The sequence below is a fragment of the Acidobacteriota bacterium genome, assembly GCA_003225175.1.
Classification (GTDB): domain Bacteria; phylum Acidobacteriota; class Terriglobia; order Terriglobales; family Acidobacteriaceae; genus Gp1-AA112.
On the sequence record QIBA01000053.1, the window covers coordinates 1 to 57671 of the forward strand.

At 54.3% G+C, this 57671-nt stretch carries 48 protein-coding genes; 24 read left to right on the plus strand and 24 right to left on the minus strand.

Features of this window, described 5'->3' with window-relative positions; translation table 11 throughout:
• The 3 genes from DMG62_14775 to DMG62_14785 all read left to right on the plus strand — a co-directional run.
• A partial coding sequence (locus DMG62_14775; GenBank protein ID PYY22124.1) for a hypothetical protein occupies positions 1-827 on the plus strand: 827 nt, incomplete at its 5' end.
• Positions 828-873: 46 nt separating this feature from the next.
• Positions 874-1164: a hypothetical protein gene (locus DMG62_14780; GenBank protein PYY22125.1), complete on the plus strand. Its 291-nt coding sequence runs from the start codon at positions 874-876 to the stop codon at positions 1162-1164.
• A gap of 16 nt (positions 1165-1180) precedes the next feature.
• Positions 1181-1579, plus strand: coding sequence for a hypothetical protein (locus tag DMG62_14785; GenBank protein ID PYY22126.1), 399 nt, complete (start codon positions 1181-1183; stop codon positions 1577-1579).
• A 635-nt stretch (positions 1580-2214) separates the two neighbouring features.
• Here DMG62_14785 and DMG62_14790 read toward each other — a convergent pair.
• The 6 genes from DMG62_14790 to DMG62_14815 all read right to left on the minus strand — a co-directional run bounded on the left by DMG62_14790 (position 2215) and on the right by DMG62_14815 (position 9621).
• A complete protein-coding gene (locus DMG62_14790) occupies positions 2215-3063 on the minus strand; it encodes a hypothetical protein (protein PYY22127.1) in 849 nt (282 codons plus the stop codon).
• Between the two features lie 15 nt (positions 3064-3078).
• The gene (locus DMG62_14795) at positions 3079-4986 is read right to left on the minus strand and encodes a hypothetical protein (protein ID PYY22128.1); all 1908 of its coding nucleotides are present in this window, start codon (positions 4984-4986) and stop codon (positions 3079-3081) included.
• Positions 4983-5999, minus strand: coding sequence for a hypothetical protein (locus tag DMG62_14800; protein PYY22129.1), 1017 nt, complete (start codon positions 5997-5999; stop codon positions 4983-4985). Before DMG62_14800 ends, DMG62_14795 begins: the two co-directional genes overlap by 4 nt.
• Positions 6000-7037: a hypothetical protein gene (locus DMG62_14805; protein ID PYY22130.1), complete on the minus strand. Its 1038-nt coding sequence runs from the start codon at positions 7035-7037 to the stop codon at positions 6000-6002.
• The gene (locus DMG62_14810; GenBank protein PYY22131.1) at positions 7034-8293 is read right to left on the minus strand and encodes a glycosyl transferase family 2; all 1260 of its coding nucleotides are present in this window, start codon (positions 8291-8293) and stop codon (positions 7034-7036) included. The genes DMG62_14805 and DMG62_14810 overlap by 4 nt, the downstream gene beginning before the upstream one ends.
• A 137-nt stretch (positions 8294-8430) precedes the next feature.
• Entirely contained in the window at positions 8431-9621 is a 1191-nt protein-coding gene (locus DMG62_14815; GenBank protein ID PYY22176.1) for a UDP-N-acetylglucosamine 2-epimerase (non-hydrolyzing), read from the minus strand.
• 297 nt (positions 9622-9918) lie between these two features.
• Here DMG62_14815 and DMG62_14820 point away from each other — a divergent pair, with 297 nt between their 5' ends.
• The 6 genes from DMG62_14820 (at position 9919) to DMG62_14845 (ending at position 18100) form a co-directional block, all read left to right on the plus strand.
• Positions 9919-11055, plus strand: a complete 1137-nt coding sequence (locus tag DMG62_14820; protein PYY22132.1) for a hypothetical protein — start codon at positions 9919-9921, stop codon at positions 11053-11055.
• On the plus strand, positions 11052-12755 hold the full coding sequence (locus tag DMG62_14825) for a hypothetical protein (GenBank protein ID PYY22133.1): 1704 nt from the start codon (positions 11052-11054) through the stop codon (positions 12753-12755). The genes DMG62_14820 and DMG62_14825 overlap by 4 nt, the downstream gene beginning before the upstream one ends.
• 193 nt (positions 12756-12948) lie before the next feature.
• Positions 12949-14367 carry a hypothetical protein gene (locus DMG62_14830; GenBank protein ID PYY22134.1) on the plus strand — a complete coding sequence of 473 codons (1419 nt, stop codon included), beginning with the start codon at positions 12949-12951 and terminating at the stop codon, positions 14365-14367.
• A gap of 151 nt (positions 14368-14518) precedes the next feature.
• Entirely contained in the window at positions 14519-15325 is an 807-nt protein-coding gene (locus DMG62_14835; GenBank protein ID PYY22135.1) for a hypothetical protein, read from the plus strand.
• 32 nt (positions 15326-15357) lie between these two features.
• Positions 15358-17124 (plus strand): cytochrome c oxidase subunit I, encoded by a 1767-nt coding sequence (locus DMG62_14840; GenBank protein ID PYY22136.1) that lies wholly within the window; start codon positions 15358-15360, stop codon positions 17122-17124.
• Positions 17125-17416: 292 nt separating this feature from the next.
• Entirely contained in the window at positions 17417-18100 is a 684-nt protein-coding gene (locus tag DMG62_14845) for a hypothetical protein (GenBank protein PYY22137.1), read from the plus strand.
• Between the two features lie 224 nt (positions 18101-18324).
• Here DMG62_14845 and DMG62_14850 read toward each other — a convergent pair whose 3' ends face one another.
• The 9 genes from DMG62_14850 to DMG62_14890 form a co-directional block, all read right to left on the minus strand.
• A complete protein-coding gene (locus DMG62_14850; GenBank protein ID PYY22138.1) occupies positions 18325-19005 on the minus strand; it encodes a hypothetical protein in 681 nt (226 codons plus the stop codon).
• 21 nt (positions 19006-19026) lie between these two features.
• Positions 19027-20454 (minus strand): hypothetical protein, encoded by a 1428-nt coding sequence (locus DMG62_14855; GenBank protein PYY22139.1) that lies wholly within the window; start codon positions 20452-20454, stop codon positions 19027-19029.
• 114 nt (positions 20455-20568) lie between these two features.
• Positions 20569-21213: a hypothetical protein gene (locus tag DMG62_14860; GenBank protein PYY22140.1), complete on the minus strand. Its 645-nt coding sequence runs from the start codon at positions 21211-21213 to the stop codon at positions 20569-20571.
• Between the two features lie 109 nt (positions 21214-21322).
• On the minus strand, positions 21323-24205 hold the full coding sequence (locus tag DMG62_14865; protein PYY22141.1) for a hypothetical protein: 2883 nt from the start codon (positions 24203-24205) through the stop codon (positions 21323-21325).
• Positions 24196-24780 (minus strand): hypothetical protein, encoded by a 585-nt coding sequence (locus tag DMG62_14870; GenBank protein PYY22142.1) that lies wholly within the window; start codon positions 24778-24780, stop codon positions 24196-24198. The genes DMG62_14865 and DMG62_14870 overlap by 10 nt, the downstream gene beginning before the upstream one ends.
• A complete protein-coding gene (locus DMG62_14875) occupies positions 24777-26591 on the minus strand; it encodes a hypothetical protein (protein ID PYY22143.1) in 1815 nt (604 codons plus the stop codon). The genes DMG62_14870 and DMG62_14875 overlap by 4 nt, the downstream gene beginning before the upstream one ends.
• Positions 26539-27558 carry an ABC transporter permease gene (locus DMG62_14880; protein PYY22144.1) on the minus strand — a complete coding sequence of 340 codons (1020 nt, stop codon included), beginning with the start codon at positions 27556-27558 and terminating at the stop codon, positions 26539-26541. Before DMG62_14880 ends, DMG62_14875 begins: the two co-directional genes overlap by 53 nt.
• Positions 27552-28523, minus strand: a complete 972-nt coding sequence (locus DMG62_14885; protein PYY22145.1) for an ABC transporter substrate-binding protein — start codon at positions 28521-28523, stop codon at positions 27552-27554. The genes DMG62_14880 and DMG62_14885 overlap by 7 nt, the downstream gene beginning before the upstream one ends.
• On the minus strand, positions 28520-30160 hold the full coding sequence (locus DMG62_14890) for an ABC transporter ATP-binding protein (GenBank protein PYY22146.1): 1641 nt from the start codon (positions 30158-30160) through the stop codon (positions 28520-28522). The genes DMG62_14885 and DMG62_14890 overlap by 4 nt, the downstream gene beginning before the upstream one ends.
• A gap of 307 nt (positions 30161-30467) precedes the next feature.
• On the opposite strand from DMG62_14890, the gene DMG62_14895 reads away from it, so the two are divergent.
• The 8 genes from DMG62_14895 (at position 30468) to DMG62_14930 (ending at position 39683) form a co-directional block, all read left to right on the plus strand.
• The gene (locus DMG62_14895; protein ID PYY22147.1) at positions 30468-31340 is read left to right on the plus strand and encodes a hypothetical protein; all 873 of its coding nucleotides are present in this window, start codon (positions 30468-30470) and stop codon (positions 31338-31340) included.
• A 116-nt stretch (positions 31341-31456) separates the two neighbouring features.
• Positions 31457-32266 carry a hypothetical protein gene (locus tag DMG62_14900; protein ID PYY22148.1) on the plus strand — a complete coding sequence of 270 codons (810 nt, stop codon included), beginning with the start codon at positions 31457-31459 and terminating at the stop codon, positions 32264-32266.
• 56 nt (positions 32267-32322) lie between these two features.
• Positions 32323-35307 (plus strand): hypothetical protein, encoded by a 2985-nt coding sequence (locus DMG62_14905; GenBank protein ID PYY22149.1) that lies wholly within the window; start codon positions 32323-32325, stop codon positions 35305-35307.
• Positions 35308-35353: 46 nt separating this feature from the next.
• Entirely contained in the window at positions 35354-35779 is a 426-nt protein-coding gene (locus DMG62_14910; protein ID PYY22150.1) for a CopY family transcriptional regulator, read from the plus strand.
• Positions 35776-36753, plus strand: coding sequence for a hypothetical protein (locus DMG62_14915; protein PYY22151.1), 978 nt, complete (start codon positions 35776-35778; stop codon positions 36751-36753). The genes DMG62_14910 and DMG62_14915 overlap by 4 nt, the downstream gene beginning before the upstream one ends.
• A gap of 204 nt (positions 36754-36957) precedes the next feature.
• Positions 36958-37770 carry a hypothetical protein gene (locus DMG62_14920; protein ID PYY22152.1) on the plus strand — a complete coding sequence of 271 codons (813 nt, stop codon included), beginning with the start codon at positions 36958-36960 and terminating at the stop codon, positions 37768-37770.
• Between the two features lie 594 nt (positions 37771-38364).
• The gene (locus DMG62_14925) at positions 38365-39147 is read left to right on the plus strand and encodes a hypothetical protein (GenBank protein ID PYY22153.1); all 783 of its coding nucleotides are present in this window, start codon (positions 38365-38367) and stop codon (positions 39145-39147) included.
• Complete coding sequence (locus tag DMG62_14930; GenBank protein ID PYY22154.1) at positions 39147-39683, plus strand: hypothetical protein; 537 nt, start codon at positions 39147-39149, stop codon at positions 39681-39683. The genes DMG62_14925 and DMG62_14930 overlap by 1 nt, the downstream gene beginning before the upstream one ends.
• A 12-nt stretch (positions 39684-39695) precedes the next feature.
• On the opposite strand, the gene DMG62_14935 is transcribed toward DMG62_14930, so the two are convergent.
• Positions 39696-39899, minus strand: coding sequence for a hypothetical protein (locus DMG62_14935; protein PYY22155.1), 204 nt, complete (start codon positions 39897-39899; stop codon positions 39696-39698).
• Positions 39900-40089: 190 nt separating this feature from the next.
• Here DMG62_14935 and DMG62_14940 point away from each other — a divergent pair, with 190 nt between their 5' ends.
• A complete protein-coding gene (locus tag DMG62_14940) occupies positions 40090-40326 on the plus strand; it encodes a hypothetical protein (protein ID PYY22156.1) in 237 nt (78 codons plus the stop codon).
• A 30-nt stretch (positions 40327-40356) separates the two neighbouring features.
• Here the strand turns inward: DMG62_14940 and malQ are convergent, their stop codons facing one another.
• From malQ to DMG62_14955, 3 genes are all read right to left on the minus strand, one after another.
• Complete coding sequence (malQ, locus tag DMG62_14945) at positions 40357-41907, minus strand: 4-alpha-glucanotransferase (protein ID PYY22157.1); 1551 nt, start codon at positions 41905-41907, stop codon at positions 40357-40359.
• Between the two features lie 72 nt (positions 41908-41979).
• Complete coding sequence (locus DMG62_14950) at positions 41980-43938, minus strand: peptidylprolyl isomerase (GenBank protein ID PYY22158.1); 1959 nt, start codon at positions 43936-43938, stop codon at positions 41980-41982.
• A 111-nt stretch (positions 43939-44049) separates the two neighbouring features.
• The gene (locus tag DMG62_14955) at positions 44050-45039 is read right to left on the minus strand and encodes a hypothetical protein (GenBank protein ID PYY22159.1); all 990 of its coding nucleotides are present in this window, start codon (positions 45037-45039) and stop codon (positions 44050-44052) included.
• Positions 45040-45195: 156 nt separating this feature from the next.
• On the opposite strand from DMG62_14955, the gene DMG62_14960 reads away from it, so the two are divergent.
• The 3 genes from DMG62_14960 (at position 45196) to DMG62_14970 (ending at position 47603) form a co-directional block, all read left to right on the plus strand.
• Positions 45196-46227: a hypothetical protein gene (locus DMG62_14960; GenBank protein ID PYY22160.1), complete on the plus strand. Its 1032-nt coding sequence runs from the start codon at positions 45196-45198 to the stop codon at positions 46225-46227.
• Between the two features lie 269 nt (positions 46228-46496).
• Positions 46497-47105 (plus strand): hypothetical protein, encoded by a 609-nt coding sequence (locus DMG62_14965; GenBank protein PYY22161.1) that lies wholly within the window; start codon positions 46497-46499, stop codon positions 47103-47105.
• Between the two features lie 78 nt (positions 47106-47183).
• Positions 47184-47603, plus strand: a complete 420-nt coding sequence (locus DMG62_14970) for a hypothetical protein (GenBank protein ID PYY22162.1) — start codon at positions 47184-47186, stop codon at positions 47601-47603.
• A 362-nt stretch (positions 47604-47965) separates the two neighbouring features.
• Here DMG62_14970 and DMG62_14975 read toward each other — a convergent pair whose 3' ends face one another.
• Complete coding sequence (locus tag DMG62_14975) at positions 47966-48766, minus strand: hypothetical protein (protein ID PYY22163.1); 801 nt, start codon at positions 48764-48766, stop codon at positions 47966-47968.
• 435 nt (positions 48767-49201) lie between these two features.
• Between DMG62_14975 and DMG62_14980 the strand changes: the two genes are divergently transcribed.
• Complete coding sequence (locus DMG62_14980) at positions 49202-50269, plus strand: IS110 family transposase (protein PYY22164.1); 1068 nt, start codon at positions 49202-49204, stop codon at positions 50267-50269.
• Positions 50270-51039: 770 nt separating this feature from the next.
• On the opposite strand, the gene DMG62_14985 is transcribed toward DMG62_14980, so the two are convergent.
• Positions 51040-51948, minus strand: coding sequence for a hypothetical protein (locus DMG62_14985; GenBank protein ID PYY22165.1), 909 nt, complete (start codon positions 51946-51948; stop codon positions 51040-51042).
• Between the two features lie 109 nt (positions 51949-52057).
• On the opposite strand from DMG62_14985, the gene DMG62_14990 reads away from it, so the two are divergent.
• Together DMG62_14990 and DMG62_14995 are read left to right on the plus strand one after the other, a co-directional pair.
• The gene (locus DMG62_14990; protein ID PYY22166.1) at positions 52058-52330 is read left to right on the plus strand and encodes a hypothetical protein; all 273 of its coding nucleotides are present in this window, start codon (positions 52058-52060) and stop codon (positions 52328-52330) included.
• A gap of 295 nt (positions 52331-52625) precedes the next feature.
• Positions 52626-53312 (plus strand): hypothetical protein, encoded by a 687-nt coding sequence (locus DMG62_14995; protein PYY22167.1) that lies wholly within the window; start codon positions 52626-52628, stop codon positions 53310-53312.
• Positions 53313-53615: 303 nt separating this feature from the next.
• On the opposite strand, the gene DMG62_15000 is transcribed toward DMG62_14995, so the two are convergent.
• The 3 genes from DMG62_15000 to DMG62_15010 form a co-directional block, all read right to left on the minus strand.
• Positions 53616-53978: a hypothetical protein gene (locus tag DMG62_15000; protein ID PYY22168.1), complete on the minus strand. Its 363-nt coding sequence runs from the start codon at positions 53976-53978 to the stop codon at positions 53616-53618.
• Positions 53979-54137: 159 nt separating this feature from the next.
• Positions 54138-56897: a hypothetical protein gene (locus DMG62_15005; protein ID PYY22169.1), complete on the minus strand. Its 2760-nt coding sequence runs from the start codon at positions 56895-56897 to the stop codon at positions 54138-54140.
• Entirely contained in the window at positions 56894-57241 is a 348-nt protein-coding gene (locus tag DMG62_15010) for a PadR family transcriptional regulator (GenBank protein ID PYY22170.1), read from the minus strand. Before DMG62_15010 ends, DMG62_15005 begins: the two co-directional genes overlap by 4 nt.
• Positions 57242-57671: the final 430 nt, after the last annotated feature.

Sequence of the window (57671 nt, forward strand, 5' to 3'; positions counted from 1 at the left end):
CCGATTACCTTTACGACGGAGCAGATGCTGTTGAGGAACTAGACGGTGTTGGAACGGTGGTCGCGCGATACTCGCAGGGGTTGAATATTGATGAACCGTTCGGTATGCAGAGGTCGGGGCTCACAAGCTTCTTCAACGGAGATGGTCTTGGTTCCGTCACGTCGCTGACGAACGCCACTGGATCACTAGCGCAGACTTACACGTTTGATTCGTTCGGCAAACAAACCGCCTCGGACGGCCTGCTCACTAATCCATTTCGTTTTACGGGACGGGACTTCGATTCAGAAACAGCATTGCTCTACCTGCGTGCCCGCTATTTAGACTCTGCGAATGGAAGATTCCTGAGAGAAGATCCTGTGTATATCTGGTCGAGAATCCCCAGCGAATTGAATGCCTACACCTACGCGCGGAATAGGCCTATCTCACTCGTTGACCCATTGGGGCAGGAAACAGGTGCAACGATGGTTCAGCTCTGGGGAACTCCGCCGAAGGTGAATCCTACCGGCAGCCTGAACCTGTACGGTCATTGGTGTGGTCCAGGTGGCTGGGGCACGGTTGTCGACGAATTAGATGGCTTCTGCAATGAGCACGACAATTGCTATAAGGTTGCTGGTGTCAGTTGGGAAAACAATGTTGGCAAGCCGCTATCACCCTCGCAAACCTGTGCACTCAAGCAATGTGACGCTGCTTTATGCGGTCACCTGTTCGCCTACCGGCCTACAACGCGGTACCAGCGCATTCTTGTCCCTGCAATGGAAGTGTTTTTCGAATGTATCCCAGGATACGGTAAACATGAATTCATCAAACAAATCTTTAGTAGCTTCTAGCACGATCGCGGTCGGAATAGTTGCGGCGCTCTGGAACTTCAGTCGCATGTTTTCTGCGTGGGTTGTGGCGCCGCAAAAAGAGGTCGTTGGATCTCACATAATGTTCCTTTTCACGGGAGTCGTGCCGATTATTGGCGTAACGGCTGGCATATTCCGAAAACGATGGGGTGCTTGGACTCTCCTCTTGGCTCCAATATTTTCGTCAGTCGGATTTCTGTTTCTCAAAGATCTCGACACTGGCTTTCTTGTCTACTTTGTTGCGGTCTACTACATCCCAATATTATTGTCCGGCTTAGGATTCTTGTACTTAACTCGGAAATCCGCAGTTGCAGCATAAATAGAATGCGCGGTCTTTGAAAACGACAAGTGTGCTGGCGCAAACGACACACCGCGGAGGCCGGCGTACTTCGGTAACGGACCAGAATGGGAAGCAGACGACGTATGCTTACGACGACGCTGACCGGCTCACGTCGGTCACCGACGCGGCCCACCACGTGACCCAGTACGCCTACGACGAGAAAGCAACCTCACTAGCATCACCTTTCCCAACAACCACGCGACCAGAACCGGCTTCGCCCATCGGCTATCTGCGCCGATCAGCCGCAACACTGGCGTCTGCAAATCGCGATTTAACGTCAGATTTCGTTGCGGGAGGGCCAGCTCATGCCTATAGAAGGGGCATAAAGAGGATGGAATTGTGGATGATCCAGACGTGCAGCATGTACTGGAAGGGCAGAAAGATGACCAGATAAGCCATTGTGCCCAGCGTGAGTCCTACCTTTTGCGGCAGTCGAAAGCCGAATAGGAAGTAGCTGAAGCCCAGAATCAGGGGTAGCAGCGTGATGAAAATGGTCCCGAAATGGAGCATTCCGACGGTGTAGCTGGGCAGGTCGTGGGGAAATTTTGCGGCGGCAAAGAGAAAATAAGCGAGCGCTGTGCCCTGAATGATGACCAGAAAGCGCAGTAAATAGACGAATGGAAGATGTTCTTCGGAGATTCCGAAGGTGATCCAGAGGACCAATAGCGTCACTGCGGCGGTGGTCCACCAGGTAAGAGCGCCGGGTGCACCGGCGGAAATCAGCACGGTTGGCACGGAAAAATGAATTGGACCCCAGACCTGAGGGGCGCGTGCAACGGATCCTTCAAGCCCCAAAACGCCGTGCCAAAAACGGAAAACGTGGAACCAGAGCTCTCCAACGTAGCGTAATGAGCACAACCAGGCGGCGGTAATCGCTAAAACCAACGACGAAATCACGCAAAAATCGCGCGCAGTGAAGCGCAAACGTGCGAATGCGCGATGCGGAGTAATGATTCCGCCGCGCCAACCGCGCCGTCGAATATCGAAAAGCTGCGCCTCCGTGAGCGCCGAGGATGTGGTTGCGCTCATTTAGAAGTCCACGAAGAGGCCTACGGTGCCTCCGTTGCGGCGGAAGAACGGCGTGTTTTCGTGATTAAAGATGATGTTCACGCCCCATCCTGGACCTATCCACTGACGCCAGGAGCCGGAATACTGGCGGAATGCGAAATCCTGGAGCGCGGTTTGTGGGCCTACAATGAGGTATCCTTCGCGTCCCAATTCGGCACGGACAGTGATGTAGTGCTCTTTTTCGTGTCCTTGAGTGATGGCTAAGTACTCGGAAAAGTCGAGTAAGTTGCCGGGATTCGCCTTAACAAAGTTCACTCCACCCTGCGCGGTGATCGCCCATTTGGTGTAGTAAGTGAAGGCGGGACCATAACGATAGTCGTGATTTACCTGCTTGGACTTGTCGTACCCGAACACTCCGGTAAGCACTAGCTGCTTATTACTCAGAAATTTGCGGCTAATGCTGCTGTCTATACGCAGTTTTGGAAGAAAGAATCCGCCTACGCTGGTGCCGGCATGCACATCTGCGAACCAGTTTTCGGAGATATCGCGCACCAGCCCGGCGCCGTAATACCATCCAGTATCGCCGTAACGATTCAGCCTCGAGGCTTCGCCGTTCAGCGTGTTCCTGCCTCCGGAAGCGACAATGCGCACATAAGCGTCACGCCAGGGAACATACGGACGGGGATACATGTCGCTGTATCCCCCGCCAAACTCAATGTAACCGGGTCCATCGAGGGTGGATCGGATGCCTCCCAATCCGGGAACGCTGGCCCCCTGCGCCGCAGGAGTACCCGTATCCTGCGCCATGAGTGCCGAAAAAGGAAGCAGGCACAGGCTAATCGTGAGGATAAAGATCGTTTTTACAGTCATGCGAAGCCCCAAGTCTCAGTATCCCGCCTGAGGATTCGTATTGCCCGTCTGCCGTTCGCTGATTGAAATGCTTAGATTCCTGCAATTCTTCGCAGCCACGATCCAATAACCATCCTGATCGTGAATGTCTGCTGAGCCTTTTGTGACGCGTGGCTCGCCGTATGTCGAATCGGGAAAAATCCACGCTTCGTGTTCCAGCGTGCGTGGGTGAGCCGCCGAGAGCACAGAATTCCTGCCTCGATGCTGGATGGACCACGCAACCTCCTGGCGCTGGTTCAGGAAATTCGCGATCTGCGACATGGTGTACCAGCGAAAGCGTCCGTCGCTCGCGAGCTCGCGCGTGTGCTGAAACCAGGTTTGCAACGTTTCTATGTAGCGCGTTGCGCCGAGTGGATGTGAGTAAACGAGCCGAACCTCGTGCTCGCGGGAGGTAAAATCCGCCACGTTCACCAGCCAATTTTGGACAGCGGCCTCGGAGACCGATCCCATGTGCATCTCCTCCAGGCTGGCTTCAGTTCCAAAATGGAGAATGGGGAATGCCCAGATCTTCTCTCCATCGCGTCCGTTATCGCGATAAACCCGGGTTGGACCCATTCCCGAATCGCCGGCAAAGTAATAAGCAACGACGTTGTGCTTCTCTAACCAGCGCGTAACCCACGCCGGTTGGTTCCCGAGTGGCGCGGAATATTCGTGTACCGCACGCCCAGCGCTCTCTTCAATGGTCTTTTTGTTGAGCTCCAGATACTGCTCGAATGAGTCCTGGTTGGAATCGGAGAGGTTTCGTCCGAAATAGTTGTGAATCCAACCGCCGTGACTGCCCACTTCATCGCCATGATCAATCAGGAACTGTACCCATGAGCGTGCTTCTCCATTTGTCTGCAGGTCGAGACCTTTCCCATCATGAAACTCGTCGACATCCGGACCGGCAGTGAAATCGGCAGAGAATGGCCCATTATCGAAGATTCCGGCCTTGCGCAGCATCGCCAACGGCTTGAGGGCGGAGGCCGCATCGATGTGCCAGTTCATCACAACGCCACCAATTCCATCGGGAACGTTCGCCAGGTGCGGCATGTGCAGCATGTCTTCCGCAAAGTAGTGAAGGAACGAATGCAGCAACATTCCGTCTGTGCGCGTGGTGAGATATCCCAGCGGCAGGTTCACGAAGAGCACTCGTCCGGCGCCATGCTCTTTCTCGCCGGCGACCAGGCCGTTGCTTGTCTGTAACAGCGTCTTACCCTGATATTCGCCAGCTGTCTGGAAGCTTGGATACTCAAGTTCTCCGTACAGATATCCCACGAGAACCTGGCGATCATCCACCGAATGCGATCCAATGTGCATGGCTACGCGCTTTAGAGGCGAAGACTGTCGCCGCTCTTTGAGAGCAGCGTAAGCTCCGGGAGGGATCCCAAGATCTTCCATAGCCTTCGTGCTGCCCCACACGTTTCCGGAGACAATGCTGTTAGTGCCAAAACGGTCGTAGAGCGCATAATCAACACCGGCCAGATCTGACAGTCGTGAACTTCGTGTCGAGTAACGGTCACGCAGATCCCAGGTGCAGGCGTCATACACCAGCATCAGGTCCCCGCCCTTTTCGACATAACTGTGCAGGGCTCCAACCAGCGCATCGTTGGCTTCTCGATGGATTTGATCGGGAACGATCAACCCGGCGGCTTTCATCTGGAACATCGGATCAAGCAACGCCGAATCCCGCACTACCTGCAGATGAAATCCTTCTTCCTCGGCAGCATCGAGCCAGACCTGTACCTGAATGTCCCTGTCGTTTACCGAATCGGGAAGCAAAAGAAAAATCGTGTCTGCAGAGCCGGGTGCGACTGCCTGGTTGCGATACACGACAGCCGCCGTGCACGTGAGGAGCACCATGGCGACTGCGATCGTGAGCTTGGGCTTGAACATGGCCGTCATGGAGCGCTGGTCACCTCAGAACAGGCACTGGGATTTGACTTCTCTGCCTCTTGCAAATGCGCTTGCACGGCCTGGAACGCGGATTCTTCGAGCACGTTCCAATTCGTGCTGTACCGCAACGGCTCCGAGCGTGAGAGCCAGCAGGCGGCGCTGGCATCGTCATGAAACTTCAGCGCGGCCATAGCCACCAGCCCCCACGGATGCGGATCAACTTTCTTGTCGAGCCACTCGCTGGCGTAGCGATTTCTCCATCGATCCCACGCTTCCCGAGATTGCACATCAGACTCCATCGGGAGATCGGCCAGCCAGGGATATACCTGGGCGACAACATCCGGATAGAACGCTGATCTGCTCTTCTGGATAGATGGTCGAAACCACTCCGCGTGTTTGTTCCAGAACACCCGCTTGATATTTAAATTGAGCTTCTCTGCTTCCGCGTGTGTTTTGTCCGCGTCCGCTGCGTTACCGAAGCGTTGCTGCGCCCGCGCGATCGCCCTCAGCGCGGAGTAAACCTCGATGTTGTCCATGAAGAGAGCTACATGGTTGCTACCGGAGATATGGTAGACGCCGAGGCGGCTATTCCTAAGACGATCCAAACTCTCGCGGGCCTTGCGAACGCTCTGCTGCCAGTCTGCTGGAATTCCCGAATCCGGAGCGTTCGTATAAAGAAGTTGTAACCAAAGTGAGAGCATGGAGTCGTCGGCATCTGCTGCAGCGCAGAGCTTCCAATCGCTGCCGGGCTTACGGCAGTAGCGGCCAAAGCCGCCGTGCTTGTCCTGTCGGGGAAGCAGCCACTCGATCCACTGCCGAACCGGCTGGCGCACATCGAGTTCTGCTTCCTGCGCCAGCAGCAAAGCTTTGGTGGCGAAGTATGGCTCGATGTAGTCGCCATGATGGTGCAGCGAGATTGCACCATCCGGCAGCTGATAGCCGTTAGGATTGAACTCTCGCGCCGTGGTGCTTGAGCACAGAGCGAGTGAAGTAACGAACAACAGCAGGATTGTGCCGCGCATTCAGTCTCCCACGCGGCCTTCGACTTGTGCCCAAACTGTGCCGTGAAGCACTGCGCCAGGAGCAAGATGAATGACGGGAGCGCTGACTGTCGTGGGCGTTCCGGGGAGTCCAATCTGTACGCCGGAAGCAATGACTACTTCGCGTTCGGCGATGATTGGTCCTTTCACAAAGCATCCAGTGGAGATGTGAATCCGCTTCGTGCTCACCACACTGCCGTGGACCTCAGCTCGCCCTTTCAAGATGACTTCGCCGTTGGCTTTGACGCTTCCGAACACAGATGCGCCCTCCTCGACGTCAACGCTTCCAGTGGCTACGACGTCTCCGCGATGCTGATCAGGGATGTGCATCGCGCCACGAATGCGCGTGCGTCCCAGACCGCTCTGCGCCAGCCTTGCGTATGCGGCGTATTCTTCTCTCACGCTGAGCGTTGCTGCTTCCTTTGAGCTGTAGATCACTGGAGCGTAAACGCGTTCAAAGCTGCATCCGGGGGAGAGGGTGAGCGATTTGGTGGAAGATGCGCGCCCATACAATCTGCAGTTTCTGCCGACATGCAGAGCTGATTCAGCATGAATCCAGCGCAGAATCTGCGTCTCATCACCTAAAACTATTTCGTCGTCGCTAAGTAGAGCGCGAAAGATGCTCCGCGTTCCACCCCGGACGTTTCCACGAGAATAGAAATCCCCGATGGAGTGATATTCAAGTGGGAGTTCTACAGGTCCAGCACACACGACGGGTGTGGTCGTGTGTTGTGGAGCGGTCCAGCCTCCCGATTTGCCAACTAAAAGCACCTGACCAAATGGGGAGTCGACAAACTGACTCTTGCCCTGCTGTGCACATTGATCCAGCAGCGCTTGCAGGGGTATACAGCGACTCCGGAGTGATGACGCGAAACTGGAGATCCTGCCATCGTCTTTGCGGGTGATGAGTGGACCGGCGTCGCGCTTGTGCATCAATTCGCGGAGAGCAGGTGCGAGCGGCACCATGAGCAGGGCGCCGGTGGAAGTCGCCAGTGCGAGAGGAGCGAGGACCGAAATCACGCAGACTTCTCCAATACGACCGGCGCCACACGCGAGCGCTCCGTTTTATGCCATACCATCTCTTGTCCGCGAATAGAGGCAGCGAATTGCTGCCACGCCGCCCGCGAAACGCAGATTGCGCTTACGGTGAATCCGAGAAAAGTGAGTGGCAATAGCTGAATACGCGCTCGTGATCCATCAAGCCGAGCGGCTGCCGCAATCTCGAAGAATGCCGCGAAGTTTCCCAATGTGGTAAATGCTGCCAGACCGAGCACTGCAATGCTTCCGCCGACTGGAGCGCCCAGATAGAAGAGGACAATTGCCAACAGCCAGCCCAGCAGTAACACTGGAGCCATCATGTACACGCCCAGGAGTAGCAGGCCATCAAGTCGTTCCCACCAACTTACGTTACGACTGCGCAGCAAGGCAGCGGAGTAGCCGACCATCGCCTGGTTGTGTCCTTTAGCCCAACGCATGATCTGGCGCACGCGAACCGGCCATCGTTCCGGCACTTCTTCGTAGCACTCAGCGCGGTTTTCGTAGACCGTTTTCCAACCCGCGAGCAGCATTCGATAGGTGAGATCGGTGTCTTCGGCGAGGGTGTTCTCATTCCATCCGCCGATCTCATCGAGGGCCGACTTGCGAATGCCTGCCACGGTTCCGCCGTATTGAGGAACGAAGTGCAGGTTCATGCGCGCCTGTTGATCCACTTGATATCCGCCGGAGCGTTCCAGATCAAGAATTCGCGTCAGCAATTTCTTTCCGACATTCAGCGGCACTACTCGCCCCATGACGCTTCCCACTTCGGGATCAAAGAAGGGTGCTACCAATTGTCTGATCAGCGCCTTGCCGGGAACGTAGTCGGCGTCGAATACGAGCATGATCTCCGTATTTACATACGCCATTGCGTCTTTGAGAGCTGCGGCCTTGCCGGGCTTTCCGCCGCTTCGGTGGAAGGGGGTAATGCGTCCGGGATAGCGGACCACGTAGCTGTCGATGATTTCTCGAGTGCCGTCGATGGAACGATCGTTCACCGGCACAATCGCAAGTTTGTCTGCCGGATAATCCACTTCCAGCAGCGCGGAAAGAATGTCGGCAACGACGGCTTCTTCGTTGTGTGCGGCGATTAATACAGTGACTGGAGGCCAGTCGGCGGTATCAACATCGACATACGGATGACGTTGTTGACCAATGAGTCGGTTGACCGTAAAGCAGTAGTGCCGGATCGTGTAAATACAGATCAGCACGACAACTGCTGTGAATAGCTCCAGTAACATCTTCCCTCCCGGGTGGCTCCGTGGACGTCGTGTCAGAAGCCATCGGTCGGGCAAACTTGATGAACGCGCATGCTAAGGCCCATAACCCAATGAGTTCGTCGCTTTGATTTTTCTGCTGCTTCAACTTTCGATGCGGCTCAACTTGCAACTGTGACGATCTGCTCCCTGATTGCATTTTCAAACTGTTCCGACGCGTCCAGCACCGGCCTCACTCCATTCAGCCAGCGCGAGAGACTCTGGACGATTCGCGCCGAAGCTCGTCCATCTCCGTATGGATTCTGCCCTTCGGACATCGTGCGATAGACAACGCTGCTTCCGAGAATGTCACTGGCTTCTCTCACGATAGCTTCGCGTGATGTGCCGACCAGGCGCGCCAGCCCCATCATGGAGGCTTCCGGTCGCTCCGTTACTCTTCTGAGGACAAGCACCGGTTTGCCGAAGGTTGGCGCCTCTTCCTGCACGCCTCCGGAGTCAGTCAGCACCATGTAGCAGCGGCGCAGTAACGATAAGAATCCGAAATAATCGACCGGGTCGATCAGATGAACACGATCCAGATTTCCCAATCGAGACATCACTGTGTTGCGAACATTGGGATTTAAGTGCACGGGATAGACCGCACGCACGTCGGGAAAGGCGTCGATCAGATCGCGAATCGCGTCGCAAACGTTTTCGAGTTCCGTCCCCCAGGATTCACGACGATGAGAAGTGATGAGTAATAAACGGGAGCCGTCATGGGGAACGCCGGCGGGCAGCTCCTGATCTGCCATCTTCATCTCGACCAGCATTTTCACTGCATCGACCACGGTGTTTCCAGTGGTCACGATCGTCGATGGAGCGACTCCCTCAGCCAGGAGATTGTCGCGTGCGATTGAAGTTGGAGCGAGGTGAAGAGAGGTTACGACGCCAGCGAGTCGGCGGTTCGATTCCTCGGGAAATGGATTCATCATGTCGCGACTGCGCAAGCCGGCTTCTACATGCGCGACCGGGATTTTGCGATGGAATGCTGCCAATCCAGCAGCCATCGCGGTTGTCGTATCTCCCTGGACCACGAGGCAGTCAACTGGGTTTACTGCCAGCACAGAATCCATTGCCTGGAGCACGCGACAGGTAAGGCCATTCAGCGTCTGGTTTGCCTGCATCAGGTCGAGGTCAATGGCCGGCTTGATCCCGAAGACCTGCATCACTTGATCGAGCATGGAGCGATGTTGCGCCGTGGAAATGAGATAAGGTTTGAATTCTTTAGAATGCCGCTTCAACTCTGCGATGACTGGAGCGAGTTTGATGGCCTCAGGCCGGGTGCCAAATACCACTCCCACTTGTAACGGCATGTTAACCATTAGCTAAATAGTCACTCGACTGAGTAGAGTCTGGAGCGGAAGCTCTGGTTGCCCTTCAAATCAGTGCTTCTACAACACTTAAATTTTGTTCTGCATGAATTCACACGAAAGTCGACACCGCGAGCAACACGGCTCTTAACGAATTCATCACTACCACGGTGAGCTGCACAAGCAGAGACTCTGCTTCACGATTCAGGAATAAAGAAGAGGAAGAACAGAAACGGATCAAGAGGCCAGGATCGTTTCCGCAGAGTGTGCGACCGAGATGCTGGCAAAAGTTCAGGAGCTATGTTGAGGCGCACTAACACACAACCTCTTCACGAAGACGCGTCGGATCTCCGCTTCCGGCGTTTAGCAACGCTTCACGAAATTCCGCAGACGAGGGCACGAAAGAGCTCGTCCGCTGTCCCAACTTTTACAGAAGTAAGCGCGCCCAGGCAATGGAACCGGTGGGGCGCAAGCAGCCTCATTCATTTTGCGGCGCTCATCGTTCTTATTCGGATTGCGGCCTGGCTACCGAAAGAAACCATGAAGCTCATGGCTCCGACTCACGAAAACGTGACGCTGATTGCTCCCACGCTCGAGAAACCGGAAATCATCAAGCCGGTACCGCCGCCGCCTCCGAAGGTTCTCGCGCAACTACGCGAAGAACCCAAGCTGCCTGCGCCGGCACCGAAAGAAGTTCCCAAAATGGAAGCGCCGATTGTGAAGCCGATGCCGGCGCCGGAACTACCGAAGGTTGCGGAGAACACACCACCTCCTGTTCTGCCCAAACCGCCAGTGCCCCAAAAGAAAGTCACGGAAGGGCTGTTCGATTCCGGCAGCTCGGCGAAACCCACTATTAAGGCTGCGGTGCGCGACGTGCAGACCGGCGGATTTGGCGATCCCAATGGCGTTCCTGGCAAGTCCGACAAGGATCGAAAACTTACGGTCGCGTCGGTCGGGAGCTTCGATCTTCCAACTGGACCCGGAAACGGAAACGGCGCGGGCGGTGCACACGGGAAGCAAGGCGTGATCGCCAGCGCTGGATTTGGAGACGGAATGGCGGGCGCAGGTTCCGGCGATCGGAATCCGCACGGAGCCGTAAACACGGGTGGATTCGGAGATGCCACTACCGCTCAGGCTCCGGCAAAGCGAGCGCCTCGAGCGGTAGACGCGACGCCAGTAGAAATTCTTTCGAAACCTCGTCCCCTTTACACCGCCGAAGCGCGGCAACAGCGCATTGAAGGAGAAGTTCTTCTCGACGTAATGTTCGCCGCTTCCGGCGACATTCGCGTCTTGCGGGTAGTGCGAGGTCTCGGACATGGCTTGGACGAAGCAGCGCAGCGCGCGGCAACACAGATCCGTTTCAATCCCGCAAAGAAGGATGGCCGGCCAACTGATTCTGATGCCGTGGTCCACATTGTCTTTGCGTTAGCAGAATGAAGTTTCCCATCTGGAGGAGTTACATGTCGGTCGCACGGAAAGTCTGGGTTCTCAGCGCAGCAGTGCTGACGGCCTCACTCGCCATGGCAGCGGATAGTTCTACTCCGCAGCCGGCGGCGAACTCACGGCAGCAAGCCGTTATCAACAGCATTTTCTACCAGGAAGCAAAACTCGTAGAGAACATGCACAAGTACACGCCGCTGGTGGAGACCTACATCCAGAACATGAAGCCAGACGATGAGTTAGGCGAGGTGCCGACCAGCGACAAGTACTTCCTCGGCCGTCTGGTCCTCGATAAGCGCGGCATCAATGACCTGAGTTACGACAAGAAGAAAGCCGGGATGTTCTCGCGGGTGCTCGATCGCCTTGATAGCTTTTACAAGATGACCTATCTGCCTGAAGGATTCATGCAGCTTGTCTTTCTTAGCCATGGATTCACTGCGCAGAACTATGACCTGAAATATCTGCGGCAGGAATTTCTTGGCGATGTGCGCACGCTCGTCTTCGACGTTGTTCCTCACAAGAAGATCAAGGGAACGCACTTTGTAGGACGAATCTGGGTCGAAGACCAGCAGCACAACATCGTCCGCATGAACGGAACCTATGAGCCGCAGCGTAGCGGCAACTTTTACTTCCATTTCGATAGCTGGCGCATGAACATGCAGCCAGGATTATGGCTACCTGCCCTCGTCTACACCGAAGACTCCGATGTGAAATATGACCTCATCCGCAAGATCAGCATGAAGGGTCAAACGCGACTTTGGGGATACGATCTGAAGCACTCCGGCCGGCAGACTGAATTTACCGATCTGCAGGTAGAAGAGAACGGTCAGGAAGTAAGCGATAAGAGTGGCTCCAGCGCGAATGAAATGAGCCCGATTGAGAGTCGCCATAAATGGCAGCGCGAAGCCGAAGACAATGTACTCGATCGCATGGAGCGGGCAGGCGTATTAGCGCCTCCGGGTGAGGTCACAAAGGTTCTTGAAACGGTGGTCAACAACCTCGAGATCACGAACAACCTCAATATTCAACCCGAGGTTCGATGCCGAGTTCTGTTGACCACACCGTTGGAATCGTTCACGGTTGGAAACACTATCGTTATGAGTCGCGGTCTGCTCGATGTGCTGCCAGACGAAGCTTCGCTCGCCATGATGCTTTCGCATGAGCTGGCGCACATCTCGCTTGGCCATTCTGTGAATACGAAATACGCCTTCAGCGATCGCATGATCTTTCCCGACGAGCAGGTAATGCAGAAGATTGGCATGCGGCGCAACGATTCTGACGAGGATGCCGCCGATAAGAAAGCCGTCGAGCTACTCAAGAGTTCTCCATACCGGGACAAGCTGTCCAATGCCGGACTGTTTCTCAAGGCGCTGCAGTCGAGATCGCACGAGCTGACTTGGCTGATTAGTCCTAATTTTGGAAACAGGATGGCGAAGGGCAGCGATATTCTCAGAATGGAGCCGCTCATTCAATCAGCTCCAGAGCTCAAGACAAGCGACGTTCGACAACTCGCTGCGCTCCCACTAGGCAGCCGAATCAAACTCGATCCCTGGGATGATCACGTGAACCTGAAGCGCAGCAAGCCCGAGACAGTCTTGTCCGCCCGCGAGAAGTTACCGTTCGAAGTCACACCGATGATTCCCAATCTGATGCGCGCCGGCGAAGCCAGAGGGAATGAGGTGGCTGAGAAGCGCTGAATTCTCAATGCAACGGAGCGCGCGAATGCCCGGGCGCGCTCCGTTCCCTATGAAGAGCAACCGTCGATACAGCTAGAATCCAGCTACTCCGGATTCCTCACGCAGAGACTGAGAGCTGCGCAACTCCGTCCAGTCGTGTCTTCATCACAACCTAAACGACGTTTCGATCGGCTACTTCGAGCAAAGGTGATCAATGGTACTGGCTCGTCTGAAAACATTTTGGCATTTTGCCGTAATTACTCTTGCCTGCTGCTGTCTGGTTGGGTGCTTAGCGCTGGCAGGATCAAAGAGCTCAGGAGGCAATAACACCGGCGGTGGCACTAGCGGCGGTAGTGTTGGAGGCGCTCCTCCGGTTGCCGGTACGCCCGGTCCGAATAACGGAGCTACCGGCGATCTCAGCGCGATTAACCACATCGTTTTCATGTCCCAGGAGAATCGTTCGTTCGATTCCTATTTCGGACACATGAACGAATATCGCGCCTCGCTGGGACTTCCTCAAGACGTGGACGGCTTGCCTGCGAACGCCTCAAATCCTGCATTCGATGGAACGATTATTAACGCTTTTCATCTTCAGACGATGTGCGTGGAGAACACCAGCGCCGACTGGGCTACGAGCCATATCAACTTCAATCGCTTTAACGAAACCTCAGACACACCGACCATGGATGGTTTCGTCGTGCAGGCGGGAGCTGCGGCGATGGGGCAGGGAAGCAAGGATACAGTCGGCGTTCGCGCCATGGGGTATTACACCTCCGCCGATCTCCCTTATTACTACTTCATGGCCTCGCAGTTTGCGACCTCCGATCGCTGGTTTGCTCCCGCGCCCACCGAGACGGAAGCTAATCGACTGTACCTGGTGGCCGCAACTTCGGTTGGGCACGTCCACAGGCCGACAATGCAAGTGAGCGCAAAGACGATCTTCGATCTCCTCGATACCAAGAACATCTCGTACAAGATCTACTACATGGATCCGCATCTGGATACTGAGCTGGACGACTTCTCCGGTTTCATGGCCACGCACCAAAACAAGTTCGCGCCCTTGTCGCAGTACTACACCGATTTACAGAACGGAACGTTACCTCAGGTTTCCTATATTGAACCTGGATTTACGGACGGGAATGATGAGCATCCGGGACTCGGCAACGATATTCAGATCGGAGCCGCTGAGACGGCGAAGATCATCAGTGCACTGATGGCAAGCAGTGCGTGGAAGGACTCGGCCTTCATTCTCGTCTACGATGAGGGCGGAGGATTCTATGATCATGTGCCCCCGCCAACTACTGTTCCTTCACCGGACGGCATTCCGCCGCAGGACCTGATTGCGACGAATCCTCCTGACCCAAAGGGAGATTTCACGCGATACGGTTTCCGAGTCCCAATGATGGTGGTTTCGCCGTTCACGAAGAAGCATTACGTCTCTCATACCGTCACAGACAGTACAGCCGTTTTGAAGATGATTGAAGCGCGCTTCGGTCTGCCGAATTTGAACAAGCGCGATGCATCGGGAATGGATATGAGCGAATTCTTTGATTTTCAAGGCAAGCCATGGACAACTCCGCCAAACCCGCCGGCTCAGCCGACGAATGGGCCTTGCTATGATGCCCTGCCGTGAGCGGAACGAAAGTAGAGACGCAGCATGCTGCGTCTTCACCATGCTGCGCGGAAAACCCGGCGCGCTTCGTTTTGGATTTGAGATCTCATGCAGACGCAGCATGCCGCGTCTACACTAAACGGGTTGCAACTTCCTGTCGCACGTCATAGCCTTGGACGTGCGGCTGCCTCCCGGCAAAATCTTCGCAGTTTTGTTGGTCTGTATTTCACTCACCTTTGTTGGGCTAGTTGTTTCTCGCCAATGGTGGATGCCCCCGCCTGCTGCCAGCCATGCGCCCGCCCTTGATCGGCTAATTTTGTGGGCATTGATCGATGTGGGTGTCGCATTTGTGTTAGCGCACCTGCTTCTTGCCCTACTGCTCTGGAAATTTCATGCCAGGTCGACGCAAACGCACCTGACTGGCGCAGCGCGGATCGCCGTCATCGTCAGTGTGCTCTTTATTTCTCTTGAATTATTCAGCGCAGCCACGCTTGGCCGAAGTGCGTGGGGCAGCATGTTTTCTGAGTCTTCGGGCTCGCATGTTGTTAAAGCCCAGGTCATGGGGCAACAGTTCGCATATTACTTCCGCTATCCGGGAGCCGACGGGAAGTTCGGTCCAATCCATGTCGACAAGATCGATGCGAGCGTCGGCAACTACTTCGGATTAGATCGAAAGAATGACGCGACTTCAAAGGACGACGTGGTAAGCGCGATGCTCATTCTGCCTGTGAATCAGCCAATTGAACTCGTTTTGAGCTCTCAAGATGTAATTCACAGCTTTTATGTTCGTGAACTCCGGGTTCAGCAGGACATGGTTCCTGGCATGCAGATTGCGATGCGGTTTACTGCGACGAAAATTGGTAAATACGAAATTGCCTGCACACAACTGTGTGGCCTGGGACATTACCGAATGCGTGCTTATTTGGAAGTGGTCTCGGACCCAGACTTCCAGAAATGGATGCAGGTGCACGAACATTGATAGGTTGACGGGTTGATGGACATCGACGAGCCATGTCATCGCAAATTCAATTACGGTCTGTTGTTGAACCAACGGGATTCCTCCGTAAATATATCTTCAGCACCAATCACAAAGTTGTCGGGCTTCAATACTTTTCCCTTTCACTCTTCGCTGTGGTCACAGGAATGGCGCTCTCCTGGCTGATGCGGATCCATGTTGCCTGGAGCGGCGCGCGAATCCTCGGGCTCGAACACATGTCCGCTACCGGCGCTCCAGGCGGAGTCATGACGCCCGAGTACTACCTGTCACTGATGACCCTGCATGGCACGATCATGATATTTTTCGTGCTCACGCTAGCTCCGCAGAATGCCTTTGGAAATTATTTCCTGCCTCTTCAGATCGGTGCAGAGGAAACAGCATTCCCATTTGTGAACATGCTGTCATTTTGGACGACGCTCGCTGCTTTTCTGGTTCTTCTCGCGACGTTGTTTGTCAAAGACGGCCCGCCAATCTCCGGCTGGACTGCATATCCACCGATGAGCGCGGTCGGAAAAGACGCTGGTCCCGGACTGGGAACAGGACAGAACCTTTGGATCCTTTCCATTGGCATTTTCTGTATCGCTTCCATCGCGAGTTCGGTCAACTTCATGGTTACCTTCATCGACATGCGCTCTAAAGGCATGTGGCTCCTGCGACTGCCGCTTACGTGCTGGGCCTGGTTCATAACCGCAATCCTGAGCTTGTTGAGCTTTGCGGTGCTGCTGGCCGCCGTAGTCCTGCTCTTTCTTGATCGCACGGCGGGCACAAGTTTCTTCCTGCCTGCCAATCTGCTCGTGAGCGGCAAGATCGAGCCGCACTCCGGCGGATCGCCGTTATTGTGGCAGCACTTGTTCTGGTTCTTCGGACATCCTGAGGTCTACATCACCATCCTTCCCGGATTCGGCATCGTCTCCCACGTGCTGGCGTGCTTTTCGCGTAAACCGATCCTTGGCTACAGACTGATCCTGGGATGCATGCTGGCGATTGGGTTCCTAAGTTTCGTCGTTTGGGGTCATCACATGTTCGTGAGTGGGATGAGTCCTTTTTCGGGATTCCTGTTTTCGATCCCCACAATCATCATCTCCCTGCCGGCCACCATCACGACATTACTGTGGCTGAGCACACTTTGGGGTGGAAAGCTCCAATTCAACACGGCAATGATGTTTTGCCTCGGCTTTATCTCAACCTTCGTCGCCGGCGGACTAGGCGGGATTCTACTGGCGCATCCGGCGGTGGATTCCTATCTGCATGCCACGTATTTTGTGGTCGGTCATCTACACATGGTCATGGGGGTCTCGGCGATCTTTGCCATCTTTGCTGCGATTTACTTTTGGTACCCGAAGATGTTCGGAAGAATGCTGAGCGAGCGGCTGGGTCTGATTCACTTTGGGCTGACCTTCCTAGGTGTCTATTGCATCTTCATGCCAATGCATCTGCTTGGCTTCTCGGGGAACCCGCGTCGTTACGCAATGCTTAGCGATGACTTCCTGCTTCCGCTGATTCCGTTGCATAAGTTCATCACGGTGGCGGCTCTGATTACGGGAGCAGTCCAGCTTATCTTCTTATTCAATCTGTTCTGGAGTATGTATAAGGGAAGACCGGCGTCGGAAAATCCGTGGAACGCGACATCTTTGGAGTGGAGCACGAGTTCTCCGCCGCCAAATCGCAATTTTGTGGAGCAGCCGATCGTAAATCACGGCGCTTATGAATATGGGCAGACAGGTCTCGTGCGCGATTTTGTTATGCAATCAGATCCGGAAAACCTGAAGGTGACAGAGTGAATTGGTTTTGGAAAATCGTATTCCCGATTGCAGTAGTCTGTGCGTTCTCAGTGATTTGTGTGAATGCGTTCGCGCAAGGCTGTGCGTCGTGTTACACGACCGCTTCTGCGGGGGGGCCACAGACCGCACGCGCTCTGAGGAGTGGAATTCTCCTACTTCTATTCCCACCAACTTTGATCTTTGCCGGAATCGTCATCACGCTTCGAAGATGGAAGACCGGTGATGGAGCGCTCCCGAGACTTAGTGCTCGAGGGCCGGAATTCAAACGCTCTAAAAACGATGAGAGGACGAAATGAGCGTAGTGTCTCCGGTCTCGCTGGGGGATTCACGGGGTGGTCCTCCGTTAACATTCAATCGCCAAATCGCCTCCGATGAAGCCGAGTTTCCGCTTCGATTGAGACGATATCGGCTGGGACTCGCGTTGTTCGTCGCGGCAATAGCGATGTTGTTCGTTGGCTACAGCAGCGCTTACGTAGTTCGCCGAGGAATTCCCACCTTCGATGGTGCGACTGGAACCTATTCGGTCACGTGGGAGCCGCTGCGGCTTCCCATTGCGCTCCTTCTCTTCAATACTTGCCTTCTGATCTCCGCGAGCGGAGCTATCGAAGCCGTCCGGCGCAGAATGCCTGGTCTGCTGGTTGGGAAGGAACAAATTAAACAGGGCGCTATGCTTTGGCTGAACTTGTCCCTGCTATCGGGAACCGGGTTTCTCATCGGGCAGGGAATTGCGTGGCACTCATTGAGCTCCAATGCGCAATTCCTGAGTACGGGCGCGCGTACTGCCTTCTTTTATGTGCTCACGGGCACGCACGCTCTGCACGCGTTGCTCGGTGTGTTGGCTCTTGCGGTTGTAGCAGTTTTCTACGCGCGGATGTCCACAGTGCGAAAATGCCTTGCAATCGATCTGACCGCTTGGTACATGCACTCTATGACATTCTTCTGGATATATCTGCTTTGCTTCGTTCTGTTTGCTTGAGGCGTAATGAGTGTCAAAATGGGACGAGAAAATCCCTGAGGATTCCCTGATATTTTTTCGATGAGTCGCGAAATTGAGCTAAGTCTCTGCCGAGCTCTAGCTTACGGGCAAAATTACAAGACTCTCTGATAATTCCCGGACTTGAGCGAAATTTATGAAATTTGGGTTTCGAAAGACGGCCTGTTATTTCCGCAGTTCTTCCGCATCCGGCTTCGGCTTTCGAATCAAATGACGGCGGCGATGCTCGTTCCAGTGGCTGCGAATACACCAGCTACCTCTAGCTCGGCAATTTCGAGGAAGCACTTTAGTACATGAGGATCAAATTGGGTGCCACTGCCGGCATTCAGGCGCCGGATCGCCTCCGCATGATCCAGGCCTTTGCGGTAACAACGGTTAGAGATCATCGCATCGAAGGCGTCGACGATGGAAACAATGCGCGAGCCGAGGGGAATCTCGTCTGCTTGCAAGCCTCCCGGGTATCCGCTGCCGTCATACGATTCGTGATGATGAAGCGCGAACAGGCTGGCCTCTTCCAATCCGGGAAACAGTCTCAGAATCGACCAACTGTATTCGGGATGCTTGTTCATGATCGCGCGCTCTTCGTCGGTGAGTTTGCTCGGCTTCTTCAAAATTGCGTCGGGCACGCCAATCTTGCCGATGTCGTGCAACAGAGCGGCAACTTCATATTGGTACAAGTTCTCTTCTTCAATTCCCAATCTGCGCGCAACTCTCACGGCCCACTCTGCCAAACGAGTGCTGTGCACGCCAGTGTTGAGGTCTTTTAAGTCGAGCAACTGATTCAAAGCGCAGATTGTGGCAGTGCGCATGGTCACCTGCTGTTCTTCGAGTTCTTTCACTCGAAGAAACAGCGGTGACCAGGAATCAAATGTCTGATGCAGGCTCATGTGGGTGGTCCAGGCGGGTTACTACCAAATCCCGAGCGCATTTCTCCAGGCGCGCACGGCCTGATAGGTATCGAGCACGCCGTATCCATACTGCGAGTAGGAAATTTGCTGTGCGTGCGACAGAGCCTTAGCCGCCTGCTGCTTTGTCAGCAGGAGAGAATTCACATCGGCCATGAGAGCTACTGTGCCGGAGACCAGCGGAGCGCTGAACGAAGTACCCCACCCTACTGCATAAGTGTTGAACGGGTAAGTCGTCATCACAGCTTCACCAGGGGCCGACAACCACACCGGCGGCGCACCATAGTTCGAGAACGCCGAAGGAGTATTGTTGTTCGAGGTTGAAGCGACGTCGATGACGTTAGGCAGTGCCGCCGGATATACGGTAGCCATTTGCCCATCATTCCCGGCGGACGCAACACAGATCACTCCGCGCATCGTCGCGTAATTGACCGCCGTCGCCAACTCCTGCGAGTAGGTAGTGAAATCGAAGCTCATGCTGATGACCTTGGCTCCGTGGTTCACTCCGTAGTAAATAGCGCGCAAAACATCGGATGCGTATCCGGCGCCACTGGCATTAAATGCCTTCAAAGGCATGATCTTGGCGTTGGGAGCAACCAGGTGCACGATGCCCGCGGTCATAGTCCCATGCCCAAATGCGGAATATTTCGTCTGGTCGACTACGCCAACAGTAGACTGATCGACAACGCCAACCGTGGACTGGTTGAGCTGCGCGGGTTGCGCTGAGCCATCAACCACTCCCACGGTCGACTGATTTATGTCTCCCATTTCCGACCCACCCGATTGATTTCGCGTGAAGTCGTAACCGTACACCAGTCGACTCTTAAGGATGGCATTGTTCGGATCAACGCCGGTATCGATAATTGCTACGGTAACGCCACTTCCATTCACCGCATAAGAAGATTGCGTTGTGCTGGTTCTGACAATTTGGTTCGGAGTTTGTAGAACGTAGCCTTCCCAAACAGTTGCACCGTAGTACGAGACCGGAGTTCTGTCGTTCAGGTAGTCAGGTGTGGCCCCGATCGAGGTTCCTTGTGTGGCTACAGCCTGGTCCTGTTCCACATTGGTAATGCCGCCGCCAGATAAGAGCTGCGTGATGACAACTACTGGGCTGAGAAGACTGGAAGTTGTTACAACGAAGAGTTGTCCATCAGGATCACCGATGCCTTCCAGCACCTTGCAGCCGAAAAGCAAGCAAGTCAGGTTCAAGCCGAGCAGGCCTTTAGTGTCGCGCACGATATAGCGATTAGTCGCGAGCAGTCCGCCCCCACCGAGCAATCCGCCTAGCAGCTGTGCGTTGGTTTTCGCAGGAGCCGCTGTAATGGCAAATGTTGGCTGGACGTATACGGCGAACAACGCCAGGATTAAAGTTGCGCAGACCCCCGCCTTCGCTCGGCTGCATTTTTCGACAAAAGTCTTGTGGCTAGTCATCGGATCTCCAGTGACTCTCGTATTGCCTCTGAAATGAGAAGGGGGACTACAGCGGGGGATTTCCAGTCTATCCAGCGCCTGACTCTATGGCCAGTTACGCTCGTAACCTTAATTTCAATTTGGTCCTCGACTAGCGCCACCCGGCCGCCGGCGTTCTTCTACTCCTGTTATCGGAAGGTAAACGGGAGCTCCGTCACCGACCGTGACCGAAAGGCGCAAGTTGTTCTTTAAAAGGAACTCAATCTGAAATTCACCGTTATTGTTACTAATGGCGCTGGCCACGTTCTTGCGGCCATCCAGAAGGACCACTGGTACCCCCGATACGGGATGACCAGGCCGGGCGCTGTCCAGCATCTGACCAACCAAGGCAGCGCGTTCGGAATTGACCTCAGAATCAACGCGCATATCTACGTAGACGGTTCCAACGCGGTACAACAACTGACGGGCCGAAGCCACGGAGGCCCTCGCTCCGGCCATCGCAGGTTGCCCAAAGCTGTCGAAGAGCAGTTCGAAGAAGCGTTTCGTGCGCGCGGTTCCCGGATGCTGCGTTCCGAAATATGCGTTCACTATGCGGACGGTTCCCGGCGGGGGCTCATAGGCCGTCTCGTTAGCGCCAACCCGCATGACTTCGCGGAAAAGCCCAATAAGATCCGAGCACTCGCGGCATTCCGCCACGTGCTCTCGAACTTGACTGGCCTCGGTTGGGGATAGAGTCTGCCGAATATATTCAGCCACCGATTCTTGAGGGATGTGCCGCATCAGTTCTCCAAAAGGCGCTCAGTCCTCAGCGCCGGTCTATGCTTTTCCACGACTGACCATAAGTGCATGCGGCAGCCGGAAAAATATAGGCCGAAGCTTAAAAAATTGCTCATGCTGGACTACCCGTGTATTTGCCCATCAGCACGAACGGAGCCCATTGACAGGGATGGGGATAGCGTTCGCGCAACTGAAGCATCGCCTGGCGCAGCGAGTTCGCCTTGTCTTTGCCTTGTGTCAGCTGTTGGTAGAAGGCAGCCATGAAATCGGCCGTGCTCTGATCGTGGACATCCCACAAGCTCAACAGTAAGGATTGCGCGCCTGCCTGAAACAACCCGCGAGCCAGGCCGATCAACTCATCTCCCGCTGCCACTACATTCAGGCCTGTGGCACAACCGCTGAGGGTCACCAGCTCCACTGGCAGGTGCAACTGATACAAGTCGTAAAGGCTCAAATAGGAACTGCCCATACGAATAGACGAGAACATTGGACTGTCCTGACGAAAATAGCCGTGTGTTGCAATGTGGATCAGCCGTGCGCTTTGCGCGACGCTTTTGAGGATGTATTCACTGGCGAATCTACCAACGAACATCTTGGGCTGCGGCAGGATCTGGCACAGAGAACGCAATTCCGCAAGTATTGACGGTGCATTCTGATCTGGGACGCCCATTAACAACGCTGCTCCAGACTTGTTCACCACCTTCTTTGTACAGACGGCGTAGATGCTTGCGCTTGGCGCATAAGAGACTGTGTGGTCATCAATTAAATACCTGGCTCCATCGAACAACGCGTGAAAGGGAACGTAGTGCAGCGATCCGTGCGGCACAAAGAGGAGATGTCTCGCATCCATGCGGTCACGAATCGGCGCCAGGAGTTCGTCATATAAGGTTTTCAAATGCGCGTTCGTAGAGTGGATCAGCGAATCGCGAAATGCCGATGCGTATTCAGTTCCGAGCCGGAACTTTGAGAGTTGAAATTGCAGTAAACGCAATGCGTTTCCGATTCGGGATGCCACCGTCACAGGAAGGATTTGGAGTCGCTCGCGCCCAAGCAGGCAGGCGAGAATGCGATCGCCTGTCTGGAAGTACTCGACGATAAGAGTGTCCGGAGTGATGGCCGCGCGCACTTCATCAATCGATACATTCTTGGTCGCTCGCATTTCCGGATTTTCAATTCCGGAAAGATTCGATTCCTGCAGGACGCGTATTAAATCTGTTTCTCGCGCCCGTACCTGTTCCTCCAATCGCTTGATGTGTTCTGGAGACCGCTGCTCCGGGCGAAGCTGTTCGAGTTCGATCAGGCTGTAATACCAGTTCAACTCGTCCCGCAGCCCGCGCATTCGACGCACCAGATCGCTTTGACCGCTCTCGTCTGTGCTGGAGTACACCGGTTGCAGCATCTGATCCATCAGAGTGCGCGACTTGGCCTCTTCGATGTATGCGAATGCCTCGTCAAGCGAGTTGCCGCCATATTGCATGGAGAGGCATGAGTCCACCAGCAACTCATAGACTTCGAGCCGGTTCTTCAGAAAGGCTAACTTGAGCTCCTGGCCGCGCAGATTGCTGCGCAACATCTCCAGCGATTCGCGGGAAGTCCGAAAGCATTCGTACGCTTCCTTCTTGTTTCCCGAAAGAGAATGCATTTGCCCCATCAGCAGATACGCCTGATGACGCAACATCGGAGCCTGCATGTCTTTCAGTCTCCCGATTGCAGTGCTGCATTCTTTGTGCGCGGCTGCAAGATCGTTCGTCCGTTGGGCGATGCGCGCGAGCAATAGCCGGCATAACACGGCTTTTCCCTGCAGCAGGGAGGAATCAAAGAACTCCAGAGCCGCCTTGGCCAGTCGACGAGCCTCGAAGTGTCTGCCCTCGTTAAACAACACGAGAGCCTGATACAGATCAATCAGCGAAGGCCAGATCTGATTGTTTTCCTTTGCGAACATCTCTCGAGAACGGGCAAAGACCTTCAAGCTCTGGAAGGCCTGGCCCTGCTGGCCCATAGCGATGGCTTCGAAGGCCAGGCACTTGGCGGATTCATAACCCATCTGGAGAGCCTCGAATTCAGCAAAGCCAAGCCGCGAAAGCTCGGCCGCTTCGGCGCTCAGATTGAGTTCCAGATAGAGTTCCGCGAGATCAAGGTTACAGAGACCGTAATGGTATCGATCGCCAATCTGATTGCAGCGCAGTCGTGTGGAGCGCAGCATGTCAATTGCGCGGCTATACTCACCGCGCAGAAAGTAGAGATAGGCGATGTTGTAATCTGCCTGCGCGACGAGCAGCGGCATGCCGTTCTTCTCGCAATGCTCGCGCGCATGCTGATGGGTCTCAAGCGCTTCGTGAAAATGCCCGAGACTGATGAGGCAAACCGAAAGATTGCTGAGCACCGCCGCGATGCCTTCGCTGTTTCGGTGCTTGATCACGCCATCGTAAGCACGGCGGTAACATGCCAGCGCATCTGCGAACCGGTCCTGACGATAGAACACATTCCCAGTATTGATCTCGAGACGCGACAGCCGCAGTTCGTCGCCAAGTTGCATGAAGATAACCCGCGCGCGCTCGGCGGCTGAGAAGGCGGCCTCATAGTCACCGCACAAGTTCAAAGAAAGCATGCTGGCGCTTAGAGTTCTTCCAACCTCCGCCACGTCTCCTGCTGAATCAAATAATTGGACCGCCTCCTTGTGGAGTTCAACTGCCGACGAATATTGGCCGAGCGCGTGTAGCGCGTTGGCCTTGATTCGGATGGCGTGGGCGGTTGCCGCTTTATCTCCTATCACTTTAGCGATCTCGATCGCCAGCTCTCCGAGATTGAGAGACCGGCGCGCGTCTATCCGCAAAAATTCTCGGGCGTGATTTGCGAGATCTACGATCGTATTGAGGTTCCACTGATCCTTTCGGGCCGCAACGAACGCGCTGCGAGCCTGCGGGTCAGAAATTGCCTCCAGCTCCTGCAGAACGAATTTTGTCGCCTCAATGGAAGCGCTTGCGCTCATTTCCATCCTTTCAACACAAGCTGTTTCTTCAGGCGATCGAGGCAGCGCCCACGTATGAACCCGATAGATCCGGTAGCGAGCCCCAGTTTGCGCGCGATCTGCTCGTACGGCAGTGCGGGAACATCGAAGAAGAGCATTTGGATCATTTCGGCGCAGCGTCCGGATACGGCCGCAATTGCCTCGCGCAACATTTGCTCGCGCTGTACTTCCTCAATGATCGTGCCGGCGGTAACATTGGTTAATGCAAGATCTTCCGAAATTTCCTGGTCCGAAACCCGGCTCTGTTGCTGGCGCCATCGCGAGCATTTGTGCACGGTTGTCTGAATGAGCCACTTCGGCAGAGCTCGCGGTTCGCGTAAACGAGATAACTGCGAGTAGAGATCGACGCACACTGACTGAAAAATATCGTTGGCATCCTCTCGAGGGAGCTGCCACTTCACTGGAATCGAGTAGATCAGCTTCTTGTATTTTTCGATCAGCACGGACCATGCGTCCTGATTGCCGCGAATGCATTCTTCTACGAGACGCTCATCAGACCAGATGGTCGTAGACTCTTTCGCAAGTTTGGCGGTTGCGCTCACTTTGCTGCAGTGACTCCTTGTTGGCGGAAATAGAGTTCATCGGCATTCCACAAGGCGTATGGTTCGAGTGAGGCTGGGCGAAAATTTGCCACTTGCTTAGTAGCGCCTACCAGCACGTCGGGACTAGCTAAAAAAATAAACGGCAAATTGCTGGCAATAATGGCCTGAACTTCGTCGTAAATTCGTTTGCGCTTCTTGTAATCCATGGTGACCAATTGCTGATTCAGAAGCTCGTCAAGCTTCGCTTCCCATGGGGTTGCCGGCTTACTCTCATGCATGTTCCAAATATGCGTGCTGCCATTCGACATCCAAACGTTCATGTCGCCATTGGGATCGGCATCGCCACCGCCGAGTCCAAGCACGCATGCCTCGTAGTCGTTCGATTGAAAAACGCGATCCACCACGGCGCGAAACTCAAGAGGCACAACGTGCACATTCATTCCAAGTTGGGCGAGATCATCGGCAATAATCGTCGCCATTTTCAGGCGCTGCGTATTCGAAGAACTCGTGATAATCGTGAATTCGACCGGTTTCTTCTTAGCATCAACAAGTTTTCCATCCTGGCCCCAAGAAAATCCCGCAGACATCAATAGCTCCTTCGCCTGTGGAATTGAGCGTTCGGGATGCCGCAGCTCTCGATTGATCCACAGTTTGTTCCCTGGAGTCACGTTTCCCCAAATAGCCGCTCCGCGTCCGCCGTAAGCCAGCTTTACGATGCTCTGGCGATCTATGGCGAGGGAGACAGCCTCGCGAAACTTCAGGTCACGAAACCAAACCTGCTCTTGAGAGATCTGGGAGAATTTGTTGGGCGGCAGTTCATTCAGATTGAAAAACAGGAAGTTGTATTCAAGGCTCGGGCCGAGATCAACCAGATCGTAGCCACGACTCTGCTGCTCGCGTGCCATTGAGGAATAATTTTCCGGGCTAAAGCGGCTGATGACGCTGGTTTCCCCGGACTGGAATCTTAGAATCTGCGCATCTTCGTTGCCGACGAAGAGAAACGTAATCTCGTCAAGGTAGGGTAGACGATTACCATTTCGGTCGGCCTTCCAGTAGTACGGATTTCGCTCTAAGACTAGTCTTTGGCCAGGCACATACTGCTTCAGCCGAAACGGCCCCAATCCAACTACGGCTTCAGGAGCAGCGTTGAGTGTCAGCGCCTGATTGAACGATCCCTGCTCGTAGGTCTTCAACAACACATGTTCAGGAAGGATTGCCACGCTGTCGAAAATGCGCTCAGCCGCAGCGTAGGGCCGGGACATGTCGAAGCGAACCGTGTGATCGTCGATCTTGACCGCAACGATTGGCTTGCCGCCAATTGTCAGAAGGTCGCGATTAGGAGAAAGGACCTTTTCATCGAGATACACCCGAAAGCTGAAGACTACGTCATCCGCACTGAAGGGCCGGCCGTCCGAAAAACGTAGGCCGCGGCGAAGCTTGACGGTGAAGCTGCGACCATCCTTGGATAACTTCCACGAACTTGCGAGTGCAGGCTCTGTCTGCTGAGTTACACGATTGATGTGCACAAGATCGGCCATCATTCGGCCGATCACCTCGCGTGCTGGCCCGTCAGTGGCTGTCACTGGATTGAGCGTTTTCGGCTCCGCCCGTTGTCCGACGACCAGCGTGCCTCCATACTGGCCAACATCGGCTGAGCTGATTTGGAGCTCCTCGCCCTTCTGAATTCGCTCGGGTGCCGGGGCCGATGATGCATAAGCGGCACCCCCAACGATCGCGGCAAAGATGAGAAGAGCGAGCTTACGCATAGCTTCGTCCTGAGTTGATCCTGGCTCCAGCCTGGTGCAGTGCATCAGCGAGGACAAAGTATGTGGTTGATACTGTGACCAGGGCCACCAGCGGAGCCGCCATCCACCAATAAGAGCTCACAGTTTGGAACTGCTGAAATGCCGAGAGCATGTTTCCCCAGCTGGGAATGGGCTCCCCAATCCCGAGTCCAAGAAAAGACAGCGTGGCTTCTGCTGCAATGAATTGTGGAATTAGAACCACGGCTTGTGTAGTGATGATGCCCAGTGTCTGAGGAAGCACATGACACCGCAATAGATACCACTCCGATGCTCCGAATCCTCGAGCTGCTGCAACGAAGGGCCTCTCTCTAGCACTGAGCACCACGCCACGAATCAGTCGCGCAGGACGTGCCCATCCCATTGCGCCGACCACAACAGATAAAAGGATCAAAGTTTTCGTTGGATCTACGTGCAAAGGAAGAGACGCGCGGAGCGCGAGCAATAAATAAATCCAGGGCAAGGCCAGAATGAGTTCTGAGCCGCGCATGACTAGCGTATCTGACAGTCCGCCAAACTGTCCGGCGACGCCGCCAAGCACAACTCCGATCAGCAGCGACAACACAGTTGCCACGCTCGCGGCTAATAGCGACACACGTCCGCCAAACAAGACACGCGAAAAAATGTCTCTTCCATAGCCATCGGTTCCGAATAGAAACAAATGGGCCGGAGCATCCACAGATAGAAGATGCGTTCCATCTGAATTACGACTAAAGAGGCGAATGGGGTACGTGGAAGTGGGATCCTCACGGTATTGGAACCCGTCTCCTTCCACAGGAACTGAGGGGTAAACAAACGGACGAATATGTACATGGCCCGCGACATCTACGAAATGCAACTTAGTGGGCGCAGCGTAGGCATATTCCCTGTGCTGTGTTGCCGGCGTATAGGGAGCAAAGAACCCTGCGAACAAGATTCCACAATGGGCCGCCGCGAAGGCAGTTACGATGATGAACATCTTCCGACGGCTCAGCATTCAGCCCTCACGCGCGGATCCAGCGCGTACAAAAACAAGTCGCTGGCAAGGTTCGCGAAGACCAGCAAAACGGAAAACAACATGACGACGGCCATCACGATGTGAAGATCGCGAGCGAAAACAGCATTAATAAAGAGAGGTCCCAATCCCGGCCATCCGGTGATGATTTCAATCAGGAATGATCCGCTTAGTAATCCGGCCAGGGATAGCCCAAAAAGCGAGATGAGTGGATTTGCGGCGGCCGGTAGGGCGTATTGCATGAGCAGGCGTTTATTTCCAATCCCGTGTCCCTTAGCGGCGTTAACAAATGGGGAGTTCCACGCTTCCAGCATGGCTGAGCGAACATGACGAAACAGGATAGGCGACGCAGTCAGGGCAAGAGCCACTGCCGGAATTAGTAGATGACGAATCATGTCAGGAACAGCGAACCAGGCTGCACCTTCGGTGGGCAGTGAGCTCATTCCGCCAGTCGGCAACATTGCAAAGTGGGCTGCAGTGAACATCAAGAACATTGCTAGCGCCAGTTCGGGAGTACCGAGAAGAAGTGTTGATACTGCTGAATTGACACGATCGATCCAGCTCTGAGATCGGAACGCGGACCAAATTCCCAAAGGCAATGCCAGCGTCCACCCGATGAGCATGGCCGTCGTTCCCAGCAGAAGAGTGTTTCCCAGTCTGGTCCACAGAAGCTTGCTGACGGGCATGTTGTACGCCAATGAATAGCCAAAGCCACCCGTAGCTGCAGATGCAATCCACCGAAGGTAGCGGACCGGTAGAGGTTGATCGAGCCCGTACTGCATGCGAATGGCATTGATCGTTTGAGCGGAAATTTGCGGATTTACACGCATCTCGTCCAAGAATGTGCCCGGAGCGAGTTGCGCGATTCCAAATGTGAGCACCGAGATCGTCGCAAGCAATAGCACGGAGTGCACCAGGCGGCGTTTCAGGAAGCGAAGAGCGTTCATTTCACCTCCGAAAGTGCGAGTGATTGCCTCGTTTGAGCATCCACGAAGTGCTCCGTTGCGCGGGCGTTCATGTTGCAAATTTCAGCCGCTTCGTGTTCTTCCACGATGTTACCGGCTCGCATGATCAGGACACGCTCGGCGACCTTCGAGACAAGCTCCATGTCATGAGAGATGAGTAGCTGCGTAATTCCGAGTTTCCGTCGGAGACTTAGCAGTAACCCAAGTATCTCCTCTTGAGTTTGAGGGTCAAGACCTGAGAGGGACTCGTCGAAGATCAGCAGGCTGGGTTCAAGCACCAGGGCTCGCGCGATAACTAACCGTTGCTTTTGGCCGCCGCTGAATTCATGGCAGGATCGATCTGCGAACGAAGGGTCTAGTCCTGTTTGCTCCATCAATAATTCGGCCCGTCTCCTTCTGTCGGAACGACTACTGCGATTTTGAATTACGAGCGGCTCGGCTATAACTTCTGCAGCCGACATCCGTGGGTTCAGGGCCGCTGCTGGATCCTGAGAAACGTATTGCAGGCGCGGGCGAAACGCACGCAGCTGTTGCAATGGTAAGCAAAGGAGGTTTTTATCCTCGAAAACAATCTCTCCCGCATCGGCTTCTTCCAGCAATGCCATGCAACGGGCTAGTGTTGATTTTCCCGAAGCAGAGGGGCCCACCAGGGCGGTCAATGATCCTCGCGGGATGCTTAAGTTCACGGAATGAAGTGCCTGCTTGGAGGCGCTCCTTGTTTGAAACAATCCACGAGGCTGATAGCACTTACTCAGATTCCGCACCGCAATGAGAGGTGTTGCTTGCGGCGGCGAGAAGCCTTGCTTTGCCGCGGCCGGCACGCTGATGGACATCCCAGTTTCATTACCATTACTGAAAGGTAAACTGATTGTCCGATCCGCCAGCCTGTCTGTGACAGCGCGATCATGACTAATCACCAGGAACGCCGCTCCAGTCTCGCGTCTCAGAATCGCAATAAGGTCCAGAATTTCGTTTTTTAACGAAACGTCGAGACCCGTTGTCGGTTCATCGGCAATTACGAGCGCTGGGCGGCATATCAACGCTTGGGCCAGCACGACGCGATGACATTCGCCCCCGCTCAACTCGTGCGGATATGCCCGATAGTGACGATCTGCACCAAGTTTGACTTGGTTCAAAACCTGCCGTGCTTGCTGCTGGCACCCTTGCCAATCCAGTGCGCTATGAGCTCGAAGCACCTTAGCGATCTGATCGCCTACGCGCATTACCGGACTTAACGCAAGAGCGGGCTCTTGATAGATAATTGAAGCTTCCCGCCCACGGATTTTGCGGAGCTCAGACTCCTTAAGCTTTAGCAAGTCGTTTCCGCGAAAGAGCACCTCGCCGCGCGCAATCGCGCCATACGGAAGGAGTCCCAAAATAGCCAATGCGGCTGATGTCTTGCCGCACCCGGACCGTCCTTGCAGCCCCACGACTTCGCCACTGTGGACCTCGCAGTTGAGGGCTTCCAGGATGACACGAGTTCCACCCCGCGTCGCATAGGAGACAGAGAGGTCGCGTACCTCAAGCAGGGTGCGTGATGGCGAACAAACGGGCAACAGATACACTCCGTCCGCGAGCGCAGCCAAGGCGCCTGAATCGAGCAAGATAAGTATTTCCAATGCAGGAAGTCATAGCTCTAGCGAACTCATTGGGCAGGATCACTTTGGTAACCAAATTGGAAGCGTTGAACTGTGACCGTTTAGAACGGTAAGGGACCACCGACAGTTGGCGGTACGCATTGGTTTCAGGTGACCGCAATCGGACACTCCGGTCGCGCTTCGGTCGGCTCGGTTCTCCTGCCGTCGCCTGCGTCGTCAGGAACAAAAGGACTTATATAGACATTCGACTGGAGAGAAGATTGCTCGGCCTTAAGAGAAATCATTCTAATTAGAGGAGACATCGTACGTGATCCCTCGCGCACGAGGCTTGGCCGTCGCAGTTATTTCTTCCTCCATCTTTGCATTGAGCAGCTTGTGCTGCGCCTCGGATATCGTGGCCCACCCTGAGATGCTGGTTTCAACCGCGTGGTTGGCTGATCACCTGAACGATGCAAACGTGGTTGTTCTTCAGGTTGGACACGACCGCAGCGCTTATCAGAAAGAACACATCCCAACGGCCCGCTTCCTGAGTACGAACGATTTCACCACTGGGCATACCGGGCTGATGGTTGAATTGCCAACGGTTGAGAAGCTCAGGCAATCCTTCGAGGAATTGGGAATTAACGACGACACTCGCGTTGTAGTCTATACGACAGACTGGTATCCAGTAGCCTCGCGAGCATTCTTCACGCTCGACTACTTCGGACACACAAATACTGCGTTACTGGATGGAAGTCTTGCGCAATGGAAGGCGGAGAACCGTCCGGTGACGGCGGACGAACCTAGAATAATCAAGGGAAGAGTCACTCCGCACGTAAATGAGTCGGAGCTCGCTTTACTCACGGATGCGAAGGTCGCTTCGCAACCCCCCTCACAAGTGATCCTTGTGGATTCGCGTCCCCAAAAGCGTTATACGGCGGGACATCTTCCAGGAGCCGCCAATATCTTTTGGGAAGACACCGTTGCGAGTTCGAACAAACCGATTTTTCTGACCCCCAATAATTTGCGCCGATTGTTTGCTTCGAGAGGCATTGCAACAGGGCATAAGCTAATAACTTATTGTGAAATCGGCTTGCAGGCCTCGCATATGTATTTTGTGGCGAAATATCTCGGCTACGACGTCTCCATGTTCGATGGCTCGTTCTATCAGTGGGACGACGTCGAACACTTGGCGTCAGTTAAGGGGAACTCTCCGCGTTGAATCTGCCGGAAAGAGTTAAACAGACCTGTTGGAAATTCCTTGGCTTACTCCTGCTGACGAGTACTCTCAGTCTGTCGATTCATGCAGCAGAATCGAGGAATCCCATCAGAAGCGACATGTTAGTAACTACGGAATGGTTGGCTCATCATCTGCACGATTCCAATGTGGTTATTTTGTGCATCGTGGAGAGTGAGCAGTTTTATTCGTCCGGTCACATTCCTGGCTCTCGCATTGTTCAGCTAACAGAAATCGTGACCACCCGGGACGGCATTCCGAACGAACTGGCTGAGGTGAGCGCTCTCCAGCGTGTTTTTGAACGCGCCGGAATCAGTAATGAGTCGCGCATCATTCTTTATGGGGAACACGCGGGAATGCTGGCTGCTCGCGCCTATCTTACTTTGGACTATCTAGGGCTTGCTGATCGAGCGGCACTCTTGGACGGCGGTCTTGAAAAATGGCGAGCCGAACACCGTGTGGAATCAATGTCTGCTCCCCCGGTAGGAGTTAGTCATCTAGAGACTCACTCGCACCCTGAGATTCTTGTCAGCCTTGCGGAAATGACTGAGTACTCACGATCGAAGAAGAAGGAAGCAGTACTGATAGATGCCCGTCCGAACGACGAATATACAGGCGCGAAGTTCTCAAGGGACGTGTCGAAGGCCGGGCATATTCCCAACTCTGTGGGCATTTATTGGCAAAATCTTCTACTAAACAACTCCATTCCCGAACTGAAATCAGCAGACGAGCTGCGGGAGCTATTCCGCGCGTCAGGAGCCTCTGCAGGCAAAGAAGTCATTACCTATTGCCGGACCGGTATGCAGTCTTCTTTCAGCTACTTCGTAGCGAAATATTTGGGATATAAGTCCCGTATGTACGATGGCTCCTTCTATGAATGGAGTCGCTCGCCCCTTCCCGTTGAACACTGAAGTTCCCTACGAGCCTTGGTAGTAAGCAAGGGTCGCTTGTACGCTCTGGACTGAACATGTTCCAGATGAGAAAAATCTTCTCAATCTTTATTACGATCTCCGCGTTTCTTCTCCGTCCGGCACCCAGTATCGCGCAGACACCAGATACCGCGACCATTGTGGGACAGGTTGTGGATTCAACGCACGCTGTAGTCACCGCTGTTCGCGTAACGGCTACCAATAACGTGACCGGACTCCGGCGGAGCGTAGAAACTAATAGCCTGGGCAAGTTTTCTCTTGGCGCCCTGCCAGTAACGGGCAGTTACACAATTACGGCCGGCAAGACCGGCTTTGCCGATGCGCGAGTTGAAAACCTGACTCTCGGGGGCGGACGCACGGCTGAGATGAATCTGCAGCTGAGTGCATCGGCCGGGTCAACTGTTATCGAAGTGACCGGAATAGTCGGTGATGTTCTAACCGATGAGCCTCAACTCGGTGAGCGCGTCGATGCGAAGCAGACGCGAGAGACGCCTCTTCTGAATCGCCGAATCACGTACCTTCCTTTGCTGAACGCCGCGAATCGTCCAGCGCTTAATCAAGGCGACGTGTTCATGAACCAGAACCTGTTCACAACCAATGGTTCAGGCAGAAGGCAAACATCTTTTGAAGTCGATGGCAGTTCGGGTAACGATAGTTGGGGCAGACAAACCGTGTTTACGAACCTTCCGCTCGCAAGTGTGCAAGAGATGACCGTTCTCGAAAACGCATTCTCTGCGGAATATGGCGCGACGACCGGCGGAGTAGTGAACATTGTCACAAAAACTGGAAGCAGCGACTTTCATGGTGAAGCTCTCGAATTGTTTCGTCCATCCGATACGCAGGCCAAACTCTCGGGATTTACGCCTGCGAACGCTCCCAATGGCAATGCCATTACTGACGATTCCCTTATGCAGACTTCAGCCTCTCTCGGCGGCCCGATTGGTTCGAGCGGGCGCACTCATTTTTTCATTTCCGGGGAATACACCTGGCAAAACCGTACCTCGCCGGTGATCTCGCCGGTCGCACCGGGGCCATTCGAGGGGCATTACCGCGGATGGCTCGCATTCGCGCGTGTCGATCACCAGATTAATGAGCGCAACAGCCTCTTCTTCCGCAGCAGCGCTGACAGTTTTCATGACACGAACCCGAATGGTGCGGTTGGAGGCAATAGTCTGCCGACGGTCGATCGCATTTTTAAGCGACGAACTTATTCCGAAGAATTAGGTGAAACTGCGGTGCTGAAGTCTTCGCTCATCAACAATGTGCGTTTGCAATTCCAATTGGCATCGCCGATTACAGAGTTTGATCCTTTCATCTTCAGCACACAGTACATCGTGCCGATCACAGGCCTAGGCAATTTCGTGAGCGGAACGTCGCAATCCGCGCAGCTGCAGAATCGTCAGTACGAGTTCAGCGATACGCTGTCGGTTTCCAAGGGACGTCACGAGTTGCGATTTGGGGCTGACGTGATCCACGCGCACAATGGCGGTAATGGAAAGGAATTCGGAGGGCCAAGCTTTCTGGGGGCCTTTACATATAAAGCGTGCGGCCTGGGAGTCACAGCCTGCGAGAGCCAGGCATACATCGGCGACATCGCGAATGTGAGCAGCTATACGCAAAGCTACGGCAACGCTACCTATACCGTTAATGACACCCTTTGGGCGCTGTTCGCGCAGGATAATTTCCGAATTTTCCCGAATCTCACGTTGAATCTGGGATTGCGCTACGAGCAGCAAACGTTCACTGACGCTCGCAAGGGTTTTGCTCCACGAATCGGATTTGCCCACAACCTTCGAGGACAAGGCAAAACAGTGTTGCGGGGCGGGTTCGGAATTTATTACTCGCAAGTTATCAACAATTCCCAAGCAAACTATGCGCTGTCAGGGCCAGCCGGGTTCTTCAACTTCACTGCCGGCGCAGGGCAGGTAGGTTTTCCAGGCAGCGTATCCGCGGCACCGCTGTCCGCATTCCCATCGGGCGCGCAGATGCCGGTTCGCAACCTTTATATTCGTCCCGGCAGAGCTTCGTACTATAGCCAGTTCTTTCCAGTATCGACGTTGGTCGCATATCCCAATGCCCTGCTGAACCCTTATTCCGAGCAATGGACTTTGGGAGTTCAACGTCAGCTCGCACCCAACTGGCTGCTATCCGTCGACTACGTAGGCTCGCACACGCTCAAAATTGTTCGTCCCTTGGACGTGGATTCTCCGACTTCGTTCGTCCGGACCAGTACAAGTGCTGGAACGCAGTCTGTGCGCACTGCACAGGCTGCTAACTGCACTCGTCCACTGTGGATTGCGTTCTACAACCAACTTGGTACGCAATGCAATCCAATTCGAGCCACCAACCCACAACCTGCATACGCACAGATTCTAAGCGATGTGAACAACGGATTTGCCTTCTATCAGGCGGTGAACATTAACCTCAATCATCGCTTCACGAATCGCTTCCTCATGCTCGCGAGCTACACCTGGTCGCACTCAACGGATAACGTCGATCCCGATGTGCCTGGACAGAACCCGAACGATCCGAATATCACTGGCTATGCGGAGTACGGGAACGCCATCTTCGATCAGCGCCACCGTTTTGTGCTGAGCGGGTTCTATGTAGGTCCGCTGAAGATTACCATTGGCGGCGTCGCCACGCTGGCGTCGGGCCTTCCCTACAACCTCACAACTGGAGCAAATAACTTCGGCGATCCCGGCGCGACAGCTGACCGTCCCCTGATTAATGGAGTGATTGTCGGCAGAAATGCAGGGCGGGGAAGTGCCATCTACGATGTCTCGCCGATGATTGAGCGGCCATTTGCATTAGGCCCTGAGCGCGTGCAACTAACATTGCGCGCTGAAGCATTCAATATCTTTAATCATCCCAACTTTGTGGGATTCAATGGCGCATTTGGAAATGGCGCGACTCCCCCGCTCGGAGCGAATGGTCAGAGTGTAATAGGTGAGCCGTTGGTTGGAATCACGAATCAGTTACCGGCTCGTTCGCTGCAGTTTCAAGCAAGACTCAACTTCTAGCTGTTTTCCGCGCTCCGGTCTTATACTGACGCGAACGGAGAAAACAATGTGGCTTAAGCGGAAGTTTGGCGCGCCGCAAGCACTAGTAGAGCAGCTGGGCGCTCTGGAATCGGAGTTGATGGAGCGAATTTGGGCTCGCGGCGAGACCAGTGTTCGCGACCTTCACAATGAGATCGCGCCGCGATTGGCGTACACAACGGTGATGACGACGCTCGATCGTCTCTTCAAGAAAGGTCTTCTGGATCGACGTGCCTTGGGTCGTGCCTTTTATTACACGCCGACAGTAAGCAAGCGTGACTACAACCAACAACTTGCTCAACATTTGTTCGGCATCGCGGTCGAGGAGAGTGGCAGCAAGCAGGCGCTGTTGTCTTGCTTCGTCGATTACGTGACCGATGCCGACCGAAAGCTGCTCGACGACCTTGATGAGTTGGTCAAAGCGAAGAAGCGCACTTTACGGCTCTCTAAATGAATGCATTTTGGTTATTGTGCGTGGTTCTTTCCCTGGCGGTGTTCTTCATCACTATTGCTACGGGTTCTCTTGTCGCTAACGCGGCTGCGTGGCTAATCTGGCGATTTACGGACAAAGCTCAACTTCTTTACTGGCCTGGACTGTTATTTTCAATCCGGGTATTTCCGGTCGCCTTAGGATTGGCTACAACCCTCGGGCTGGCTCTGCCGTCATTCCTGTTACTCGAACCGAAGCGATCAGTAGAGGCGCCGGAGCCGTACTTGATTGTTCTTGCCAGCCTTGCACTAGCAATTCTCGTTTTTCTCAGCATGCGCTGCGCAAAATTTCTTTTCCGTTCCAGGAAGACCGTAAAGAAGTGGATGCAGACGTCTGAGCGGCTGCCGATTTCTGCTTCGGTCCCCGTATACCAGCTTCAGACCCCGGATTCAATCATTGCAGTTGCAGGCATTCTGCGTCCAAAAGTCTTTGCCGGAAAAGCAGCGCTTGCCACCCTAACGGCGGAAGAATTGCTTGCGGCGATCGCTCACGAGTTGGGGCACATGCATTCGTTGGATAACCTTAAGCAATTTGTTTTGAAGTTCACGAGGCTGCCATCCTTCTTCGTGTCTTTAGGCAAAATAGACGCCGCCTGGTCAGCCGCCGCCGAGTTGGTTGCGGATGCAAACGCGTTGCGCTACGGAACTTCGCCGCTTGAACTCAGCTCAGCCATCGTGAAGGTGGGTAGATTGAAAGCGGTTCCAATCGACGCCTTTTCCGTCGCCGCCTGCCATCTGATTCCGCCTGCCGACGGTTCCTCCACGCTGGCAGTTCGGATACAGCATCTACAAGAAGCATTGGAAGTACCTTCGCGGTCCAGAATGCAGGCGAAGTACGGTTCGAGTGCCACTCTTCTCGTCGCAGTGGCCGTGTACGTCGCGGCCCTGCCAAGTTTGCTTCCAGTCGTTCACCGATGGATGGAGTGGTTGGTCCGGTAAACGAGACAGAGACTCATGGTCCGGCTACGTACAGTGATCTCCAACTCCTGACTTTTGCTATCTTCCGCACATCTGGCCTAACTTGTCGCACAGTTCATTGAAGCCAGAAACGGGAAACAATTACGGAAAACGGAAATTTCGGTTCAGGCAAGGTCTTGGAGGAATAGTACTTCCGTACTACAATCGGTCCCCTACCTGACTTTCATGTCTATTGACGCCGGCAATAAACTGCGACATCTTCGTGAAAGTCTTGGGCTCACATTGCGTGACGTAGAAGCCGGAAGCTCAGAGATAGCGGCTCGCCACGGCAATCAGGAGTTTTTCATCCCATTCAGCCGGCTATCAGAGATTGAAACCAAGGGCACTTTGCCGAGCATTTACAGGATGTATACCCTTGCAGCGATCTATCAGTGCGATTACCGGACACTATGCGACTGGTATGGCGTAACGCTCGATGCGATTGCCGAAGATAGTAATGTGACGGCGATTCCTCGCACGCATCGTTTCACTTCAGTGCCCCGGCCCGATTCGTTGATGTTGCCGGTTGCAGTTGATCCGGGGTTTGACGTTCGGCGAACGATGAATCTGGCACGGATGATCCAGCAGTGGGGAACGGTTCCCCTGCAGTTCATGCCGCGCTTTACGCGTGGATCTCACACCTATGCTTTTCTTGGCACGGAGGACTTTACGATGTACCCGCTGCTCATGCCGGGTACATTCCTGCAGGTGGATGAAGGCCGCACCGAGATCCTCAACGAGGGCTGGCGTTCGGAATACGAACGGCCGATCTATTTTGTCGAGACGCGGGAAGAGTTTCTGTGCTCGTGGTGCAACATCACGGATTCCGATCAGCTAGTGATTCAGCCACATCCTCTGTCGCCGGTGGCACCGCGTGTGTTCCGACACCCTCAGGACGCCGAAGTGATTGGACAAGTTGTAGGTGTCGCTATGCGGCTGAATGATTGGAAGCGCGCTGATGTTCGCAGACCAGACGTACCGCGAGCGCGATTGAATTGAAGTGACGCGGCGAGCCGCCTTCGAGATTTTTGGGAATCATCCGCTCTCGGCTTGCGACGATGTTCCGAAATATTTCTTTCTGGTCGTTCCCGCCTGAATTCTCGATTTCCTCAACCAGCTCCCGAATCGGACTGCGTAGCAGGGCAATGTAAAGTTCAGAGTGCGCCCTCGCCAAAGCGGCCTGGCTGCGTGCCTCTCCGTACACGTGGCTGTGGCCCCAATGGCAGTACGTCCCATCAGAGGACCGAAGCTCTGCCATATACAGCAGCTTCGTCCAGAGTCCGGACAGGGCGGACAACGTGCGTTCCCGAAAATCTTCAAAAGGGGAAAGCCGCGCTCCTCGAGTTACAAGTTCCGTAATCGGCAAAGACTTCCAACCCTCGCCTAAGCTCAACGATTTACTCACATCCTGTGACGCAAATCCACTTAAGGAGTTGCGTCTTGCGAAAACTAGTTCAAATTGCTGCCACCATTCTCCTACTTACAGCTACTCTGTCAACCGCCTCTTTTGCCGATGGAGGCAGTCCGCCCCCATATTGTCCTAGCTGCGATGTCGGTGGATAGAAGTTCTTCCCAATAGCGCGAGTCCAATGTATGGTTCTTGCGTTGATTGCCATGCATTGGACTTTGCAGGGAATGGTTTGGCTAGTGGGGTTTCTTTTGGAACTGATCCTCGCTATCGCCATCTTTAGATTCCGCCTGCACAAAGAGTTTCCACTGTTTTCTTGCTATCTTGTGCTGGAGCTGGTCAGGTCGATCATGCTGGCCGCGATCGGTCCTCACCATCCACCTTATTTTTATGCGTACTGGATTACCGAGTGCTTTGTTTCTATTTTTGGATTTTTCGTTGTCGAGGAGGTATTCAGGAAGGCATTCGAGAGACGGCTTGGACTGCAAAAGTTGGGTACTGTCCTCTTTCGCTATTCGCTTTTGGCACTCGTGGTGGCGTCTGTGGCGGTCGCCGCAATGGCGCCGGGAGGCGACGCAGACAAGCTGGTTGCTGCCATTCTCGTGCTGAAACGTGCGCAGTCCTTTGTACGGATGGGCCTGGTCTTCTGTCTTTTCATTTTTGTCTTCTTGCTCGGGCTGCCCTGGGGAAACCACGTCATCGGCATCGCGATTGGCTTTACAGTTTACGGGGCAGTCGAACTAGCCGCGACAGCAGCTCGTTCCTACTACGGCTCGGTGGCTAACGGCACGGTAGTCTGGAGCATAATGAGTGTCGATCTCTGTCAGAAATTGATTTGGATCGCTTATTTTATACGGAAGCCAGGCCCTCGATCAGTTGAATCGGTTCATGAGAAGGATCATTTTCCGGTAGTCGCCGCCGAAGTCAGCAAGATGAACCAGGCGGTCGAGTCTTTTCTGGGACGCTGATGCTATTAGTCATACTAAGCGCCGGTGTGTTGGCAGGTCTGCTGCTCGTAATATGGATCGTTCGAGGAGGCTCGAAACCTCTCTCAGGCGAGCACACTGGACCTACGTTTTACTTCGTCGACAGCGCCGCGTTTCGCAATCTCCTTTCGCGTGAAGAAAAAGATTTTCTGCGCGGTGCCCTTCGAAGAAGTCACTACCTTAAGGTACGACGCGCGCGGCTGAGAGCTATGCAGGAATATCTGCTGTGGATCGCGGCCAACTGTGCAACATTGATTGCTTTGTTGCGGCTGAGGATAGCTGATCCTGAGAGGGCTTCTGCGCCTGAAACCCAGGGACTTGTGCAAAACGCGCTCAGATTGCGAATGATCAGCCTGGGCCTCTGGTTGCTCTTATGGCTCGAGTTCTTATTTCCTGGTGTCGAAATACGCCCGGTTGCAGCCGCCAGGCGATACGAGGAAGTATGGCGATCCGCAGAAAGCTACTTCCGTACGCATCTTTCCGAGCCGGCCATGTTTGTCCGTGAAGCTGCGAACTAGGGGCACTACTGTTTAGCGGCGCTTGCGTACTGCCCAACGCTTCTTTTGCGCCATCGAAATGCGGCGCTTTGCTTCCGCGCTCATTGGTCTTCTCTTTCTACGCGCGCCCATAATGGTACGGCTTCGGAAACCATTGTTGCCGGAGAGAATTTGTCTAGCTCGCTGCAGGCGTTCGATTTCCGCGTCGATGAGCGTCAGGACGTTCTGCTTGTTCATGGATATTCCTTGGAATTCAAAGTAAGAAGCGACTGGATAACGCCTAGTACTATAGTACTAGCTGCAGAATTTGGCATCCATTGCTTATGCCATCAACTGTTCTCGGTGGTTCTCAGCCTTGCATGTTCGGAATTCGTAAATTTTTGGTCGAGTTTCCGGTCCACGCCGCGATTGGGGATAAGTTGCATCTATGCAAGCTCTTTCCCAGCGCGAATATCAAGTTGCGCAATTAGTCGCGAGCGGACACTCCAATCGACAAATCGCTGAACGATTGGTGATATCGGAGCAGACGGTCAAGAACCATGTGCAATCAATCTTCCGCAAATTGGCCATCAGCAATAGAGTCGAACTCACGATCCGCTTCCAGCGCGTGAAATCCGGAAGACGGAGAACGATAGATCGGAATGGTCGACTTAAGCGGACATGAATGACGAGCCGTGCAGAACAGTCATTTCTGTCAAGCAGCGAATTCTTCTATCTCGCGGGACTGAGAATTTCGGATTCCAGCCGTATCGATCTGATCCCGATCCGCTAACTCCACTAGCTGTGCGATCTTTTTCGAAAGGTCGCTGGTCAGCGCCTTTTTCTCTACGCGCCACGCCCAATTGTTTTCGGGACGCGAGGGTACGTTCATGCGGCAATCCCCATCAAGCCCCAGCCAGTCCTGCATAGGGACTACGCAGAGATCGGCGACCGACGTAACTGCAGCTCGAACAAAAGCCCAGTGAATTCCATCAGAATTCGGCGGCATGTAACATTCTACTGCGCGCTTTTCTTCGCTGCTGGCTCCAGTCTTCCACCAACCAACAGTGGTGTCGTTGTCATGCGTACCCGTGTAGACGACCGTATTCGATTCGAAGCGATGCGGCAGATAGATATGCGCTCCAGGATTCCCAAAACCGAACTGTAGAATACGCATTCCCGGCATGGCAAAAGCTCGGCGCAACTGTTCCACTTCCGCAGTGATAGTGCCAAGATCCTCTGCAATGAAAGGAAGATCACCCAGCGCCTGATGCAGAGCATGGAAGAGGTCATGATTCGGTCCCTGCGCCCAACGACCATTGACCGCCGTCTCCTCATTCGCAGGAATTTCCCAATATGCTTCGAATCCGCGGAAATGATCGAGACGGATAATGTCGCACTGCTGCAGCGCCCACTTTACGCGCTGAATCCACCAGTCGTAGCCGCGCTGACGAAGAATGTCCCATCGATAGAGAGGATTTCCCCAGCGCTGGCCCGTCTTGCTGAAGAAATCCGGTGGCACCCCCGAAACAAAAATCGGGTTCAGATCTTCGTCAAGCTGGAAAATCTCAGGATGGTTCCAGACGTCTGCGCTATCAAGGTTCACAAAAATTGCAATGTCGCCAATCAGTTTTATTCCCTTCGAGGCACAGTACTGATGCATGGCGCGCCATTGTTCAGAAAAGAAGAACTGGATTGTGCGCGCGAGCATGAGGTCGCGGGAATCATCGCGCTTTACGTGCTCAATTGCTGCAGGATCTCGGCGGCGGTACTTTTCCGGCCATTCCGTCCAGCTCTTCTGTTCGTGACGATTACGCAGAACTTCGAATAGAACGTAGTCCTCAAGCCACCAGCCATTAAGCCAACAGAAAGTTTCGAAACGCTTGCGCGAGATTCCTTCGGCTCGGTCTAGAAAACCCTCTGCAGCCTTTCGCAGCAACGGCAGCTTTGTCTTTTGTGTGAGAGTGAAATCAACCTTACAATCAGGGACCGCAAGATTCTTAGCATCCCCCTTAGTTAACCAGCCGTGTTCCGCAAGACGTTCAAGGCTGATAAACAGCGGATTACCGGCAAAAGCTGAAGTCGCTGAATATGGGGAGTTGCCGGTGGCGGGAGGACTGGTCGGCAGTACTTGCCAAAGCCGTTGGCGCGATGCCGCCAGGAAGTCAACAAAGTGGTACGCGTCCTCGCCCAAGTCGCCGATACCGCCGCGCGAGGGCAGCGAGGTTATGTGCAGCAGCGTTCCGCAGGCTCGTGGAAATGACATAGTGGAGATGAGTTTGCGTAAAACAAAAGCTGCCCAGTGCGACTGGGCAGCTTCGATCAGTAATTTGTCTAGTTAGCTACCCGCCGGTAAACGTCCAGATTGCTGCTCTTCTTTGTTGTACTTGATGCGTCCATCCTTCTCCATGGTTTGAATCAAATTTGACGCATAAAGCTGGAAGTTCTGACCGCGCTTCTGTTCCAATGTGCGCTCGCGCGCGACATCTTTATTCTTAGCGAACTCTTCCGCTGAAGGCTCCTGAAGATCGAGCACTTGAAGCACTACGCCATTGCGGCCAGTGGAGACTGGTCCGCTGATTTGATTTTTTCCCAAAGTGAAAGCCACAGATGCCGGCCCATTCATCGGTCCAATGTCGGGAACCTGACTTTGCTGCGTCACAAGATCGCTTGTCTTAAGCTGTGCGTCTTGTTCACTGGCTGCTTTCTTCAGATCGTGAAGCACTTTCGCGCGTTCCGAGAGTTCCTGCGTCTTGCGATCAAGCATCGACTGTGCCTGCTCATTGCGGAACTCCTTCTCAACGCGTTCCTTTGCCTCCTCGAATGTCGGCGTCTTAGCTGGCTGTGAGTCAACGATCTCGAATACTGCATAACCATTCGTGGTTCTCGCAAGCTGCGGCGGAGATTTCGGCTTTGCAGAAAAGGCCGCCTGCATGAAGTCTGGCGCCTGACCTAAGCCGGGAAGGGAGTCGGTGTTGGAGAAGTAATCGGAGGTCTGGACTTGCAGATTGCGCGCTGCCGCAGCCTTATCCAATCCCTGCGTCTTCGCTTGCGCTTCCAGAGTGCGTGCCAGCTCGTCAGCGGCCTTTGACCCCTTCTGCTGCTTCACGATCGGGTTGATATCAGCTTTCACTTCGTCGAGCGATTTCGTGTGCGCCGCCTGCTTATCGATCAACTGGATGATGTGATATCCGAATTGGCTCTTCACCAATCCGCTGAGCTGTCCTTTGTTCTGCAGGGCAAATGCCGCCTGTTCGAACTCAGGAACCATGGCGCCGTGTTGAAAGGACGGTAGTTCTCCACCTTTTGCGGCACTTCCCGGATCGTCAGAGTTCTTCTTCGCGAGTTCCTCGAAATTGCCGCCCGTCTGCAGTTGCTGCAACAATCCCTCAGCTTTGGCTTTCGCTGCGTCGACAGCCTTCTGATCTACCTTGGCGCCCGCTCCAGGCGTTGGAGTTTTCACAAGAATGTGACGCACATGCACGCGCTCTGGGATTTTGTACTGATCGGCGTGCTGGTTGTAGTACTGCCGGATATCGTCATCGCTGACATTCACGCCGGGAATATTCAATGCGCTGATTGCGATGTAGCGCGCCTTCCGCTTCTCCGGAATTGAATTTACGTACTCCTTCTTGTGTTTGTCATAGAAGGCCTTCAGTTCGGTGTCGGTGACCTTCACCTGCTTCATCATTTCCTCGGTGGTGAGGACCGCATACGCGAACTTCACTTTAAGATTCTGCTTGAGATAGTCCTCCTTCACTGCGGATTCCGGCACCGTGACGTTGCCTTGCACCATCGCGATCAGTTTGGAGATCAGCAGCTGTTCTTTCACCAGGTCCTCGAACTGCGCGATGCCCATACTGAAGTTCTCTTGGACAAAGTTCTCGTAATTTGCCTGTCCAACGAATTCGCCTTTTGGGAACAGTGCCTCAGCGAACTGTCCTTGATGCAGGAAGTTACGAACTTCTTCGTCCGTTGCCTGCAGGCGCAACCGGCGCGCTTCAGCGATGAGCGCGTACTTGGTCACAAGCTGATTCGCGGCCTGCGGGCGAACAAACGAAACGAATTCCGCAGGCAGGCGTTGCTGACGCGCCATTTGCTGCGCCGTGCGATCAACGTCAGCCGTGGTCACATCGTGCCCGCCAACACGCGCATAAACCCCGCGACCGGCGGTATTCGTAAGGCTGTCGAAGATGCCGGGAATCAGCGTGATGACCATCATCACGGCGACCACGACCAACAAGCCTCCCAAAACGAATTTCTTCGCCCGAGTGGGCGTTTGCAGAAACTTAATCATTGCTTATGGATGCACTCCGGGCAGGATTGCCGAATATTTGATTATAGAGGAAACGCGTAGCGTTTCTACCTCTGCGCAGCATCGATAGCGAAACAGAGCCTTATGTGTGCATCAAGCACCCGAAATCGACGCCAACTGCGGCAATTGCGCTCGTTCAAATGAATGAAAACGGTCCATATCGACGCCCAAAATATGTCCATCGTGATCATATTTATAGACATTAACGAACTTAGCGCCCCAAATCACCTCATCCGCGCGGTATGAGGTGCGCGCATGGACGGTCTGCGAGAAGGTTTCGTCAGTTCCGGTCAGCAGGATCAGGAACTCTGCATCGTTGACTATCAGATCTTCCCGCGACAATCCATACATCGGACTATTCTCGTCAATCGGATGAACGATCGTCCAAGTCAAAGGAAAGAAAACTACTTTCTCGCGCTCCAGCTGCAACGGATGGTATTTGCGAATCCTATTTCCGTCAGCATTCTCGAATTTCGACAGCAAAACGCGCGCCCCAAGCTCGATAATCTGATTATTTCTGGCGTTGATAATGCGAAATTCGAAGGCGCTGGCGCCGTTGTAAGGAGCGATAACCGCGTTCTCGCTGAACAGAACCTTGGCCGTAGGACGCGAGAATCGCGCAAACAAGAGACCGGTAGCAAGAGCGAATCCCAGCAGCCCGCAAAACGCCTCCAGGCAGACTACTGCGTTTGCAACCCGCCCAACCGGCACGATGTTGCCGTATCCAATGGTCGAGAATGTGTCGATACTGAAGAAAAATGCTCGCAAAAAGCGCGGAGAAAGCTCCGGAGGCGTCGCGGTTTGCAGCGCAGCCGGACCTAATAAGAGGTAGATAAGCGCAAATATTCCGTTTAACAACGCATAACAAGTGGCCAGTAAGCCGATAAAAGCCGGCCACGACATCGTAAGCAGGGAGTGATACGAGAGCCAATCGAACCAACTATGCTTACGCGTGACGTTAAAACTGCCATCGCGATTGAGCAATCGGATATGCCGCTGCTGCGAAACCAGCGACCCAAATCCCAGATCACGGTCGCGTTCTTCCCGGCTTTGAAGGTCGATAAATGGAGCTCGAATCGCCATAAATACACTGATTCAACGTCCTTAGGACGCGATTCAGAGTCATCTTAACCGTTTTTGAAGCACACAATATTCACTGAAAAAGACTGATTAACCGCTCTATGACGCGCTACAGCACGTCTCCAAGCCCCTTCCAGTTACGAAGGAGTGAGCTTTCGGATGCCGCCCAGCCGTTGCCGGCGCCGCAAAAGATATAATCCGCCCAAGTTCAAAGCCTGCGTGAGCCCATTTCTCTCCACTAATTTCGGCGCAATCGCCACGTTTCTCTTCGGATTAGTCTTCGGAAGCTTCCTTAATGTCGTTATATATCGCGTTCCCCGCCGTCAATCGGTCGTCAAACCGCGCTCTGCGTGCCCGAATTGCGGCGCTCAAATACGCGCTTTCGACAATATCCCGGTGCTTAGCTGGATCTTCCTGCGCGGAAAATGTCGCCATTGCGCCCATCCCATCAGCTCCAGATACGCCATAGTCGAGCTTCTGTGCGGATTTTTGTTCGTATCCGCGTACTTTTACGCCGCTCCAGTCATCACGATTGGCGCTGGATCGATGCCTATCTGGATCCTTATTAAAGCCTATGCGCCCGTTATCAAGCTCTGCGTCTTCTTCTTTCTGCTTATTCCGCTCATCTTTATTGACTACGAACACCATCTTTTGCCCGACGTACTCACCATTCCAGGCCTTATTCTCGGCCTGATATTCAGTCTTGTAGTGCCTGTGGGCGGCATGCCGGTGTTCGCAATACGCAAAATGCTGGCCTTACGCTGGCCAATAAGCGCAATTTCCGCCCTCGACGCGCTCGCTGGAGCGCTTATCGGAGCCCTCTTTATTTATGTTGTGGGCGAAATTTACTTCCGTGTGCGCCACATTGAAGGCATGGGATTCGGCGATGTAAAGCTTATGGCCACGGTTGGAGCCTTCTTAGGCGCAAGATTAGCGCTGTTTGTGATCTTCACCGGAGCCATTCTGGGCACGATTTTCGGCCTCATAACCACCGTTGCAGTCTGGCAAAAGCGCATGCAAAGGCGGCAAAAGCGCCGGGAAATCCACGTTCTAAGCCGCTCCTGGCGCTCTGCCCGCCTTATGTTGCGCTACTACGAAGTGCCTTTTGGCGTCTTTCTGGGCAGTATGGCGATTCTCTCGGCTTTCGTCGGTAACCGCATGGTGAACTGGTACTTAGGTCTCTATCACTGACCATCGGCAGGACGTGCACTTATGGCTTCCCAGCACCGAAAATCCTCCATAAAACACACAATTTGACGCACTGTGAGCGTTAAAATTGCACCAATTTGAGTCCCGAAAGTTGCACCAGATTCGTAGCAGTCCCGGCTAGTCCGGTGACCGTTTGCTTTTGTGGGTTAGGGAAGGGCAGGACTTTAGTCGTGCCGGTAAGAAGGAGCCCTTCTGCGTTTTATTTTTTTCAGCGGCTTCAGCCGCGGAAACGACGTGATGCGAGTCCCATTTTGGCACGCGATCGAAATCAAATCATGAACCTGCAACCGGCAGAGCGTTTGAGGCACACCATGAAGCAATTTTTCGCTTATGCGGCGGTATTTCTCGCGTTGGGATGCAGCTTAGCGGCGGCCCAGGGATCGCTTGGCGACGTAGCCCGCGAAGCCCGCAGGAACAAGCCCGCCGAACCCACCACCCGGGTAGTCACCAACGACGACTTCGGCGCCCCCTGGGTCCCACAAAAAACCGAAAGCCCGGCCACCTCCGGCGAAGCCGCCAAGTCCGACGCCGGCAAAAATAAAGCCCAACCGAAAAAGAAGAGCTCAGCCGAAGAACAAGCCGAACTCGACAAGCAGTGGAGAGAAAAGATCTCCGCGCAAAACGAAAAGATCGCCCTCCTGGAACGGGAACTCGACGTGCTCCAGCGCGAAGGCCGCATGCGCTCCTCCAATTACTACGGGGACGCCGGCAACCGCCTCCGCAACCCGCAAAAGTACGCCGAAGACGACCGCAAATCCCGCGACGACATGGCCGCCAAACAAAAAGCCATCGATGAGGCCAAAACGGAACTGGAGAACATGAGGGAAGAAGCCCGCAAGGCGGGAGCGTCGGCCGGCTGAGCTTTCTCCCATATTGGGAAGTCCGCAGCATGATTCAGGACTGTGGCACAGCCGCCCTCCGACACTCTTGCCGGTGATATGCTCCCTCGATGGCAAAGGCGAAACGGCACGCAGGCAGCCACCCGCCCGAAGCTGCGCAAGTCAACAACAGTGCTTCTGGTCGGCAACATCGAACCGACAATGCAGTGGTACAAACAACTCGGGTTCGAATCCGAGTACTATCCACCGGGCTTTGCCATACTGCGCCGCGATGACATCGAAATATTTCTTCAGCAACAATCGGGCTATGTAGCGCCGGATGATCCGGGAAGGTGGAAGCGTCACGCGTGGAACGTGTACATCGTTACCGACAACGTGAAGGCGCTCTACGCAGAGTACTCAGAGCTGCCGCGAGTGAAGATCTCGCGTCCCCTTTGTCCACAGGATTACGGCATGATGGAGTTCGACGTGATGGATCTGAACGGACATCGGTTGGTGTTCGCGCAACCGATTCGATGACTACCCAATCACCTGACATTCGTGCCGCATCTCGCGGCACGATGCGATATGAGCCCGGCACTCGGTGCCAGGGGAGTATTTAAAAACCAGAGCCCCGGAGGGGCGGCACTTCTTATGCCGCGCGCAGAAATTCTCGTGAATCGTATTTCTTCGGTTGTTCGTGGAGAAGACGATGTGGAGGAAGACACACATGTGAGTGTGGCGCATACAGGCACGGCATTCTAAACCACCTGCCAAGTGCCGCCGATGTTGGAATAACTCTTGCTTTCCCTATTTGGGACAGGAGTCGAAACACGATTCAAGAAAGGAGCACGAACAAGAGCGTGGGCTACTCCCGACGGCAGAAAGCGGCATTCAAATGCCTAGCCAGCGTCTAACGATATGGCTCGGAGAGTTGGATCGATCCGTGCGGCCATTTCGGGCGTGATGCTTACGTTGGAGATCGTCGACGCTCCCAGTCGAACCATTGCCTTCATCTTTTTGCTCATGAACTTCTCGCCTTCAGGCGTAATGGTTACCTGGTTTCGTGGCACGAACGCCAATTGTTCGAGCTTTGTGGAGCCAAGCTGCGATTTGTAGCTCGCTACGTACATATCCTCGACCGGCTTCAACCGATATCGCTTAGTCCCTTGTAGGAAGCCGGCGTTGGCATCGAATTCCACTAGATCGAGGCTCTGCGCCGGCTTTGCCCTTCTCAGCTCATCCACGTAGCCGCGTACCTGCTCGATCGTAAAGTCGTCTGCCCGCTCGCGGAGAGCTTTGTATGCGGCATAAGTCTTCCATGTGCTGTAGGCCGCGATGATTTGAACAATCGCCCAGAACAGAGTTCTGCCGCCGAATACGAGGCGTGTCTTCCCCATAGCAGACATCAGAACGAGACTGAAGTTCCACAACGCCAGCACGCCCAACGTAGCGGCAGCTATGATGATGACTCTCGGGTGCCGAACCTTCTTTTCGTACAGACCGGCCACCAGCAGTCCGAATCCCAGCACCAGACTCACGGCTCCCCACGGATCATGCGCGGAGACCAACAGCGCTCCGATCAGCAGGTTGAGCGCGCCCCAGAACATGCTGGAGTTGCCACTCGAAGAGGGATTCTTATCGAACATGCAAAAATCTGCCGCGGTCGTCAGCCGTTCTATTCTCTGCTCATCGATGGCCATCAAATACCTCGTATTCACGATATTGGGCGGGGTGGCCCGGTCTTTCCCGTATTGGTCTCTTGCATGCGACTTCCATGTAAAGGGTGCCCCACTCTCGCGTGCTGTTCGCGAGGGTGGGATTCGAGGATGTGTGCAACTCCGCTTTTGACTTTGTCTTCTTCGGGAAACAGGCGAGGGCAAGAAACGCAAAGTTCATGGGCACAGAATAAGCGCAATTCAGAAACGATTCAAAGGAGAGAACCAAAACCGGGACTGGTCAACATTCATCTAGTCCCACCCTCGCGAAAATCACGCGAGAGTGGGGCACCCGAATCATGGTGGTTCCATAATGAAACCGAGCTTAAAAGGCTGGGCCACGCAATATAAAAGGGCGCCCTTTGAGAGTAGTCTGCAGTGATCTTCAAGCACTCAGCTACTCAGCAAAGGAGCACCCTCATGAGTGACGTTAAGTTTATTGGTCTGGATGTACACAAGACAAGTATCTCGGCGGCAGTACTGAACGAGAGCGGCCAGCAAGTGATGAAGGCCGTGTTCATGACCAACGCTGCCGCGGTGCTGGCATTTGTGCGCGGTGTGTCAGGCACACTGCGAGTGACCTTCGAAGAAGGCACGCATGCCGCCTGGCTACATAGCCTGCTGCAGTCGCAGGTAGGGGAAGTGCTGGTGTGCAACCCGCGCAAGAACGCTCTGCTGAAGAGCGGCAACAAGAGCGACCAGATCGACGCGCGCAAGCTGGCCGATCTGCTGCGCAGCAATCTGCTGACTCCGGTCTTTCACGACGACAGCCGCACCCTGACGCTGAAAGAACTCGGTCGCACTTACCGCGCAGTAACCGACGACACTACGCGCGTGATGCGCCGACTCAAAGCGCTCTATCGCAGTCAAGCCATCGATTGCAACGGCAAGAAGCTGTACACGCGAGGCCGTCGGGAACAGTGGTTAAACCAACTCCTTCAGGCTGGCCAACGATATCGCGCCCAGCGCATGTTCGAGCAGTTTGACAGCTTGCAGACCATGCGTCGGCAGATCCGCAGCGATCTGATCCAGGAAGGTCATAAACATGCGGCCACGGCGATCCTGAGCAGCATTCCCTTTGTGGGACCGATTCGTTCTGCCTTGCTGATCGCGCGCGTGCAGACTCCGTTCCGTTTTCGCAGCAAGCGTCAGTTCTGGGCCTACTGCGGACTGGCGCTGGAAACGCGCAGCAGCGCCGACCACCAGATGATCGACGGTGAGCTGAGACGCAAGAGCAAGCCGGTCTTCATCCGCGGATTGAACCTGAATCACAATCCCGATCTGAAGAACATTTTTAAATCGGCGGCTACTACGGCCAGCGCTTGCCCCGGACCGTTTCGTGACTTCTACGAAAACCTTCTGGGGAAGGGGATGAAGCCGGAGATGGCCAGGCTAACCCTGGCGCGCAAGATCGCCGCCATCAGTTTGAGTGTCTGGAAGAAAGGAGAACGCTTCGATCCAGAGCAACTAAAAACACAAGCAGCTTGAGCGCGCAGCGACACCGAGGCGATTCACGCATCGCAGGTCAGTCGCGAGTGCTCGGGTTCGAGGGTGAGTATCCTGGCCGGGTTAGGCTGTGTGCTTCGGCACTAAGTCTCACGGGCCACCATATGCCCCCTCGGACAACCCAATCCAGCTATAGGCCATTGAGTCTCAGATAGAACCATGGTTGCCACACAACCCACGCAGCTTGTGTAGCCTCAGGATCTGATCAAAGTTAGTCGATGCAATACCAGAACGGGAATCAAGAAAGCCTCGAACCACGCTCGAACCGGCAGCATGGACATCCCCACCAGGGCTCGATGCCGAGCACTCAGTTCCGCCCGGCTCAGGAGGGGTGTTTCCTCTTGACATCGCCTTTTATAGAACCCGTCCTGCGGAGCAGCAGCAACTCTGGTTCCAGTTTTGGGAAGTGTCTGAAAGTGGCAGATGAAAGTGCGAAATGGCGTGCGTCTCAGAGCGGCCGCTATTGCCAACTTAACTAACAGCAAGCACACACATGTTCACATCCTTGTGAATGGGGTCATGGGTATGAGGCTGCCATAAAAGTGGAATCGGAATACCTACGATTGGCATCCAACATCGCTGTATAAAAAATTCACAAACGCTCACTGGTGGTCCAGAGAGCCGCCGAAGAGCGCAATTCCTGATTTGGAATCGCAAATTTAGGCGCACGACCACTTGTAAGTTGTTGATTGTTTGTTGACGAAAATCTATCCGTGAGACAAAGCTCCAGAACTGTGCCGGTAGTTGGGCAATCAGTGAACGCCGACAATTAAATATGGCGTACCGCCGACAGTGAGCGGTGAGCCTGGAACCGGTGTTAGTGAGCCGTTCGTCTCGAGGTGGTAGCCGGATACATCGCCGCTCTCTTGGTTAGCGGAGTAAATAAAACTGCCCGCTTGCGCCAGCTGCGTGGGGTCGGCCCCAGAGCCGAAGGGTGAGCCCGGAACCTCAGTCAGCGCCCCGCTGGTCTCCATCTTATAAACGGAAATGTTTTTGGAGATCACATTTGTGACCAACACGAAGCTTCCACTGCGGTCAAACGTTACCATGGCAGGCTGAGCGCCGGCTGATGACTCCGAGATGAAGGTCAAATTCCCACCCGAATTGGTGTACACAAGAACGCCAGACGGGAATGGAGCCGGCTCTTGACTTGTATCGCCGGTTGCATCGACGACAAAATTCCCACCGGGATCCACACTGAATCCAGGTCCTACCTTGTAATCGGCTGTATATCTGGCGCTACCTGATCGTGCGATCAGAGCGCCATTAGAGTCGCGGTCGAATACCTCGACCCGCAGGCCGCCACGGAAAGGGGCAACCGAGACCCACATATAAGCGCCGCTCGGATGTACCGCCCCAAAAATTGGTGCCGGTGCCATCTCGGACGGTGGTGTGAAGTTAGGATCAGTGGGGAACGGCGATCCAGCAATGTCAGTGAGAGCGCCGGAGGAGGAATCGATACGGAAGCCGGAAATTGCACCACGAGGAACGGCGAGTGCATACAGGAAATTTTGCGATCGGTCGAGGACGAACTGACCTCCACCATTGTTTGGCGTTGATCGACTACCCGCTGCGGTAAGCGATCCGTCGGAATCTATCCTAAAAATGAACAGGCTACTGTGCGTAGTGACGTAGAGGAACTTACCCTGGACTGCAATCATGCCGAGCGGCGGCTCTGTCAGGGCAAAGGGGGATCCCGGAGCCGCTTTTAGCGAGCCGTCGGAATTGACAGCAAACCCCAGAATAGCCGACGAGCCATTCGCGACGTAAATGAAGGAGGATGAGCTGCTGCCGCTTCCGGAGCTGCCTCCACCGCTACCGCCGGTGGACGGGCCATTACCTCCGCCACTGCTGCTAGGAGGGGGAGCAGCAGCGCCAGGAGTAGCAGAGGCTGACCCGGGATTAGGACCTCCGCCACATCCGGCGGCAAACAGTAGCAACGCGATTAAAGGAATCAACAAAACAATGGGGAGGATGAAAGAACGCTTATTGCCGTGCGGCATTGGAACTCTCCTTGGTGCCAGGGGAACCAGAGGACGTTAGTTGCTGAATTAGAGTTACTAAATGGTAACTGGGTGGCCTGCTACAGGACGGTTCTGCGCTTTCTACTCGGCCCCTCAGATTTTCTGTCGAAGAGAGGCACGGTGGAACTAATGCACTGTCACGGGGACGGGTGGCGCACCTTTGCTCTTATCTGGGTTTCTGTTTGGGACTTCTCGATGTGGGTGCTGCATCCTTCGCGGCTTTTTGTTCAGTTTCATGACATCCTTTCCACTTTGTTCCGAGACATCCTTTACACTCCCGCGCGAGCGAAGCGAGCGTGGGAGCGAACCAACGGATGCCTTTCAGAACCATGGACGTTCGAGAACAAAGAGTGCAGTTTGTGGTAGCGGCGATACGCAAAGAGAAGCCGTTTCGGACACTATGCAAGGAGTTTGGAGTTTCTACGCCAACCGGCCGCCTGTGGTTGAGGCGTTACCGGGCCCAAGGAATCGAGGGGATTGCGGAGCGAAGCCGGCGACCGCATCACAGCCCGCGAAAGACCAGCACTGGCATCGAAGAGCGCGTGGTGGAGATACGCCGACGCTATCCCGATTGGGGAGCTCGCAAGCTGGCCTACGAACTGCAACGCAGCGGGATGAAGCTGACGGTGAGCACGGTGCATCGCATTCTGCTGCGCTATGGCCTGGTTCGTGAGCAGGACCGTCACCCAAGTGCGCCGCAACGGTTTGAACGCGAAGCGCCCAACGAGCTGTGGCAAATGGACTTTAAGAGTCCGATCCGCTGGGGAACTCCGGTCGGGCCGCTGTCGGTGTTGGACGACCACAGCCGTTATGTGATCGTGCTCCATGCCATTGGCCAGGCTCGTAGCGATTTGGTGCGGGCGCAACTGCAGGCGGCGTTTTCCGAATGTGGCCTGCCGCAAGGCATGTTGATGGATCATGGCACTCCATGGTGGAGCAGCATGGCGGCGGGGTGGCCCGGTCTTTCCCGTATTGGTCTCTTGCATGCGACTTCCATGTAAAGGGTGCCCCACTCTCGCGTGCTGTTCGCGAGGGTGGGATTCTGAGGATGTGTGCAACTCCGCTTTTGACTTTGTCTTCTTCGGGAAACACGCGAGGGCAAGAAACGCAAAGTTCATGGGCACAGAATAAGCGCAATTCGGAAACGATGCAAAGAAGAGAACCAAAACCGGGACTGGTCAACATTCATCTAATCCCACCCTCGCGAAAATCACCGCGAGAGTGGGGCACCCGAATCATGGTGGTTCCATAATGAAACCGAGCTTAAAAGGCTGAGCCACCCGTCCAAGGCCTAAAGCTGTGAGCTACCCCCCGCCTCTAGGCGGTCTTCGCGTGATTCGCCTTTGAAGAATCCAAGAAATCAGACCAGCATGAGCAGCGAGAAGAAAGACTATGTTGAGCGCGAGGTTAAAAAAGATTCCTCCGATAGACGTTAGTTCGGATGTATTCGTCTCTTTGAGTGCTCTCACGAAGTCGATCCAACTTACAACCGCTACAATCCATGGGTATCTGAAATAGAAAGAAAAGGAAATGACCATCGCAACCCAAATCAAAGCCCCAGAAATCGGTACGCGTGAAGATAAGCGCAAGAATGCTAAACCCACACTGTACGCGCATCCGACAACGAGGAGCACCACGAAACAAAGCACGGACACTACCTTAAGCATGCATGGGCCTAGTCCGAGGTTTCCGCCCCCAGGTTTCCGTACCGATCTGATCGGGAGAAGTGTTTGCTCTTGACATCGCCTTATATAGAACCCGTCCTGACCTGAAGAGAAAAGCCGGTTAATTACTACTGGCAAATCGAGGCAGTGCGGCCTGGTCTTTTACTCCTCGCGCAGCGCTTTCAAAGGCGAAATCAGACTTGCTCGAAGCGCTGGAATTAACGACGCAGCGAGCGTGGAAAATCCCAGCACCCCAACGGCGGTTAGGATTAATAGGGGGTTGTATGGGTTCGTGCCATAGAGCTGATTCGCAAGGAATCGGCTTACGCCAACGGTGAGTGGCAAGCCTATAAGTAGTCCCAAAAGAATCAGCCGGAATGCGCTTCGCACCACGAGCCGGACAATTTGGCTGCGATCCGCGCCCAAAGCCATGCGTACCCCGATCTCGTTCGTGCGGCGGCCCACATTGTAAGCAGTAACACCATATAGTCCAATCGAAGCCAACAAAAGAGAGAGAACTCCAAAAAGTGAAGTGAGGCGGGCTATGAGTCGCTGCTGAGTGAACTGAAGTGCAACCTGTTCCTTCAGAGTGCGAATCGCGGTTATTGGCATATCAGGATCGACAGAAGCAATCGCTTCCCGCATGGATGCAAAAGAGACGTTAGCGCCCGGCCGTTCCAGAATGACAATGTCGTGCAAAAACAGGGAACCAAGATTCATCTGTGTGTAATCGGCTTGTGCTTCTGGCAAGAAGTATACGGGGCTGTTCAGTTGATCGAGAACATGCGGGAAGTACCGCGCATCCTTAGCTACGCCGACGATCTCAAATTCGTGGCCGTTTTCTGCCTTGCCGCCGAAGTATTTTCCAATTGGATCGTCGTTTCCGAAAAACTTACGCACGAACGCTTGGCTGACGACCGCCACTCTTTGCGCTGTGGCGGTATCCTGTTCGGTGATGCCACGTCCTCTGACGATAGGAGTGCCAACCACCTGAAAGTAGCTCGGCGTAACTCGATTCCATGAAGATGAATTGTCGTCCTTTGGGCCTGGAGCGGGACGACCGTCGATCCAGACTCCGGCACCCCAACCTCCTTTCGGTGGTGAGTAGAGGCAGAGGGCCACAGAAGATACGCCCGGAATGGTTGCAATCGAGTCGTGGATACGCTTGTACAGCAGCGAGAGTTGAGGTGCCTGGTAACCAGCAAGCCTCGGATTGAAGCTCACCACAACGCGGTAGTCCTGTTCGAATCCAAAATCCTGATGCTCAAGACCGCGGAGAGCTGTTGTAAGCAGTCCCGCAGCAGAGAGCAACACCAGCGAGAGTGCCGCCTGCAAAATCACGAGGGCCTTTCTCGAGAGTGAGCCCGTGCGAACCATAGAGCGAACTGAACAACGCAATGCCTCAATCGGATCTACTCGTATTGACATCCACGCAGGAGCGATCGAGAAGCAAAGTCCTGTAGCAATGGACGTAGCTAGGGCGAAAAGCAAGACCGGAACAGAAGGCGATGCTTCGATAGGAACAGCAGCAACTCCTTGCAATGAAGGAAATGCGAACCGCCAAATCAGGCTTGTACTCGCAAACGCAATGGCGAGGCCCGCGCCGCCGCCGGCTAACCCGAGCAGAATGCTTTCGAGGAGAGGTTGGCTAATCACACGGTACGCAGGGGCGCCCAGCGCCATACTCACCGATGTCTGCTGCCGTCGCTCCATCGAGCGAATCAGCATAAGGTTGGCGACATTCGCGCAAACGATGAGCAGAACGAACCCGGTAACTGCCATGAGGATCAGGAGCCAATCCTCATATCGCTGGCGCATGCTTGTTATTCCCGCTCCACCAGGGCTCAGAAATAATGTTTGCTCAGGAAATTTCGCGCGATCACTTGCGCTCATTTCGCTCCAGTGCATTACCAACCATTGCTTGAGTTCGACCCTCATCTGAGCCTCAATCGATGTCGGCGAGACGCCTGGCTCGATTCGGCCGATCAGGTTCAACCAGTGGATGTTGTACTTCTTGAGATCAGAATCGCTCTCGACCACCGGCTCTGTGTTCAGTGGTAAGAAAATTTCAGTTGCAGCATTGCTAAGGGTATCGCCAAAGAAGCCGGGCGGAGCAACGCCGACGACTGTAACCGGCTTTTGATCCACATCGAACGTGCTTCCGATGACCGATGGATCAGCGCCATATCTTTGCTCCCACAAGCGATAACTTATGACTGCTACCGGCGGAGCGCCAGCTTGATCGTCGGCATCGGTAAACGTCCGCCCAGCATATGGTCTGATACCGAACATTCTGAAGTAGTTTCCCGAAACGAACTCGCCGGGATAGCTTTGGGCAGCATCCGAGGTATTCGACCGCCGCACTCCAAAGGACCCTTGTGACGGGAAAGCGGCCAGTTCAGAAAAGCCTCTGGTGTTGTCCTTCAAATATCGATACAAATCGTATGAGACGATCGAGAACTCTTTCTCTTGGCTGTAGCCACCCAGATAGCAACAGTGGGCTTCTCTTCCAAGTCGGTACAATTCGCCGGGATTCGCAACGGGCAGCGCCTTTAGCAAAATCGCATTCACTAAAGTGAAAATCGAAGTTGTCGCGCCGATACCCAAAGCCAGAGTCAAGACCGTTGCCACGGTGAATGCTGGCGCCATTCGCAAGCGTCGCAGTGCATGACGCGCATCTTGGATCAACGTTTCCATAAACGGTAAGCCTCTTTGCTCTCGATAGCTTTCCTTAACTGCTTCCACCGCTCCGAACTTCAGCACCGCACGGCGTCGCGCTTCAGCGGGCGGCATGCCAGCGCGAATGTTCTCGGCTGTCTGGAGCGCGAGATGTTCCTCAATCTCCTCTCGTAGCCGTTCTTCATCCGGTTTCTTGGTCCCCAACGAACGCACACGGCTGAGGAATCGCCTAAATGTCTTCACTGGAGATCCTCGGCTTTTACCGCAAAGAAGCGGGCGATGATAGTTGCTGTCTGTTCCCAATCCTGAGTCTCGATGCGCAATTGTTTGCGACCGCTGCGCGTCAATCGGTAGAAGCGAGCCCGGCGATTATTCTCAGAGGTTCCCCACTCAGAGGCGATAGAACCTTCCTGCTCAAGCTTCAGCAAGACGGGATAAAGCGTGCCTTGATTCACGCTAAGCAGGTCTCCACTGATTTGTTCGATACGTTTTGCGACTCCGTAGCCATGCAGTGGGCCGAGTACGTCTAGCGTCTTAAGCACCATCAACGCTAATGTGCCCTGCGGGACTTCGGTCTTCGCTTTCATCGTCGTCTATTGGGTTCCCAACATGAGGGAAAAACAATCATACCATTGGGGAACCCAAATGAACATCCAATTCCAGAACCGGATGGGGAGTCAGCAGAGACTTACCTACCGTCTTTGAGCCGGGGTGGCCCGGTCTTTCCCGTGTTGGTCTCTTGCATGCGACTTCCATGTAAAGGGTGCCCCACTCTCGCGTGCTGTTCGCGAGGGTGGGATTCGAGGATGTGTGCAATTCCGCTTTTGACTTTGTCTTCTTCGGGAAACACGCGAGGGCAAGAAACGCAAAGTTCCTGGGCACAGAATAAGCGGAATTCACAAACGATTCAAAGAAGAGAACCAAAACCGGGACTGATCAACATTCATCTAATCCCACCCTCGCGAAAATCACGCGAGAGTGGGGCACCCGAATCATGGTGGTTCCATAATGAAACCG

Coding starts and splice junctions, on each gene's coding strand:
- DMG62_14780 (PYY22125.1), top strand. CDS start 874: ATGTTTTCTGCGTGGGTTGTGGCGCCGCAAAAAGAGGTCGTTGGATCT.
- DMG62_14790 (PYY22127.1), bottom strand. CDS start 3,063: ATGACTGTAAAAACGATCTTTATCCTCACGATTAGCCTGTGCCTGCTT.
- DMG62_14795 (PYY22128.1), bottom strand. CDS start 4,986: ATGACGGCCATGTTCAAGCCCAAGCTCACGATCGCAGTCGCCATGGTG.
- DMG62_14800 (PYY22129.1), bottom strand. CDS start 5,999: ATGCGCGGCACAATCCTGCTGTTGTTCGTTACTTCACTCGCTCTGTGC.
- DMG62_14810 (PYY22131.1), bottom strand. CDS start 8,293: ATGTTACTGGAGCTATTCACAGCAGTTGTCGTGCTGATCTGTATTTAC.
- DMG62_14815 (PYY22176.1), bottom strand. CDS start 9,621: ATGCCGTTACAAGTGGGAGTGGTATTTGGCACCCGGCCTGAGGCCATC.
- DMG62_14820 (PYY22132.1), top strand. CDS start 9,919: ATGTTGAGGCGCACTAACACACAACCTCTTCACGAAGACGCGTCGGAT.
- DMG62_14825 (PYY22133.1), top strand. CDS start 11,052: ATGAAGTTTCCCATCTGGAGGAGTTACATGTCGGTCGCACGGAAAGTC.
- DMG62_14830 (PYY22134.1), top strand. CDS start 12,949: ATGGTACTGGCTCGTCTGAAAACATTTTGGCATTTTGCCGTAATTACT.
- DMG62_14840 (PYY22136.1), top strand. CDS start 15,358: ATGTCATCGCAAATTCAATTACGGTCTGTTGTTGAACCAACGGGATTC.
- DMG62_14845 (PYY22137.1), top strand. CDS start 17,417: ATGAGCGTAGTGTCTCCGGTCTCGCTGGGGGATTCACGGGGTGGTCCT.
- DMG62_14850 (PYY22138.1), bottom strand. CDS start 19,005: ATGAGCCTGCATCAGACATTTGATTCCTGGTCACCGCTGTTTCTTCGA.
- DMG62_14855 (PYY22139.1), bottom strand. CDS start 20,454: ATGACTAGCCACAAGACTTTTGTCGAAAAATGCAGCCGAGCGAAGGCG.
- DMG62_14860 (PYY22140.1), bottom strand. CDS start 21,213: ATGCGGCACATCCCTCAAGAATCGGTGGCTGAATATATTCGGCAGACT.
- DMG62_14865 (PYY22141.1), bottom strand. CDS start 24,205: ATGGAAATGAGCGCAAGCGCTTCCATTGAGGCGACAAAATTCGTTCTG.
- DMG62_14875 (PYY22143.1), bottom strand. CDS start 26,591: ATGCACTGCACCAGGCTGGAGCCAGGATCAACTCAGGACGAAGCTATG.
- DMG62_14880 (PYY22144.1), bottom strand. CDS start 27,558: ATGCTGAGCCGTCGGAAGATGTTCATCATCGTAACTGCCTTCGCGGCG.
- DMG62_14885 (PYY22145.1), bottom strand. CDS start 28,523: ATGAACGCTCTTCGCTTCCTGAAACGCCGCCTGGTGCACTCCGTGCTA.
- DMG62_14900 (PYY22148.1), top strand. CDS start 31,457: ATGTTAGTAACTACGGAATGGTTGGCTCATCATCTGCACGATTCCAAT.
- DMG62_14905 (PYY22149.1), top strand. CDS start 32,323: ATGTTCCAGATGAGAAAAATCTTCTCAATCTTTATTACGATCTCCGCG.
- DMG62_14910 (PYY22150.1), top strand. CDS start 35,354: ATGTGGCTTAAGCGGAAGTTTGGCGCGCCGCAAGCACTAGTAGAGCAG.
- DMG62_14915 (PYY22151.1), top strand. CDS start 35,776: ATGAATGCATTTTGGTTATTGTGCGTGGTTCTTTCCCTGGCGGTGTTC.
- DMG62_14920 (PYY22152.1), top strand. CDS start 36,958: ATGTCTATTGACGCCGGCAATAAACTGCGACATCTTCGTGAAAGTCTT.
- DMG62_14925 (PYY22153.1), top strand. CDS start 38,365: ATGGTTCTTGCGTTGATTGCCATGCATTGGACTTTGCAGGGAATGGTT.
- DMG62_14930 (PYY22154.1), top strand. CDS start 39,147: ATGCTATTAGTCATACTAAGCGCCGGTGTGTTGGCAGGTCTGCTGCTC.
- DMG62_14935 (PYY22155.1), bottom strand. CDS start 39,899: ATGAACAAGCAGAACGTCCTGACGCTCATCGACGCGGAAATCGAACGC.
- DMG62_14940 (PYY22156.1), top strand. CDS start 40,090: ATGCAAGCTCTTTCCCAGCGCGAATATCAAGTTGCGCAATTAGTCGCG.
- malQ (PYY22157.1), bottom strand. CDS start 41,907: ATGTCATTTCCACGAGCCTGCGGAACGCTGCTGCACATAACCTCGCTG.
- DMG62_14950 (PYY22158.1), bottom strand. CDS start 43,938: ATGATTAAGTTTCTGCAAACGCCCACTCGGGCGAAGAAATTCGTTTTG.
- DMG62_14955 (PYY22159.1), bottom strand. CDS start 45,039: ATGGCGATTCGAGCTCCATTTATCGACCTTCAAAGCCGGGAAGAACGC.
- DMG62_14960 (PYY22160.1), top strand. CDS start 45,196: ATGCCGCCCAGCCGTTGCCGGCGCCGCAAAAGATATAATCCGCCCAAG.
- DMG62_14970 (PYY22162.1), top strand. CDS start 47,184: ATGCTCCCTCGATGGCAAAGGCGAAACGGCACGCAGGCAGCCACCCGC.
- DMG62_14975 (PYY22163.1), bottom strand. CDS start 48,766: ATGGCCATCGATGAGCAGAGAATAGAACGGCTGACGACCGCGGCAGAT.
- DMG62_14980 (PYY22164.1), top strand. CDS start 49,202: ATGAGTGACGTTAAGTTTATTGGTCTGGATGTACACAAGACAAGTATC.
- DMG62_14985 (PYY22165.1), bottom strand. CDS start 51,948: ATGATTGCAGTCCAGGGTAAGTTCCTCTACGTCACTACGCACAGTAGC.
- DMG62_14990 (PYY22166.1), top strand. CDS start 52,058: ATGAAGGAGGATGAGCTGCTGCCGCTTCCGGAGCTGCCTCCACCGCTA.
- DMG62_14995 (PYY22167.1), top strand. CDS start 52,626: ATGCCTTTCAGAACCATGGACGTTCGAGAACAAAGAGTGCAGTTTGTG.
- DMG62_15000 (PYY22168.1), bottom strand. CDS start 53,978: ATGCTTAAGGTAGTGTCCGTGCTTTGTTTCGTGGTGCTCCTCGTTGTC.
- DMG62_15010 (PYY22170.1), bottom strand. CDS start 57,241: ATGAAAGCGAAGACCGAAGTCCCGCAGGGCACATTAGCGTTGATGGTG.